The following is a 57671-nucleotide window of genomic DNA, read 5'->3' as shown; positions in this document are numbered from 1 at the left end:
TTAACCGCTTGACCTGTTACTCCAAAATCAGTAACAGAACGGAACATTTCAGGAAATAGGCTAATTACGCCAACCCACATGTTTATCTCGCTCTGATAATTTGGAGTTTAGAAGCCAGGATCCCAGTCAACTTCGATCCGTTGAGCTTCACGATCAATCAACTTGATCACTTGCTCTTCAAGGAACGGAATTAATCGTTCCTTTTGCCCAAAAGCATCTTTCAAATTTGCTTTAACCACCAAAACATCGTTGGAACCCGTTTCAAGCATGTCAGAGACAGTGCCTAAGTCATAACCTTTATCAGTTACAACCTGCATTCCAATCAAATCACGCCAGTAGAACTCATCTTCTGGCAATTCTGGCAGTACCGCAGGGTCAATTGCGATTTCAAAGTTAGTCAGTAATTGCGCGTCTTCGCGCACGTCCAGACCTTCCAGCTTTACCACCAAACCTTTGTTATGGCGCTTCCAGCTTTCTACTTTTCGCTCAACCCACTCACCTTTCTGGTTAATAAACCAAGGTGCGTAATCAAATATGCTTTCGGTATTGTCTGTGTAGGAAAAAACTTTAAGCCAGCCACGAATGCCGTAAGTAGCACCAAACTTACCTACAACAATCTTCTCGCTGCTCATTGTTTCATTACCTTTCATCGACATAAGCTAATTACTACTTCTTAAATTAAGAATTAAGCCGCTTTTTGAGCGTCTTTAACTAGCTTAGCTACGCGGTCAGATAGAGATGCGCCTTGACCAACCCAGTGGTTAACGCGATCTAGGTCTAGACGTAGACCTTCTTCTTGACCTTTAGCCGTTGGGTTGAAGAAACCAACTTTCTCGATGAAACGGCCAGTTGCAGCATTGCGGCTGTCCGCTACTACGATTTGATAAAATGGACGCTTCTTAGCGCCGTGACGTGCCAAACGAATGGTTACCATGTCGTCCTCTTTGCTTTCTCAAAAATAAAATTAACCCCAGGAACCGCTTAATGAAAAACAGTTTGGGGTCTCGTGCCAAAATAAAGCTCCGGAATTTTACTCTTATTCCGGAGCAATGCAAGGTATTTAGCTACTTTTTCACCAACATAAAACGAGTTCTAAGTTTGTGACCTAGCTAACACCTTGAAATTTTTATCGCAGGGGAATTTTAGCGCCCAAATGGATTGAAGCCGCCGCCTCCACCCATACCGCCCATGCCTCCCATCATGCCTTGCATGTTGCGCATCATGCCCTTCATTCCACCCTTCTGCATTTTCTTCATCATCTTCTGCATCTGAGTGAATTGCTTGAGCAGGCGGTTAACATCCTGAACCTGAGTACCAGAACCCGCAGCAATACGTTTCTTACGCGAGCCTTTAATCAATTCAGGACGTTGGCGTTCTTTCATGGTCATGGAATTGATAATGGCTTCCATTTGCTTAAACATCTTGTCATCGACTTTGTCTTTGACGTTGTCTGGCAAATTGCTCATGCCTGGCAGTTTATCCATCATGCCCATCATGCCGCCCATGTTCTGCATCTGACCAAGCTGTTCACGGAAGTCTTCAAGGTCGAAGCCTTTCTTCTCTTTAAACTTCTTCGCCAGCTTCTCTGCTTTCTCAGTATCAACATTACGTTGTAGATCTTCGATAAGCGACAGTACGTCACCCATACCAAGAATACGTGAAGCAACACGATCAGGGTGGAATGGTTCTAGTGCATCGGTTTTCTCACCGACCCCCAAGAATTTAATTGGTTTACCTGTGATATGACGAACTGAAAGTGCCGCACCACCACGCGCATCACCATCGACCTTGGTTAGGATCACCCCCGTCAGTGGTAACGCATCGCCAAACGCTTTCGCTGTGTTTGCGGCATCCTGACCAGTCATTGCATCGACAACAAACAGAGTTTCAACAGGATCAATTGCAGAGTGAAGCTCTTGGATCTCACCCATCATCTGCTCATCGATCGCTAGGCGACCTGCAGTATCGACAAGAAGAACGTCATAGAATTTCTTCTTCGCATGGTCTATCGCAGCATTGGCAATATCAATCGGCTTTTGATCAGGCGAAGATGGGAAGAAATCGACACCAATGTCTGAAGCCAGCGTTTCTAGCTGTTTGATCGCCGCTGGGCGATACACGTCCGCAGAGACAACTAAGACTTTTTTCTTGTCTCTCTCTTTTAACAGCTTAGAAAGCTTACCAACCGAGGTGGTTTTACCGGCACCTTGCAAGCCTGCCATTAGGATCACAGCTGGCGGCTGTGCAGCAAGGTTCAGTGCCTCATTGGATTCACCCATTACGGCTTCAAGTTCTGATTGAACAATCTTAATGAACTCTTGGCCAGGGGTTAGAGACCTAGAAACCTCTACGCCCACGGCGCCTTCTTTTACGCGTTTGACAAAATCACGTACAACCGGAAGAGCGACGTCGGCTTCAAGCAGCGCCATGCGCACTTCACGCAAAGTGTCTTTTATATTGTCTTCGGTCAAACGACCTTTACCGCTGATATTCTTCAGCGTTTTGGATAATCGATCCGTTAAATTCTCAAACATCTTAGTCTCTTTACCTGAGCGACTCACAGTGTAGTCGCCCTAAAATGACGACAAATTATTGTGAGTATACCTTAGCCAGTCCTCGCTTTGCACTGCCGTGATAACATTTGATCTCTCCCGTGACACAAATCAGGGAGATAAGTCATAGCCCAAGCTGTTGATGCAAGGTATAATTTGTTAAAAATCCACCAGATCTTAGAGAAGAATGGACAACTTAATCGCCGTTGCTGCTGCAATACTCTATTTCTTAGCAATAGCAACCATAGTACCGGGGCTTGTACATCAAACAGGGATCCGAGCCAAAACTGTCTTGATCAGTGCTTTCTTAGCGCTCGCTTTTCATGCCTGGTTATTAAGTGATTTGATTATTGAAGGATCAGGGCAGAATTTAAGTATCCTCAATGTCGCTTCCTTGATCAGTTTTATTATTTCTCTGGTTTTAAGCCTGGCGATGCTAAGAACACGCCTATGGTTTCTTTTGCCCGTAGTATATAGCTTTGCGGCAATAAACCTATCTGCTGCCGCTTTCTTACCTAGCACGTTTATTACTCATTTAGAGCAAGATCCAAAACTGCTGATCCATATTTCTCTGGCGCTTTTCTCATACTCAACGCTCACCATTGGTGCTCTTTATGCTCTGCAACTGGCTTGGTTAGATCACAAATTAAAAACCAAAAAAGCCTTAGTGATTAACCCGAACCTACCACCATTGCTGATGGTCGAACGGCAACTCTTTAAGATCATCTTGGTTGGTAACCTGCTGCTAACCGGCACCCTGCTCACTGGCTTTATTTTTGTGCAAGATATGTTTGCTCAAGGAAAAGCGCACAAAGGCATCTTGTCCTTTATTGCTTGGGTGGTCTACTCCATTCTGCTCTGGGGTCACTATCAGAAAGGATGGCGTGGTCGAAAAGTGACTTGGTTTGCCGTTGCCGGAGCGACTTTGCTGACACTGGCTTATTTTGGCAGCCGCTTTGTTCGCGAGATCATTCTTAACTAATTGATATTCAAAGGTGCATAGACTGCACCTTTCTTTTACAATACTTCGCCCGATACCTGAGATTGACTTAGCGCTTTTGTTAGGTCATAAATTAATCAAACATCAAAAGGAAAAGATAAGTTTTGGACGACATATCAACGGGTCTCTTGTTTGCGCTACTCGCGTGTCTGATTGTTATTTCAGGATATTTCTCAGGTTCAGAAACCGGCATGATGGCTCTGAATCGCTACCGTCTCAAACACCTTGCGAATAATGGGCATAAAGGCGCTAAACGCGTCGAAAAGCTATTGGATCGCCCAGATCGTTTGATTGGTTTGATTCTCATTGGCAATAACCTCGTCAATATTCTCGCCTCAGCAATCGCGACTATTCTCGGAATGCGCTTATACGGTGATATCGGGGTTGCCATTGCAACGGGTGCGCTAACTATGGTGATCCTCGTTTTCGCAGAAGTAACACCAAAAACGCTGGCAGCACTCTACCCTGAGAGAGTGTCATACGCGAGCAGCATACTTCTTAGCATCTTGATGAGGCTACTGTCACCCCTGGTGATGCTGGTTAACTTCATTACTAATGGCTTTATACGCTTACTTGGTATTCGAGCCAATCACGGTGGCGATGATCATCTAAGCTCAGAAGAACTGCGTACCGTCGTTAACGAAGCTGGTAGCCTGATCCCAAGGCGCCACCAAGATATGTTGATTTCCATCCTCGATCTAGAGCATGTCACTGTTAATGACATCATGGTACCGAGAAACGAAATCACAGGCATCGATATTAATGATGACTGGAAATCCATTGTTCGCCAGCTGACCCACTCTCCTCATGGTCGCGTCGTGCTATACCGCGACCAGATTGACGAAGTCGTCGGTATGCTGCGCTTACGTGAGTCTTACCGACTGATGCTGGAAAAAAACGAGTTTAACAAAGAGACTCTGCTCAGAGCCGCAGACGAAGTTTACTTTATTCCTGAAGGCACTCCGCTCAATATTCAGCTGTTGAAGTTTCAGCGAAATAAAGAACGTATCGGACTTATCGTCAACGAATACGGTGACATCATTGGCTTGATTACACTAGAAGATATTCTGGAAGAAATTGTTGGCGAGTTCACCACTTCGATTGCACCAAGTCTGTCTGAAGAAATCACCCCACAAGGTGATGGCAGTTTCTTAATTGAGGGCAGTGCAAATATTCGCGATATCAACAAAGGGTTAATGTGGAAGCTACCAACTGACGGCCCTCGCACATTAAACGGTTTGATCCTTGAGCATTTAGAGGATATTCCTGAAAGCCACCTGAGCGTTCAAGTGTCGGGTCACCCAATGGAAATCGTCGAGTTAGAAGAGAACCGTATTAAACTGGTAAAAGTGTTTCCAAGTAACGCCAAAGAAAGTTAGTAAATAGCAGAGCGCAAAATAATAAAGCCTTGGCAATGCCAAGGCTTTTTCTTTACTTAAGAAGCATTTACTCTTCGTTCATGCTGAACAGGCTTTCCATGTTCAGACCTTGTTTGATCAGGATCTCTCTTAAACGGCGTAGGCCTTCAACCTGAATCTGACGAACACGTTCACGAGTTAGGTTAATTTCACGTCCTACTTCTTCCAGTGTTGACGGCTCGTAGCCCAATAATCCAAAACGACGTGCTAAGACTTCTTTCTGCTTAGGATTCAGTTCATCCAACCAATGGATCAATGAAGATTTGATATCATCGTCTTGTGTGGATACTTCAGGGTCAGAGTTGTTCACATCAGGAATAATATCCAGCAGTGCTTTTTCACCATCACCACCGATAGGGGTGTCTACAGAACTAATGCGTTCGTTAAGGCGTAGCATCTTGCTGACATCGTCGACTGGCTTATCGAGTTGTGTAGCAATCTCTTCTGCCGTTGGTTCGTGGTCCAGCTTCTGTGATAACTCACGAGCAGTACGCAGATAGATATTCAGTTCCTTGACCACATGAATAGGCAAACGTATGGTGCGAGTTTGATTCATCAAAGCACGTTCAATCGTTTGGCGTATCCACCATGTAGCATAGGTCGAGAATCGGAACCCTCTCTCTGGGTCAAACTTTTCAACCGCGCGAATCAAGCCTAAGTTGCCTTCTTCAATCAGATCAAGCAGAGCAAGCCCACGGTTGCTGTATCGACGGGAAATTTTCACCACTAAGCGAAGATTACTTTCAATCATTCGTTTACGCGCAGCTTCATCACCTCTTAGGGCACGGCGAGCGTACAAAACTTCTTCTTCTGCGGTGAGTAGTGGAGAGAAACCAATTTCTCCCAAGTAAAGTTGAGTGGCATCCAAGCTTTTTGTGGAAGCGTCAAACTCCTCTTTGGCGTCCTCTGCTTGGGTGCGGTTGGCGGTAGTAAGCCCGTTTGCCTGAATCGATTCCATTGTTGGTTCAAGCTCGAACTCTTCGACTTTCGTTGCTGTATTGCTGATACTCATAGCGCCTCCCCCTGGCGAGCTAGCAAGACATTACTACTTCTAATGTCGCTATTTACCTATTAAGTATTAGGGTAAGTAGCGTTTTGGATTCACTGACTTACCTTGATAGCGAATTTCAAAGTGTAGACGAACACTGTTGGTTCCAGAACTGCCCATTGTTGCGATTTTCTGGCCTGCTTTTACACTTTGTCCTTCGTGTACGAGCAACCGTTCATTATGCGCATAAGCACTGAGGTAGTTATCGTTATGTTTGATAATCACGAGATTACCATAACCGCGCAGCGCGTTACCCGAATAAACAACGGTGCCATTAGCTGTAGACGTTATCGGCTGACCTCGCTGTCCTGCAATGTCGATACCTTTATTCCCTTGATCTCCAGCTGAGAAGTTTTTGATTACCCTCCCTTTGGTTGGCCATAACCATTTAGAGATTTTCTCATTCTTTGGTTTAGAGCTACTGACCGATTTGTTAACGTTTTGTTTACTTTTAGAACCAACATACTCCTTTGATTTTGATTGATCAACCTTCTTAACTGGATCTTTTTTAACCACTTTTTGTTTGCTTTGCGTGCTTTTAGAGCTAACCGCTTGATTCGAGTTTTTACTCGATTTTATAGATGGTGTTGATACCGCTGCGACAACAACAGGTGCAGATACCGCACCCGCGCCTGTACCACCGTACGCTGGCGGGTTATAGGCAGGTTGCCAAAGTTTTAGTTTTTGACCAGGAAAGATGGTGTATGGCGCCGTTAAGCCATTGTAACGAATGATATCTTTTACATCTTTATCTGTGACGTACGCAATAAAGTAAAGCGTGTCACCTTTCTTGACCTGATAGTAACTGCCTCGATAGCTACCACGTGAGATAGAACTGTAGTCTTTGTTGAGACCTGAAACTGGCGCAGGGGAATGAGCAGCACATCCAATAAGTATGCTACTTAAGGCCACAACAGGAATAAACTTAGACCAACACTTCATAGTTAAGCAAGTTCACCAGCAATCAGGGGAACAAAACGCACATCTTCGATAATTTGGGATAAAAACTCATCGCCCTGACGGGTTATTTTTAGCAATTGCTGGACATCCTCACCGACCGGAATCACCAGAATGCCTCCATCCGAGAGCTGTTCAAGCAGTACAGGAGGAACGGAAGCTGCTGCAGCGGTGACAATAATTGCGTCAAATGGTCCTTTGACTGCCCAGCCTTGCCAACCATCTCCATGCTTCGTCGATACATTATAAATATCCAGTTGCTTAAGGCGACGCTTTGCCTCCCACTGGAGAGACTTGATGCGCTCTATCGAATAAACATGATCCACCAACTGAGCTAGTACAGCCGTCTGATAACCAGAGCCGGTCCCCACTTCTAAGACTTTGCTTGTCGAGCGAAGTTCAAGCATTTCGGTCATCTTAGCAACAATATAGGGCTGAGATATGGTCTGCCCCTGACCGATAGGTAATGCGTTGTTGTCATACGCTTGATGTACCATCGCCTGAGAAACAAACCGTTCTCGCGGCAAAGCATAAATTGCGTTGATCACGTTTTGATCCTGAATGCCGCTGGCGACCAGAAAGTCGATCAATCTATCGGCATGTGGATTCGTCATTCTTACTTGTCCTTCAACCAGTTATCCATACTGCGTAACGACTCATGAGCCGTCAGGTCTACTTGTAGCGGGGTAAGTGAAACAAAACCCTGCTCGATGGCATAGAAATCCGTACCTTCTCCGGCGTCCTGTTCCTTACCCGGAGGCCCTAACCAATAAATATCATGACCTCGCGGATCTTGCTGCTTGATCATCGCTTCCGCGTGATGGCGCGCACCTAACCTAGTGACACTGATACCTTTCAGCGCATCCGATGGCAGATCGGGAATATTGATATTTAATAATCTATTGGTTGGTATCGGAGCCGTAAGGTGCTGCTCGACAATGTCTCTTGCGATATGAGCAGCCGTTGCAAAGTGAGTTTTACCTACCAAAGAAAAAGCTATTGACTGAACCCCAAGGAAATGCCCTTCCATTGCAGCAGCCACCGTACCGGAATAAAGCACATCATCACCCAAGTTCGCACCATGATTAATACCCGTCAGTACCAAATCCGGAAGGTCATCTTTCATCAGCTCATTTAATGCAAAGTGCACACAATCGGTAGGTGTTCCCTGAACAGAATATATACCTGCCGATAACTCTTTGACACGCAGAGGTTGTTCAAGTGTAAGTGAGTTTGATGCTCCAGAGCGATTTCGATCAGGCGCCACAATGGTAATCTCGGCAAGATCGCCCAATGCTTCAGCCAAAGCATGAATCCCCTCAGCATGCACTCCATCATCGTTACTTAATAATATTTTCAGCGCTTTCTTATTCATTCGTAGCTGCGCTCCACTTCCTGTTCCTGAATAAGCTCACGAATGATTGCGGTGGCGAAACAGCCAGCATCCAAAGAGAATCGCAATGTTATTGTGTCCTGCTCAACACTCCAAGAAAGATCCTGAGGTTTTAGCGCTACAGGACGGCGATCATGGCGCATGCGATTTCCACGGATAAGAGCCATCAAATCAGGTTCCGCATCCAGATGAGACTGTTCCAATGCCAGAGCCTTCTCTTTAGTGGGCAAAGCATTATCACCCGCCATCGCTGCCGTGATCTGAGCATCGCCTTGCTTAATGGCCTCGTTAAGTTCTGCCAGTGCTTCTGATTCAGCACTAACAACTCCCTCAGATGTCTGAATACAATCACCTTCTACAGCCAGATTAAACACGTCTTGTTCAATGCGCTGTGACACTATGTTGTTGAAGATCCACGAGCGTGCTGCCGAAAGATACAAGCTTCTTTTGTTTTGATTTCGAGTGCGCACATTCTCACGGCCCCAACGTCTTGCTTCATTGAGATTGTTACCGTTGTTCCCGAAACGCTGACTACCAAAATAATTTGGAACACCGTGTTGGCGGACTGATTCCAGTCGCACAAGTACATCTTCGACATCACTTACTTCTGTCAATGTGATGATGAATTCATTTCCGATTAAGTCACCCGGGCGTAGTTTTTTGTTGTGGCGGTTGGTTTCAACAATCTCAATACTTGGATATTGGCTAAGAAACGCTCTGAAATCAGGAGTGTTCCCTTTAGGCAGATGAACACTTAACCACTGCTCAGTCACAGCATGACGATCTTTTAAACCAGCCCAGCTGACATCTTTCGATTTCACGCCACAGGCTTTAGCCAGCTCATTTGCAACGAAGCTGGTATTCTCTCCCGTCTTACGGATACGCACCATCAGATGCTCTCCTTCGCCAGTAAAGGCAAAACCAAGATCCTCGTTAACCTGAAAATGCTGCGGCTGGGCTTTCAACTTCCCCGTGGCTTGAGGTTTTCCATTCAAATAGGCAAGTGAAGATAAAATGTCAGTCATAATGTTACCGTTACCCCTTTCTGCGATAGTCGCCAAGGCGTAGTTTTTATTGTTGTTTTATTAGTAATACGACCGCTTCGGTCGCGATACCTTCTTTGCGGCCAGTGAAACCAAGGCGCTCCGTCGTTGTCGCTTTGACATTCACATTGCCAATATCCGTTTCAAGATCTTGCGCAATCACTTCACACATCGCCGCGATATGCGGGGCCATTTTGGGCGCTTGAGCCATAATGGTGACGTCCGCATTTCCCAGTATATAACCTTGTTCTTTCACTCTGCGGTACACGTCGCGCAGTAAATCCCGGCTGTCCGCTCCTTTCCATTCATCATCGGTATCAGGAAAGTGACGACCAATATCACCCGCTGCAATGGCTCCGAGTAACGCGTCACATAGAGCATGCAGAGCAACATCACCATCTGAGTGAGCGATCAGCCCCTGCTCATACGGCACAGAAACACCACCTATAATTACCGGGCCTTCGCCACCAAACTTGTGAACGTCGAAGCCGTGACCAATACGAATCATGATTTATCCTTTATTACGATTAAGATAAAACTCTGCGAGCGCTAAATCTTCGGGCTGAGTAATTTTTATATTATCCGCCGAACCCTTTACCAGAGCTGGAGATTGCCCAGACCACTCCATCGCAGACGCTTCGTCAGTAATCGTAATACCTTTCAAAAGCGCCTCACTCAGGGCCGTGGTCAGTTGCTCAGTTTTAAACATTTGTGGAGTCAGTGCGTGCCACAGTGCTTCTCTATCTACAGTATGATCAATATTTTGACCTCTGTTTGCTCTTTTCATTGTGTCTCTGACGGGCGAAGCGAGAATGCCTCCAACCTCATGCTGTAATGACACCTCAATAAGCTTATCTAAATCTCGCTGTTTAACACATGGTCTGGCAGCATCATGCACCATCACCCAGTCGGCAAGCTGATGGTCACAAACGAACTTCAGCCCAGACAAGACGGAATCTGCTCGCTCCTTCCCCCCATCCACTTTTACCACCTGCGGGTTTTGGGCAATAGATAGCAACGGAAAGTATGGATCACCGTCGGTAATCGATACGATAACTTTGTCTATTTTAGGGTGTTGCAGTAGTTTCTCGACGGTATGCTCAAGGACGGCCTTATCGTTAATAGAGAGGTACTGCTTTGGGCGATCTGCCTGCATACGGCTGCCAACACCAGCAGCAGGGACTATAGCGACAATGGAAGGGTTCACTTGCGTCATGCTTAGTTGTCATCTCCGACAATGCGGTAAAACGTCTCACCTTCTTTTACCATTCCCAGTTCATGGCGAGCACGCTCTTCGATAGCGTCTAGCCCTTGGCGAAGGTCATCAATTTCAGCAAACATTTCATTGTTTCGGTTCTGCAGGTTGCCATTGACCTGATGCTGAACTTCAATTTCAGCATTGACCGACTGAAACTCAGAAATGCCATTTTTGCCCAGCCACAAGGTGTACTGCAGCCAGCCTAATAACAAGAGTAAAGTTAGGGCAAAAATTCGCATAAAATATTCTAAGAATGAGAGATATAGAAAGACCACATATATATCATAATGTCGCTTTTCAAGCGAGATTGACGCATGTGGTCTTTACAAAGATATTGATTAACTTCTGCGCTTACTGCATGAGTAAGAATGCAAACAAACCAAAGCCGAGGATCAATCGGTAAATCACGAAAGGTGTCATCCCCATTCTAGAGATCAATTTCAGGAAGAAATGAATACATACGTAGGCGCTGATAAACGAGGTTACGATCCCTGTCAGCAAAACACCTAGATGAATAGGGTCGCCACTGCTCACCAATTTCAGACCTAAGTAACCACCAGCCAATAAAATGATAGGGATAGACATGAGGAAAGAAAATCTTGCAGCCGCTTCACGGGTAAAGCCTAGGTACAATGCTGCCGTGATTGTCGCGCCAGAACGAGAAGTGCCTGGAATCATGGCTAGTGCCTGAGCAACACCGATAAACAATGCTTTCTTCCAATCTGCCTGATACTCATCATCCGCGAGGCTTGAATTTTTATCGACATACCACAGCAATAGACCAAAAACGATGGTGGTTGTCGCAATCACCCAAGCACTGCGCAGATACAATTCTATAAAGTCTTTCATTAGCAAACCAAACACACACGCAGGAATGGTTGCTAGAATAATCATCCACGCCAGTTTTGCTTCTTTACTGCGATCACCTTTAAAAATAGACGCAAAAAAGGCCGACAGTAACGACACTACTTCACTACGGAAATAGATCATGACAGCTGCCAACGTGCCAACGTGCACTGCCACATCGAACGCTAAACCTTGATCTTCCCAGCCCAATACTGCTGAAGGCAGGATTAAGTGCGCCGAGCTGGAAATAGGCAAAAACTCAGTAAGACCTTGTATTAAGGCCAGGATAAACGCTTCAAAATAACTCATTAGATACTCAATTATGTTTGGTAATCAAACCAGAGGTCGACTTTGTTTAAGGTTTCTGGATAAGACGATTCGCGCCAGATTTGGCGTATGGTTCGACCATCACCTGGCACACGAAGTTCAGCGCATAACTCGTTAAGTGGCTCAATCACAAATCCGTACTTATAGATATCGCTACGAGGCAATTCTGGTGCTTGTTCGGAGACATGATGGCCAAATAATATGATGTCCAGATCAACGGTTCGCGGCTGAAACTTCTGCGCATATTCTTCGCGCCCCCATTTGAGCTCAATATGACGCAGTTGTCGTGAAAATTCCGTTAAACTTAATGGCGTTTTCATTTCTACGACAAGGTTATAGAAAGTGTCCCCTTCAAACCCAACCGCTTCACACTCATAAATCGTGGACAATCGAAGATCCTGACCTAGCTCAGACAACTCAACTATCGCAGCTTCAATATGTTTGCGCCTTTCTACATTGGATCCTACTCCAATGTATGTGGTGTTCATGCCACGCCTCGTTCAATGATAACTCCAACACCCGAAGCTTGCGGTACCGCACCAGGTTTGGTGAGGCGAATCTTGACCCATGGCACACTGAATTGTGTCATGATCAGTTGAGCCACTTCTTCAGCCACACGCTCAACCAGTAAAAAACGGCCAGATTCAATATGAGATAACACTGCTGAGCTGACTTGCGCATAGTCCAACGCATCAACCACATCATCACTTTTACCTGCTGGTTGGTTGTCATGAGCCATTTCAATATCCAAAACCAGCTTTTGTTTGATTTCCTGTTCCCAATCGTAAACGCCGATAGTGGTGATCACTTCTAACTGCTCGATAAATACTTTATCCATGCGCTTTGCTTCCTTTAGAGGTCGGATACCCAAATCAGGTAAAAAGTCGTACTATTTTGATCTCAAACGCCACGCAGTTGGTAGTTTGAGTATTCTAAGCACGATATGATATCAATTACTTGCCTAGCTAACATCTCTTTATAACGAGTAACTTTACTATGACGCCACTAGCACTTGTCATGATCATCTTTGCCTATCTATTGGGCTCGATATCGAGTGCAGTTTTGATCTGTCGCGTACTCAGACTCCCTGACCCTCGTGGAGTCGGCTCTCACAATCCGGGGGCAACCAACGTGTTAAGAATTGGTGGCAAAAAGGCAGCTGCGGCAGTGCTGCTATGCGATATGCTCAAAGGGACAATTCCCGTCTGGGGTGGTTACTTCCTGAGTATCGACCCGATCATTCTTGGCGTAATTGCGATCGCAGCCTGTTTAGGCCATATGTATCCGATCTTCTTTCATTTTAAAGGTGGTAAAGGCGTTGCTACTGCCCTAGGCGCCATAGCCCCAATAGGGCTCGACTTAACAGCAATGATCATGGCGACATGGTTGTTGGTTGTACTGATTTTTCGTTATTCATCTCTGGCTGCCATCGTCACGGTACTATTAGCCCCTTTATACACCTGGATGATCAAGCCTCAATACACATTACCTGTCGCCATGCTATGTTGCCTGATTGTGTTCAGACACCACCAAAATATCAGGCGCTTGTTTGAGGGAACGGAACCTAAAGTCGGCGAGAAAAAGAAAGGGCTCAATAAGGCCTCATGAAGAGGCCTCATTATTGTTTAACTGTATACCTTAGAAAGGAAATTCTGCAGCATTGCAGTAACAAATTCTGGTTGCTCTAGGTTAGCAATGTGACCAGCTTTCGGCACCTGAATAAGTTCTGAGCCCGCAATGCAATCGTTCATTAAATACGATTCCAGAACGGGACGAGGAATGTCTTCTTGCCCTACAGCGATCAGTACAGGTAACGCGAACTTCTCAATATCTTCGATTTGGTCTCGACGGCCAAACACCATTCGCCCCATACGTGCGACTTCCGCAGCTTGCTGACCTTTCAGATTAGATAACTTCTCTCGAAACCCAGCCACTAAATCAGGTGACTCTTGCTCTGCATTTCGCGCAAAAAATATTGGAGTAACAATATCAACGATAGGCTCTGGCACCATTTGTGCGGCCGAAATAGTTTCCAACATAGTGAAGTATTTTTTGTGGGTCACTTCTGGTTCTAAACCGACAAACGTATCCATCATAACCAGAGATTTGACACGCTCAGGTGCTAGATTCACCACTTCACTGCCCCACATACCACCAACAGAAAGCCCGATAATCGAAAACTGCTCAACTTCCAGATGGTCCATTAACGCTATAATCTGCTGAGCATAATCCACCAATGAGGTAGTTGAAGCTGGAGCAAACTCAGAGTGACCATGAGCCCAAAAATCCGGCACTACGCAGCGATAGTTTTGACTCAATACTTCAATTTGAGGCGCCCACATTTCGCTGTCCCACAGATAGCTGTGACCAAAAACGATAACTGGGCCTTGGCCAACATCTTGATACGCCATTTGATGGCCATCTACAGCAAATTTATTCACAGTTTTTTCCATTGGTAATATTTATAAAATCCAAGAGTATCATTAATGACAAAGTTAACACCTCGGATGTTTTCACTTTATCCGATAAAAAGAAAAAAGGCCGACTCTCAAGAGCGGCCTTATAACAAGCAATCTATGCGATAGGCTCAAGCTGATCGATAGGCCAACGTGGCGTTGCCTGAACCGATAAATCTGCCAGCTCACCATTTTTCAATCGTTGCATACCTGCATACGCGATCATTGCACCATTGTCGGTACAAAACTCGGTACGAGGGTAATAAACCTCACCGCCAATTTTCTGCGCAAGTTGTTCTAGGTCAGCACGTAATCGACGATTAGCACTCACGCCACCCGCTATTACGATGCGTTTAAAACCCGTTTGCTCTAGCGCTCGCTTACATTTAATCGTTAATGTAGCGCACACCGCTTCTTCAAAGGCTAGAGCTATATCAGCACGCGTTTGTTCATCGTCACCATTCGCTGCAATGGTATTAGCAGTGAATGTTTTCAGCCCTGAGAAGCTCATATCTAAGCCCGGTCTATCTGTCATTGGACGAGGGAATTTGAAGCGCCCTGGCGTGCCTTTTTCAGCTAACTTAGAAAGCAGTGGACCACCTGGATAATCCAAACCCATCAGTTTAGCTGTTTTATCAAATGCTTCCCCTGCGGCGTCATCAATCGACTCACCAAGAATCTTATATTCACCAATGCCGTTCACTTCGACCATCATTGAGTGACCACCAGAGACCAAGACTGCGACAAATGGGAAGGGAGGAGGATTATCTTCTAGCATAGGCGCGAGAAGGTGGCCTTCCATATGATGGACAGGCACTGCAGGTACACCCCACGCATACGCCAAGCTACGACCGATAGTTGCACCAACAAGCAACGCCCCAACCAAGCCTGGACCTGCGGTATACGCCACTCCATCAATATCCTTTGGCGTCAGATTCGCTTCGGCCATTGCGGCTTTGATCAATGGGATCGTCTTCTTTACATGATCTCGTGAGGCAAGTTCAGGTACCACACCACCATAATCGGCATGGAGCTTAACCTGACTATATAGCTTATGAGAAAGCAGCCCTTTCTCATCATCGTAAATCGCGATGCCTGTTTCATCACATGAGGTTTCAATACCAATAATGCGCATGGTTTAGCCTAGGTGTCTTAATCTCTGATTCAAAATTGGCGCAATCTTACCTCGGCTTGGCTTCGCAAACAAATTTTGTATACTGAATAGACTACAAAGGGCTTTACAAAGCCTATGTGATCGGATTAAAATTCCGCACCATTTTTGATCAAGCTGATTGTAGACCCAGCATTAAAGCTCGGTACTGTGAAGTCAGCATTAACGAATAACCCCTGAGGTGAAAGGCATATGCCAGTAGTTAAAGTACGTGAAAACGAACCGTTCGACGTTGCTCTACGTCGTTTCAAACGCTCTTGCGAAAAAGCAGGTATCCTTTCTGAAGTGCGTCGTCGTGAGCACTACGAAAAGCCAACTACAGTTCGCAAACGCGCTAAAGCAGCGGCTCAAAAGCGTCACGCTAAGAAGCTAGCTCGCGAAAACGCTCGTCGCGTTCGCCTGTACTAATAGCTAAGTCCAAAAGGATTCTAGTTATGGCTCTGATTGATACTCTCAAAGAAGAGCAAAAATTAGCGATGAAAGCCAAGGACAAACTGCGCCTTGGTACTATTCGTTTAGCTCTTTCCGCCATTAAGCAACGTGAAGTTGACGAACAGATTACTCTGGGCGACGACGATATTCTCGCTGTGCTGACGAAAATGGTTAAACAACGTCGCGACTCTGTCGCTCAATTCGAATCAGCAGGTCGACAAGATCTGGCTGACGCTGAGCAAGCTGAGATTGCTGTACTTGAGGACTTTATGCCTCAACCGCTAACTGATGAAGAAGTGGCGGCACTTATTGAGAGTGCTATTGCTAATTCAGGTGCTGCGGGCATGCAAGACATGGGTAAAGTAATGGGCGTGCTTAAGCCTCAAATTCAAGGGCGTGCAGATATGGGTAAAGTAAGTGGTTTAGTTCGCGCTAAACTAGGTTAATTGCCCAACCCAAATTGCAGCAAGCCGTGCTATCCTCTGGAACGCACGGCTTGTTTGTATCTAGATTAGTCTTTTCTTTCTTTGTTAGGTTTTATGGCAGGACACATCCCCCGCAGTTTTATAGATGACCTACTGGCTCGACTGGATATCGTCGATATCATTGACGCTCGGGTAAAACTTAAGAAAAAAGGCAAAAACTACGGCGCCTGCTGCCCTTTCCACAACGAAAAAACACCTTCCTTTAGTGTTAGCCAAGAAAAGCAGTTTTATCACTGTTTCGGCTGTGGGGCACACGGCAATGCCATCGACTTCATGATGGAATATGAGCGCCTTGAATTCCCTGAAGCCATTGAAGAACTCGCCTCTTATCTTGGGATTGATGTGCCAAGAGAGCAGCGTCAGGGTGGCCGCTTTCCTTCCAATCAGCCTCAAGCAAATACCGAGCAAAAACGTAACCTCTACGATTTGATGACTGGGATTGCGCAGTTCTATCGAGACCAGCTCAAACTTTCTACCAGTAAGGTCGCAATTGACTACCTCAAAGAGCGTGGTTTATCTGGTGAAATCGTTCAGAAGTTTGGCATCGGATATGTCGCTGATGAATGGGATCTGGTGCGGAAAAACTTTGGTCAGCAGAAACAAGCGCAAGATATGCTTGTATCAGGTGGGATGCTGATTGAGAACGACAAAGGCAACCGCTATGACCGCTTTCGCGGCCGGGTAATGTTCCCAATCCGTGATCGTCGAGGTCGAGTGATTGGTTTTGGTGGACGAGTTATTGGAGATGGTACACCAAAATACCTTAACTCTCCTGAAACACCTATTTTCCACAAAGGTAAAGAGCTTTACGGGCTATACGAAGTAACCCAAGCATACCGCGAGCCTCCTCAGATTCTTGTCGTCGAAGGCTATATGGATGTAGTCGCGCTAGCGCAATATGGTGTCGATTATTCAGTGGCCTCACTTGGTACGTCTACGACCGGTGATCATATTCAACTGCTGTTTCGTCAAACCAATACCGTTGTATGTTGCTATGATGGCGACCGCGCGGGTAAAGAGGCGGCTTGGCGTGCGCTAGAGAATGCGCTGCAATACCTGAAAACAGGTAATACTCTGAAGTTTTTGTTTCTTCCTGATGGTGAAGACCCAGATAGCTATATCCGAAAATACGGCAAAGATGCCTTTGAGCAGCAAATGCATCAAGCCATTCCGCTTTCACGCTACCTATTTGAAAATTTAATCGAGATTCATCAGCTCAACTTAGGAAGCAATGAAGGTAAGTCGGCGTTAAGAGCCCATGCAAGTAGCTTAATTAACAAAATTCCAGATCCTTATTTCCAAGAGTTACTGGAAAAGTTACTTGATGAACGTACAGGGTTTGATAACCGACTGCGCCAACCGCGCAGAAAGACAAATGAAACCAGACCTCAGCCACATAAGGAGCTCAAGCGCACTCCAATGCGTGAGGTTATCGCTTTGCTTATTCAAAATCCGAGCTATGCTCAAATGGTACCTGACCTCTCAAGCGTGAAAGGCTTATCGGTACCGGGATTAAGTTTATTTGTTGAGGTGCTTGAATATTGTCATCACCACCCCAATGTAAACACAGGCCAGTTGACCGAACACTGGCGAAATACGAGCCATGACGCTCTACTGTCTCGCTTAGCCGGATGGGAAATCCCGCTCGACGAAGACAACGAACAAGATATATTTTTAGACTCGCTGGACAAAATACTGGCTCAGTGCGTCGAAAAGCAAATTGAGAATCTGCAGGCCAAAGAAAGAAGTGTCGGTTTATCAACCGAAGAAAGAAGGGAGCTACTAGCACTAATGCTAGATTTAAAAGCGTAACCCTGTTCGAATAGTCAGCAACAAATTAATTTGTTAATATGTGTGGTTTGCACTCGCATACTAATTCCTTCACCAGATACTAAGTTGGATACCGTCTATGGATCAAAATCCGCAGTCACAGCTAAAACAACTTGTCATTAAAGGCAAGGAACAAGGCTATCTGACCTACGCAGAAGTAAACGACCACCTGCCAGCAGAAATCGTAGATTCCGAGCAGGTCGAAGATATCATTCAGATGATCAACGACATGGGCATTCGAGTAGTGGAAACCGCTCCGGATGCTGATGATCTTGCACTGAATGATGACGATACAATCACCGATGAAGACGCAGCCGAAGCTGCTGCTGCTGCGCTATCAAGCGTAGAGAATGAAATCGGCCGCACCACTGACCCAGTGCGCATGTACATGCGCGAAATGGGTACCGTAGAACTGCTGACTCGCGAAGGTGAGATCGATATTGCAAAGCGTATTGAAGATGGTATCAACCAAGTTCAAAATGCCGTTGCTGAGTATCCAGGAACCATCCCTTATATTCTTGAGCAGTTTGATAAGGTTCAGGCAGAAGAACTTCGCCTAACCGACCTTATCACGGGCTTCGTGGATCCAGACGCAGATGAAACGGCGGCACCAACAGCTACACATATCGGTTCTGAACTTGCAGAATCAGATCTTGAAGATGAAGATGCTGAAGAAGAAGACGCGGAAGAGTCTGAAGACGATGAAGAAGAGGAAGATACAGGCATTGATCCTGAGCTTGCTCTAGAGAAGTTCACGGCTTTACGTAACACTTTCCAGGACTATCAGCTTGCTTGTAACGAGTATGGCAACGAGAGCCCGAAAGCGACACTTGCGCATGAAATGGTTATCGACGTCTTCAAAGAGTTCCGTCTAACACCTAAACAGTTTGACTACCTAGTTGAAGAGCTACGCACCTCAATGGAGCGTGTTCGTACTCAAGAACGCCTGATCATGAAAGCCTCTGTTGAGTATGGCAAGATGCCAAAGAAATCGTTCATTACCCTCTTCACGGGCAATGAGTCTAGCGAAGCTTGGTTAGACGAGATTCTCTCTTCAGATAAACCGTACGCGGAAAAAATCCGTCGCAGCGAAGATGATATTCGCCGTTCAATCATGAAACTAAAAGTGATTGAAGAAGAAACGTCGCTTACGGTTCAAAACATCAAAGACATCAGTCGCCGCATGTCTATCGGTGAAGCAAAAGCTCGCCGTGCTAAGAAAGAGATGGTTGAAGCAAACTTACGTCTGGTAATTTCTATTGCGAAGAAATACACCAACCGTGGCCTACAATTCTTGGATCTGATCCAGGAAGGTAACATCGGTCTGATGAAAGCAGTAGATAAGTTTGAATACCGTCGTGGTTACAAGTTCTCGACTTACGCGACTTGGTGGATTCGTCAGGCGATCACTCGTTCGATTGCTGACCAAGCACGAACTATCCGTATCCCGGTTCACATGATCGAGACGATCAACAAACTTAACCGAATCTCTCGTCAAATGCTTCAGGAGATGGGTCGCGAGCCGTTACCGGAAGAACTGGCTGAACGCATGCAGATGCCGGAAGACAAAATCCGTAAAGTTCTGAAGATTGCTAAAGAGCCAATCTCAATGGAAACACCAATCGGTGATGACGAAGATTCGCATCTAGGTGACTTCATTGAAGATACGACGCTTGAGCTGCCTCTTGATTCGGCTACTTCTACGAGTCTTAAGGTTGCAACGAAAGATGTTTTGGCTGGTTTAACACCTCGTGAAGCGAAAGTTCTACGGATGCGTTTCGGTATCGATATGAATACTGACCATACGTTAGAAGAGGTTGGTAAACAGTTTGACGTAACACGTGAGCGTATTCGTCAGATTGAAGCGAAAGCACTACGTAAGCTTCGCCACCCTAGCCGCTCAGAAACTCTGCGCAGCTTCTTGGATGAATAACCAAGCAAATTGATTAAAAGGCGAGCATTAGCTCGCCTTTTTTATTGTTTATCGATTTAAGTGGATAAAATCTAAGCGCATTTACCCTAGATAGCGTCTAGACAGCTAGATCTGCATCCCCTATAATCATTGCCCTACACGGCCCCTTAGCTCAGTGGTTAGAGCAGTCGACTCATAATCGATTGGTCCGCAGTTCAAGTCTGCGAGGGGCCACCAAATACAAAAAAGCCTGATGGGGAAACTCATCAGGCTTTTTGCTTTCTCGATTTCTATTACCTCAGAAACCTTTGGCCTTTTTGATCAAGTCGTAGGCATTTTGAATCTCTTGTGCCTTCTCTTTGGCTACATTCATCATTTCTGGCGGCAAACCTTTTGCCATGAGCTTATCGGGGTGATGCTCATTCATCAGCTTACGGTAAGCACGTTTAACTGTTTTTGTGTCCGTACTACTCTCGACCCCCAACAGTTTGTATGCATCACTCAATTGATCCGCAGTCGAGGCTTGTTGCCAACTGCCAGACTGATGGGAATGCCCACTGCCTGAATGCCCTCCGAAGCCCCCCTGTTGAAAGCGGAACGCCGCTTCCTGCATACGCAAGCGCTGCTCTAGTTGGTCAGAAGAAAAACCCAGTCCTTTCGCTACCTTATGTAACACACTGCGCTCACTCGGATGAATATCACCATCAGCAAATGCCGCTGAGATTTGCAGTTCCAAAAAGAACTGCATTAAATCAAATCGACCACCGGATGAAATACGAACTCGCTCTAAAACAGTGTCTAATGGGAAGTTTGCTTCTTTACCCTCACGAAAAGCATTCTGCGCGGCGCGGCGTAACTCTCCATGCAGATTCATTCGTTCCATCATGGTGGTCGCCAGCTGAATTTCCTCACGAGTAACCTGCCCTTTAGCTTTCGCTACATGCCCCATTACCGCAAACGCAGCTTTGAAAAACTCTTCTTGCCGCTCAGCTTGACTAGGCCCACCACCAAAGCCTGAATTGAAACCAGCTTGACGTAACCGACGGGCTTTATCGAACTGGTGACCTAAAAATAGACCGAATATCGCACCAAATGGTCCTCCCATCAGAAAACCAAAAAAAGTGCCGAGTATTTTGCCGAAAATATGCATTATGTGCTCTCAATCTCTGAATTTTTTCTTAGTAAAGCGGTCTGATAGTGCCGTAAGCGACAAATTCCTTTATTATAAGGACCGTTTTATTTTACATTCGGTCATCTATTCACCGGATATATCAAGTTCAACAGGATAGTAAAACTCGATGCCACGTTTTCCTCGCACCTTGTTAGCCACTTCTATTAGTGCCGCGTTTCTTATGCCTCAAGCTCAGGCTGAAGACATCCCTCTCGATACTTCACAAGAAATGCCTTTCATTGGCGAATGCCAAACATTAGACCTTATTGACCAATGTCTGGTCAATGAAGAGGAGCCTGAAAACGCAAATCAACTGCCAATTAACGTTGAAGCCGACAGTTTAGAAGCCATCAATGGTGACAAAGCTACCTACAGTGGCAATGTTACTGTCGTTCAGGGCAAGAAACGCATGAAGGCCGATAATGTCACCTTGCATCAGCAAGATAACATTGTGGTGGCAGAAGGTAACGTGACATTCAGTGATGGCGAACTGAAAACCATATCAGATAAAGCTGTCAACAAACTCAATACTGAAGAAGTGACACTAGAGAACACTAACTATAAGTTCTTATGTGAGCCTGGCCGAGGCGAAGCCGTCTATGTTTCTAAAACGGGCAAAGCGGTGTATGAGATAGAGGATGGGACGATTACATCTTGTCCAGAAGGCGATAAATCATGGCGAATGAAGGCCTCAAGCATAGATATCGACCAGAATGAAGAAGAAGCTACCTTCTACAACCCTCGCTTCGAAATACTCAACGTGCCTGTATTTTATCTGCCGTTTTTAACAGTTCCGATTGGTGATACACGTAAAACAGGATTCTTATATCCAACGGTATCTTACGGCTCCAGTGATGGCTTTGAAATGGAAGTGCCGATTTACTGGAACTTGGCACCCAACTATGATTTAGAAACCACACTCAAGTACATGCAAGAACGAGGTACTCAGCTAAACAGTGAGTTTCGTTACCTATCCGATCTCGGTTACAGCACATTAAAGTCAGAATATCTGCCCGATGACAAGAAGTACCCAGAACAAGGAGATCGCTGGGGATTTCAATGGCAACACAACGGTATTTTCCAAGAAAACTGGAAATTCGAAATAGATTATTCCAAAGTCAGTGACATCAGCTATTTTTCTAATATCGATTCGAGCTTGGGGAATCAATCAGATGGTCAGCTTCTGCAAGAAGCGCAAGCCACCTATCGTTCATCAGCTTGGGATGCCACAGTCTTAACTCGAGATTTCCAAGTATTGACAACCAGTAGTAACACCCCATACCGACTTTTACCTCAAGTTGAGTTTAACTACTACGCTCCAGAGCTAATGCGTTATCTTGATTTTGATGTCATCAGTCATGTTTCTCAATTTGACACCGACGATCCAGATAAGCCATCAGCTACACGAGTGCATGTTGAGCCCGGTATAAAAATCCCAGTTGGTACCACTTGGGGGACTTGGACAACGGAGGCTCGAGTACTAGGAACCTACTACCAGCAAGACTTAGATGGCCTTAACCTTACCAACTTCAGTAACGATGGTTACAACTTAAAGGAATCCACTTCACGAGTAATTCCAGAGTTTAGAACTCATGCTGGCGTCGTTCTCGAAAGAGATAGCGTTCTGTTTGATAACTACACTCAGACGTTGGAACCGCAGATCCAATATCTGTATGTTCCGGAAGAAGATCAAAGTGAAATTTACCTCTATGACACAACGCTGCTGCAAACCGACTATTACGGGTTATTTCGTAGTCGTAAATATAGTGGCGTCGATAGAATTGCTGCCGCCAATCAGTTTAGCTATGGCGCATCAACACGCTTCTTTGACGAACAATATAAGGAACGTCTAAATATATCCTTCGGTCAAATCTTCTATCTTGATAAAGATACTAAGAACTCTTCACTTGCTAACCAAGACAACAAATCTGATTATTCGGCTTGGGCAGTGGAGATGGACTTCAACTACGACGATTACCTCTTCTACCATGGTGGTATTCAGTATGATATTGATACCAGTGAAGTTCAGCTTGGCAACAGTACGCTTGAGTACCAATTTTCTGGAGGCTTTATCCAGGGTAACTATCGCTACGTAACACGTAGTTATCTTGAAAGTACGGTGGGAGAAAGTCTTAATCTGGATAGCCTAACTAAAGATGGAATTTCTCAAGCTGGACTCATTACAGGCTATCAACTTACTCGAAACTGGAATGCAAGTGCACAATATTTCTATGATCTAACAACAGAAAAAGATCTAGAGTGGCTAGCCAGCCTCAGCTATACCTCAGACTGTTGGTATATAGGCTTTTCATACAGCAACCAGCTTCAGAGTGGCTTACTGTCTGATCCGGTTCAGCCAGTGTATGAAAACAACTTCAGCTTTAATTTTGGTATTATTGGCTTCGGTACTGCTATAGGCTCTGACTCTGGTGTCACCGGTTCTGATACGGCAAATAGCTCTTTAGGTTACGGACGTCCGTTCTTCTTAAACAACTAATTTAAAAGCCTGTGGTCTAACACCACAGGCTAAATATTCTCACAGGAAATTTAATGAAACTTTGGAAGCAAACCTTGCTTGGACTGATTGCAGCCAGCCAGCTTTCTTTTGTACAAGCCGAGCCTGTCGAACTGGATAAGGTAGCGGTTATTGTTAATAGCGGCGTGGTATTGCAAAGTGATATTGAAACTTCGCTTAAAACCATTCGCGCGAATGCGAAAAAGAACAACCAGTCCCTTCCAGATGAAGAGACTCTACGTGAGCAAGTCACAGAAAAACTGATTGTCGATACCATTCAGCAGCAAGAAGCGGAACGAATTGGCGTTCGTATAGACGACAACCGTCTAAACGAAGCGATTGACGAGATAGCCAAAAACAACAACCAAACGCTTGAGCAACTGAACACCTCGATTACTGAAGAAGGGCTAAGTTACGCTCAATTTCGTGAACAGGTACGTAAAGAAATTGCCGCAAATGAAGCGCGTAATGCTCTGGTACGAAGACGCATCAATATTCTACCGGCAGAAGTTGACAACCTTGCAAATATCTTAGCCAAAGAAACCAACGCGACCGTGCAATACAAAATTGGCCACATCCAGCTACGCGTAAATGATGGTGATGACAAAGCTGCCATCGAAGAAAAAGCCAATCAGATCGTTAAAGAGCTCAACCAAGGTTCTGATTTCAGTACCATGGCTTACACCTACTCAAAAGGTCCTAAAGCTTTACAAGGCGGTGATTGGGGATGGATGCGCAAAGAAGAGATGCCAACTATCTTTGCAGATCAAATCAATTTACAGAATAAAGGCAGTATTATCGGTCCATTTCGCAGTGGTGTTGGCTTCCATATCCTTAAGATAGAAGATGTGAAAGGGCTCGAGACGGTTGCAGTCACCGAGGTGAATGCCCGTCATATTCTGATTAAACCAACCGTAATTCTTAGCGATGAAGGCGTACAGAAAGAGCTTCTAGACATTACTCAACGAATTCAATCAGGTAAAGCTACCTTTGCAGAAATGGCTCAGCAATACAGCCAAGACCCAGGATCTGCTGCACAACAAGGTGAGCTGGGTTACCAAACATCTGACCTTTATGTGCCTGAATTCAAGCATCAGGTCGACACACTACCCGTGGGTCAAATCAGTGAGCCATTCAAAACCGTACACGGTTGGCACATTGTTGAAGTGATGGATAGACGTGAAGTCGACCGCACTGATTCAGCACTAAAGAACAAAGCTTATCGAATTATCTTTAACCGTAAATTCAACGAAGAAGCCAGTGCTTGGCTACAAGAAATCCGCGCCAGTGCATTTGTTGAAGTGGTCAAGGACGAACAGAATGACAATTAAGCGCATCGTGGTAACCGCAGGCGAACCCGCAGGTATCGGACCAGATTTAGTCCTAGCCCTTTCTAAGCAAAGCTGGCCACACCAAATTGTGGTCAGTGCAGATAAGGGATTGCTGGAGCAACGCGCTAAGCAACTCGATATCGACGTACAACTTATTGATTATGATGCCTCTGCTCTTCCTACCCCTCAGCAAGCCGGCTCTTTAGTTGTCGACCATATAGCGCTTAATGTCCCTGCAATTGCGGGTCAGCTCGATGAGAAAAATGGCCACTACGTATTAGAAACACTAGAAAGAGCCGCTTTGGGCTGTATGAATGGTGAGTTTGATGCTATTGTCACCGGCCCTGTGCACAAAGGCGTAATTAATCGAGCTGGCGTCGCGTTTAGTGGCCATACTGAGTTCTTTGCTGACAAATCAAATACGCCACTGGTGGTGATGATGCTGGCTACCGAAGGACTCAGAGTTGCTTTGGTGACGACTCATATTCCATTGGCTTACGTTTCTAAAGCAGTAACCGAAGATAGGCTAAAGAAAATAGTGCATATTCTCCATCAGGATTTGGTTGAGAAGTTTGCTATTTCATCGCCTAAAATATATGTCTGTGGATTGAATCCACATGCAGGAGAAGATGGCTGTCTGGGTCGGGAAGAAATTGACACCATCATGCCAACACTGGAGAAGCTGCGTCAGGAAGACGGTATTGATCTTATCGGACCACTCCCTGCTGATACGATTTTTAACGAAAAGTATCTCAACGAGGCGGACGCCGTATTAGGCATGTACCACGATCAGGTTCTTCCAGTGCTAAAATACAAAGGTTTCGGTCGCTCAGTGAACATTACTCTGGGCCTACCATTTATCAGGACATCCGTGGATCACGGCACTGCATTAGACCTTGCAGGGACAGGTGATGCAGATACAGGAAGTTTTACAACGGCACTGACTCACGCAATAGAGCTTGTCGATAAGAAAACCAGTTAACTTGAGAACACTATGAGAAACGATGTCCATTTAGGGCACAAAGCACGTAAACGCTTTGGTCAAAACTTCTTAAACGATCCATACATCATTGATGGTATTGTTTCTGCAATCAATCCTAAGCCTGGTCAGAACTTGGTAGAGATTGGTCCCGGCCTAGGTGCAATTACAGAGCCGGTTGGTCGAGAAGTGGATAAGTTCACCGTGATTGAACTTGACCGTGATTTGGCTGAACGCTTAAGAACTCACCCAGAATTAGCCGAAAAGCTAACCATTCACGAAGGCGATGCCATGCGTTTCGACTTCACTCAACTGGTGAAGCCTAACAATAGATTACGCATTTTTGGTAACCTGCCATACAACATCTCGACACCTTTGATGTTCCACCTCTTTGAATACCATAAAGATATTCAAGATATGCACTTTATGCTGCAGAAAGAAGTGGTTAACCGTTTAGCAGCAGGTCCAGGCACAAAAGCTTACGGCCGCCTAACCGTCATGGCGCAATACTATTGTAAGGTGGTACCCGTACTGGAAGTTCCACCGACGGCGTTCGTTCCGCCACCAAAGGTCGATTCTGCCGTTGTTCGTCTTGTTCCTTACGAGACGCTACCTTATCCAGCGACAAGCCTTAACTGGTTGGATCGCGTCTGTCGTGAAGGCTTCAACCAAAGACGTAAGACTGTCCGAAACTGTTATAAATCTTTGGTCAATGCAGAGACTCTAGAGCAGTTGGGTATCAACCCGGGCATGCGCCCAGAGAACTTAACACTGGAGCAGTTTGTCGACCTAGCCAACTGGTTGGACGCAAACCACAAATAATCTTCATATAATTAGAGTTGTAACCTATTGGTCTACAACTCTAATTTTTTTGACTTGTACGCAGGAGTCTACATGGAAGCTAACCCTTGTATTAAAGTTCAAGTTCATACCAAGTACATCTCAGAGCAGTCTCAGCCTGATTCAGAACGTTACGTCTTCGCCTACGTCATCACAATAAAAAACCTCAGCAATCAAACCGTCCAACTCATTAGTCGTCGCTGGCTGATTACTGACGCCAACGGCAAACAGATGACCGTGGAAGGTGATGGTGTGGTTGGCCAGCAGCCTTTCATTCCGGGAAGTGATGAGTATACTTACAGCAGCGGCACCGCTCTAGAAACACCAGTCGGTGTAATGCAAGGACAATATATTCTCCTTGATGAAAAAGGCCGAGAGTTTAGCACCGAAATAGAACCCTTCAGACTCGCTCTACCGAATATTCTCAACTAATATCCACACAGGAATTTTTGTGTCTAATTACATCGTCGGTGATATTCAAGGCTGCTTTGATGAGCTCAAACTACTACTCAAACAAGCGAGCTTCAATCCTCAATCTGATACGCTCTGGGTCGCTGGTGATCTGGTTGCTCGAGGGCCAAAATCGCTAGAGACACTGCGCTTTATTAAAGGTCTAGGTCAATCAGCTAAAGTGGTTTTAGGTAATCATGACTTGCATTTACTTGCCGTATCAATAGGTGTACACAAAGTTAAGAGCAAAGATAAGACGGCTCCTATCTTTAATGCTGACGACAAACAAGAGCTACTCAATTGGCTTAGGCAGCAACCCCTTTTCGCTGAACATGATGAGTTCGTGATGTGCCATGCAGGCATTTCGCCACAGTGGTCGCTTGATGTCGCTAGAAACAGTGCCAGAGAGGTCGAAGCCATTTTACAGAGCAAAGAATGGCATTGGCTGATAAAAAACATGTACGATAATCAGCCAGATTCTTGGTCTGACAAACTCGAGGGCATTGAGCGCTACCGATATATCATTAACGCCTTCACGAGAATGCGTTTCTGCTTTTCTGACGGAAGGTTAGATATGGCCTGTAAGCGCCCACCAAAAGACGTCAAAGATAGTAGCCTAACTCCGTGGTTTGAGCTTAACAATCGTATCCCGCTTAATAAGACGGTGTTGTTCGGCCATTGGGCAGCATTGGAAGGTTATACCGGCAAGGATGTCATTGGATTAGATACCGGCTGTGTATGGGGTGGCAGCTTGACGATGTTGAGATGGGAAGATAAGACGTTTTTTACACAAAATTCGCTAGAGAACTAGAGAGCTAATAATAATCAGCTACCCTAGCTCATCAGTAGAGCTAATCTGTCAGCCCTGTCGCTCTAAAACAACAAATCGCATATCGTACGCATTTTTCTCATCTGCTGCGTAGTTTTCAGAATAGCTTTCTTTAAACATATCTCCCCAAGACGGAAATTGGGTATCGCCTTCTATTTGGGCGTCGATATAAGTCACGTAGAGCTTGTCAGCTTGAGGAAGGCAGGCTTTGTAAACCGCACCACCACCGATGATCATCACTTCGTCTACCTCACCAGCAGCCTCTAAAGCCTGCTCAATCGAGGTCACTGTTGTGACGCCTTCAATGGCTAAGTTGGCATCACGGCTGATCACAATGTTCTGGCGGCCTGGAAGTGGACGACCAATCGACTCGTACGTCTTACGTCCCATAACAACTGGCTTGCCCAAAGTACAACGTTTGAACCAAGCAAAATCTGCTGGCAGATGCCACGGCATTTGATTGTCTTTACCAATTACTCGATCTTTTGCCATGGCGGCGATCATACTGATGATCATTGCTGATGCTCCTTTAAAACGTCTCAGACTATCGGTTTCCGGCGATAGAATAGCAATCCCGGCATCGCTAAGCCAACCGCTAATCCCGCAATTATAAACATTGCTTTAAGGAAGTTTTCTGCCAACATCGCGACCAACTCATGGCTGTATCCTCTATGATTAAGCTCCACTAAGGCAATCATTGCCTTAAACGCAAATACACCTGGAACCATAGGAATCAACGCCGCTACGGTGAACACTTTCGGATGAGCGAGAAAGCGATGAGACCAATGGATACCAACGATACTAACCAACATCGCAGCAAAAAAGGTGGCCCATTCGATAGGGATACCAAAATGCATCATCAAATAACGTGAACCATGACCAATTGCCCCCCCGATAGCACAATAGACCAAGGCTTTTTGGGGGACATTAAAGACTAAAGCAAAACCCACAGCAGGAATCGCGGCAAACAGCATGTCGTTGAGCAAAGCAACTAATAAATCAAACCACATCACAACACCCATCCCCAGACACCAACTAAGCTCATGGCCGCGACGATACCAAGGCAGGTTGCCAAGGTAAGCAGGCTTGCCATAACAAAGCGAGCAATGCCCATATTGATATAGCCTTTGAGCATATCAGCGACAGCATTAATTAGCGGGAACCCTGGCACCAGCATAAGTACCGAAGAGGCCATAACCAAAAACGGCGAATTACCTAGCCCATAAATTACCGCTTGCGCTGACACAACAGTTGTAACAAACGCTGTCGCGGCAAAGTTCATCAAGGGGTTAAAGTGGCGATGGCCGATTTCTTGCCTGACTATCATTCCGATCGAAGAAGCGATGAATGTCATAGCAAAGACCACCCAATCCCCTCCCGCTAGTCGACTAAATGCAGCGCAAGATAAGCCGATCATACCTACAACTAGCCATCTGTTATAACGTTCGGGACTAATTCTTTCCAGTTTATGCTGAGCCAAGGCATGATCTATGATTCCCCTTTCGAGCATGATACAAATCCGTTGTATCTGTGTGATGACCCTCATGTTGATTCCGCGATCAGGGCTGCGGCGTGCAGTGGTAATACAGTGCTCCTGATACACAGTCGTCACTACTAACGAACTGGCAGACAAAGAAACTTCCACCTCATCCATGCCACTCGCAAGTCCAATGCGTCGGGTAATATCCCCTACCAATGTGCTCTCTGCTCCATGCGCAAGCAGCATTTGCCCGGCTTGAGCAATAAGGCGAGAAACACTGCGTTGTTTTGAAACCATAAATCAATCCTACTCCTTTAGAATCCTGCTATTGTGGCGAATCACGCCGACGATTGATTTGATTTAAATACAAAAAAGCCGCAATGCTTTAAACATTGCGGCTTTCAATCAACTTAAGGATTATTCGCGGACATAAACGACATGCCCGTCGTCTTCTTCATCGTCCCAATCATCCCAGTCATCGTCGTCTTCAGTAATGACGTCTTTGCCTGACATTGCGTCTTTATGGTAATCATCCCACATGAAGTCAACTTTCTCTTCTTCAGAGATCTCTTCTTCTTCACGAGGTAGATTCTCCATAAAGTCAGCCAACTTGTAACAAAGCTCTTTGGTTCCTTGCTTATTCACCGCGGAGATCTTGTAGTAATCCTCTTCCCAACCTAGAGCATCGAGAATATTTTGGATCACTTCGTTCGCTTCTTCTTCAGGCATCAAATCAACCTTGTTGAAGATAAGCCAACGCGGCTTGTCTGCTAACTTCTCACTGTACTGCTCAAGCTCATCAATGATGGTTAAGGCATTCTGTACAGGATCACTTTGATCAATCGGCATAATGTCGATCATATGCAGTAGCACTCGACAACGCTCTAAATGTTTCAAGAAGCGAATACCAAGGCCAGCGCCATCCGCAGCGCCTTCGATCAATCCAGGAATATCCGCGACAACAAAGCTCTTCTCAGGTACAACACTGACTACACCTAAGCTAGGGATCAAAGTCGTAAATGGGTAGTCAGCTACTTTTGGCTTAGCCGCTGATACAGAACGAATAAATGTCGATTTACCTGCATTCGGCAAACCAAGCATACCCACATCAGCAAGTAGCAACAGCTCTAAACGAACTTCGCGAATTTCACCTTTAGTACCTAACGTCTTTTGACGCGGTGCACGGTTGACTGACGATTTAAAACGCGTGTTACCTAAACCGTGCCAACCACCTTTTGCGACCATGATCTTTTTGCCATGCTCAGCAACTTCCGCCACGATTTCATTGGTGTGAATATCCACAGCGCGAGTACCAACAGGCACACGTAGAACTTTGTCTTTACCACGTTTTCCAGTACAGTTACCGCCACGGCCATTTTCACCACGTTCTGCTTCATAGAAGCGCTGGAAGCGATAATCAATTAGCGTGTTAAGGTTTTCATCAGCTTGGATGTAAACATCGCCGCCATCACCACCGTCACCACCGTCCGGACCGCCTTTCGCAACGAATTTCTCTCGCCAGAAACTCACTACACCGTTACCGCCGTCTCCGGCCTGAACTTTAACTACCGCTTCATCAACGAATTTCATCTCTTACTCCGCCCAATTGCTACATCACGTAGCTGCGTTGCAAATATCATCTCACTGACCGTGTTTCGGCAAGTGAATGATATAAATTCTAGCAGATCCCAATTTCAGATCGATCACCTAAAATCCCAGATCGTTCTGCTACTCAGGAATATATAATGAGGGACTTTTTACAAAGTGCCTTAGTATCGATTCCATCTCGCTACAAATAAAAAACCCCGCCGAATCGGCAGGGCTTTTGAATTCAGCTAGAAGCCTAAATTCTTAATCTCAGCGAGAATTACTCAGCTTCGATGCTTACGAATTTACGGTTCTTAGGACCTTTCACTTCGAACTTCACTTTACCTTCGGTAAGAGCGAATAGAGTGTGGTCTTTACCGATACCAACGTTAGTACCAGCGTGGAACTTAGTACCACGTTGACGAACGATGATGTTACCTGCAAGAACAGATTCACCACCGAAACGCTTAACACCCAGACGTTTACTTTCTGAATCGCGGCCGTTACGAGTAGAACCACCAGCTTTTTTGTGTGCCATTGTTAAACTCTCCTAATAAATTAAGCGTTGATACCAGTGATCTTCACTTCAGTGAACCACTGACGGTGACCCTGTTGCTTACGAGAGTGCTTACGACGACGGAACTTAACGACTTTAACTTTGTCGCCACGACCGTGTTGTACAACTTCAGCAACTACTTTGCCGCCCTCTACTAGAGGAGCGCCAACTTGAACGTCTTCGCCGTTAGCAACAAGAAGAACTTTATCAAATTCAACAGTTGCACCAGTTTCTACGTCTAATTTCTCTAAACGAAGAGTTTGACCTTCGCTTACACGGTGTTGTTTACCACCAGATTGGAAAACAGCGTACATATCTTACTCCGCTTTTTCCGCACAGCCTTATGCTTATTTAATGAGCATCATGGGTGTGCGCTAAACTAATCATCAATAGGGCGCAGATTCTACAGAAGAGATGTCCCTATGACAAGCCATATTTTGAAAAAATTGGCGAAAAGCTAATCGCCAGATAAAAGTGCGGCAATCATGCCCTTTAGCCATGTATTAATCAACGTTTTTTAGTGTATTATTCAGTAATTAAATCAGATAAGAAGACCTTACTAGTTCTAACTTCAGCCGGATTTACAATGGATTTTAAAGCTATCCAAGCGCTAACTGCCGATGACATGGCAAAAGTGAATGAAACAATTCATGCTCAACTCAACTCAGACGTATCTTTAATCAACCAATTAGGTTTTTACATCATTAGTGGTGGTGGTAAGCGCATACGTCCCCTTTTAGCTGTGCTGTCAGCTCGTGCTCTGGGCTACCAGGGTCAGGCGCACACCACAGCAGCAGCGTTTATTGAATTTATTCACACAGCTACACTGCTACACGATGATGTTGTCGACGAATCCGATATGCGTCGCGGAAAAGCAACCGCCAATGCCGCTTTTGGTAATGCGGCCAGCGTATTGGTTGGTGACTTTATCTATACGCGCTCTTTTCAGATGATGACAGAGCTAGGATCCATGAAGATCCTTAAATTGATGAGTGATGCGGTCAACATCATCGCTGAAGGTGAAGTTCAACAGTTAATGAACTGTAATGACCCAGATACCACTGAAGAAAGCTACATGCAGGTTATCTACTCTAAGACTGCACGTCTGTTCGAGGCCGCTACTCAAATTGGCGCTATTCTTAATGATGCTCCATCGGAAGTAGAAACCGCTCTGCAAAACTATGGTAAATATTTGGGTACCGCATTCCAGTTGATCGATGATGTCATGGACTACACATCTGATGGCGATGAAATGGGTAAAAATGTAGGTGATGATCTTGCAGAAGGTAAACCAACGCTGCCGCTGCTCTATGCGATGCAACATGGCACACCCGAGCAAACCCAGATGATTCGTGAGGCGATTGAAAAAGCCAACGGTATGGAGAAGCTCGATTCCATTATGGAAGCCATGGAGCAGACAGGTTCTTTAGAATATACCCGCCAAAAAGCGTATCAAGAAGCGGATAAAGCAATTGCAGAATTATCTGTCCTCAGCGAGTCTCCTTATAAGGAAGCTCTCGTAACACTGGCACATATGTCAGTACATCGCTCGAAATAACTTCATATGTAACAACGGGAACCCTAAAGTTCCCGTTGATTCCAGCCCAGCAAATCGAAGGTCTATTGACTCTGCTATTACTAACTCCGAGCTAAGTCTGATGCCGCACTTTTGTTAGTAATAAGTCTTCCCCGCTCTTTCAACCTAGCAGTAAATGACCAACACGGGCAAGCATTCCGTACATTTTGCGACCAATCGTATTGTTCGTTCAAGCAAGTTGCCACTGTTACACCCGAAATTAGCAACACGCTGCCATTTATTATTGGATCACGAAAGCGTCATCGCTCGTTCATAAATCTCTCACTCCACTGACCTCAAACTGCAATCAAACCGACCTAATCTCGGTTTGAAAATCGTAGAACCGAGGACAATATGGAAGTTTCGAGCCCTTTTCGTTTACCACGTAAGACACCTTTTGGTTTAGGAGAAAACTTAGCCGAGTGGGCCACTGGTCTGCATAAGCTTGACCAATATTACGCGCGAAGGCCAGCAGGCTGTGATAGCAAAGCATTTCTTCGATTTACTCTAGAGATCCTCGGTATTGATTATAAGGTAGTCAAAGGCTCCTTGACGCATATTCCCACCCAAGGGGCAACAGTGGTCGTCGCCAATCATCCTCTTGGTTGCGTAGAGGGTGTGATCCTGGCAGAGCTACTGCTGCATATCAGAGGCGATGTACAGATATTGGCAAACCAGTATTTAAAAACCGTCCCCGAGCTGGATAAGCTGTTTATCGGTGTCGATGTATTTGAAGGCCAGAACGCCCACAAAGCGAACCTCAAAGCGCTTCGCCAAGCACATCATCATTTAGATCAAGGTGGGCTATTGCTCCTTTTCCCTGCAGGGGAAGTCTCCCAACTAATTGATCGTAAGACTCAACGAATCGAAGATAAAGAATGGAGCCGTTCGGTGAGCAGCTTAGTGCGTAAGGCCAAAGCGAATACCATACCAATGTTTATCGATGGTCAAAACTCCAAGCGCTTCTATATGGCTGGCAAAGTGCACCCTCTACTAAGAACCTTGATGCTTGGCCGCGAGCTCCTCAATAAAAATCAGCGGCCGATCAATATATCTATCGGTTCAGCAATCAAATTTAAGGAAGTGAACGGCCTAACAGACACGCAAATTGTTAACTACCTTCGCCTTAATACCTACCTATTACAAAACAAAACGTTAAGCAGTGGACACACAGAAAAATTGGAGTCTAACCCTTTACCTGTCGCACATGCTTTACCTGTTCAAGATCTTAAAATGGATCTTACCAAGCTACCAGCTGAGCATCACTTATTGACCAGTGGTGAGTTTGACGTCTATTGCACCGACGCCGAGCATATTCCTTCATTACTGCATGAAATAGGCAGGCTGAGAGAGAATAACTTTCGCAAAGTGGGTGAAGGTACAGGCCTCGCTTTAGACATCGACGAATTTGATCGTTACTACAAGCATTTGTTTATCTGGGACAGAGATAATGAATGCCTAGTTGGCGCCTATCGTCTTGGGTTAATCGATAAGCTTATGCAGAACAAGGGGCTGTCCGGCCTTTATTCGAGAACCCTTTTTCATTATGGCGAAGACTTTCTCAACACCATGGGCAAATCGATTGAAATGGGTCGCTCGGTGATTGATGAACGTTATCAGAAAAGTATGGGCGCTCTGCTATTGCTCTGGAAAGGGATCGCCACTTTCGTCCACCGCAACCCAAGCTATACGCATTTGTTTGGCCCTGTCAGTATCAGTAACGATTACAGTGAGCAAGCAAGACAACTGCTTGCCGATACCATGACTCTCCATCATTACGACTCAGAGAAAGCCGAATATGTGACACCATCGAACCCTCTGCCAGTTCAACCTAAAAATTGGAATACTAGCATGCTGACCGCGTTGGGCGATCTCCAGCTATTGTCGCGAGTGATTGCTCGTATTGATGACGGCAAAGGGGTTCCCGTATTGTTGCGTCAATATTTGGGCCTGAATGGTAAATTAGTGTCGTTCAATGTCGATCCTTCTTTTAACAATGCATTAGATGGGTTGATCATGGTTGATCTTCAGCAAGTACCGGTCAAAACACTAGCCCGTTACATGGGCACTTCTCAAGCCCAGCAGTACCTAGCGCATCACACCCCTTAACTTGGTTGAACAACAACGAAAATGCTGCGTGACTTACGCAGCACTTTTGCTATCCAGAGAATTCACTTGATTTAAAATAAATTTCAAAGCGATCTTTCACACCGTAACTCAGTAACAAAGCAACAATCTTTCATAGCTGCTAAAAAGCCGACTTTTATATCGATTGACCAAGATTATACCAATCAAAAATCCATTGACGGAACTATCATCTAACTGAAATCTAGGGGTAACGATAATCACAATAACAAGGAAGTAACCTCCATCATGATGCCATCTCATAAAACCATTCGCTCTACAGTTACTGGCGCCATCGCGTTGCTATTAGGTTTAGCGTCTGTCACCAGTTTCGCCGCAGAAAAAGTCTATCGACTCAAGCTAGCTGAAACTTGGGGGCCAAATACTCCAATTCTAGGTGATGCCACGAAGAACATGGCTCAGTTAGCAGAGGAGATGTCTAACGGACGCCTTAAGATTCGCATAGACTCTGCCAATAAACACAAAGCGCCATTGGGCATTTTCGATATGGTCAAGTCAGGTCAGTACGACCTTGGGCACTCCAGTTCGTATTATTGGAAAGGTAAAGTACCTAACACACTGTATTTCTCTTCCATGCCCTTCGGGATGATCACGACCGAGCAATACGCTTGGTTTTATCGTGGTGGTGGTATGGAGTTGATGGAAAAAGTCTATGCACCGCATAACTTACTTTCCTTCCCTGGTGGCAACTCCGATATTCAGATGGGCGGCTGGTTTAAAAAAGAGATCAATTCCGTTGAAGACCTAAAAGGTTTAAAAATTCGCATTCCTGGATTTGCCGGTGAAGTGATGGCCAAGGTTGGAGCAAAACCAACCAACATAGCTCCTGGCGAACTGTATACCTCACTTGAACGAGGCACAATTGATGCGCTTGAATGGGTAGGCCCTGCTTTCGATTTGCGTATGGGCTTTCAAAAAATCGCCCCCTACTATTACACAGCGTGGCACGAGCCTGGCTCTGAAACTCAATTCCTAGTCAATAAAAAAACGTGGGACAGACTACCTAAAGATCTTCAATCGATCCTAGAAACAGCATTCAGGGTAGCGGCATTTGATATGTACACACAGGCACTCGATGCTAATGCCAACAGCTGGGCGAGCATGAGCGCTGAATATCCCAACATTAAAGTTCGAGATTTTCCACCGGAAGTGCTCAGCGCAATGCAAACCGCGACTCAAGAACTGTTAGAAGAGCTAGCGAACAAAGATGAACTAGCAAAGGAGATCATCAGCTCTCAGAAACAGTACCTGACTAAGGTGCGTGCTTGGACCAATATTTCTTCCAAAGCTTATCTAGATAGCAATTAAGCCTTTTATGGGTGGTAAAATGTGCTTGCCACCCATTTGAAAGCACATCAAAAACCTGCCGTTTTCCTCTAGAACTTACTGTTGCTTTATTTCACCAAAGCAACAATGAGATCTTTATCACATTAAAAGTAAAGATCACCCACCCTATCAATCAGATATAGATCACAAAAATATAATACTCGATAATTAAATTCCAATAATTGGTGACCCAGGTCACACAAACCTAACCAATAAAAAATAATAAAACGTGATTATGATCATGTGATTTTTATTGACATATGAATTATTGACAATTTGTATGAAAATTACACGCCAATTACTTGATAGAGATCGCCATAAGAAAGCGTTATTGGTAGGATTGTTTGCATGATGTCACAAAAAACCCGTCGTCAGTTCCAAAATGAATTTGTGTGGTAAATTGATTGGGTACTAAGCAATCAAGCGGTTTTGGCGAACCGTACTACTACAATATTCATCAGAACATCGAACGGGGAACTGTCATGATATCACCAGACGCTAAGATCAAGATACAAAATTTTGGTCGTTTTCTGTCTAATATGGTAATGCCCAATATCGGCGCGTTTATCGCGTGGGGTTTTATTACTGCTCTATTCATTCCAACAGGCTGGCTACCCAACGAGACGTTAGCGTCTATGGTCGGCCCAATGATTACCTACCTATTACCACTGTTAATCGGTTATACCGGCGGTAAACTTGTCGGTGGCGAACGCGGTGCGGTTGTCGGTGCAATCACCACTATGGGTGTGATTGTGGGTACCGATATACCTATGTTCATGGGTGCCATGATGGTCGGTCCGCTAGGTGGATGGGCAATCAAAAAATTCGATAACTACATCGACGGCAAAGTGAAAAGTGGCTTTGAGATGTTGGTCAACAACTTCTCAGCAGGCATTATTGGTATGCTTGGCGCAATGCTTGCGTTCATGTTCATTGGACCATTTGTTAAAGTACTTTCTGGTGGTCTCGCCGCTGGGGTTAATTTCCTAGTTTCAGCACACCTACTTCCTTTAACCTCTATTTTTGTAGAACCTGCTAAGATCCTGTTCCTAAACAACGCGATCAACCACGGTATATTTTCTCCACTCGGGATCCAACAAGCTTCAGAAATGGGTCAATCGATCTTCTTTCTTATTGAAGCAAACCCAGGGCCGGGGCTGGGCATCCTCTTAGCTTACATGGTGTTTGGTAAAGGAACGGCTCGTCAAACCGCAGGTGGGGCTTCTATCATCCACTTCTTCGGTGGCATTCACGAAATCTACTTCCCATATATTCTGATGAATCCACGCTTGATCCTTGCGGCAATCGCGGGTGGTATGACAGGCGTATTTGTTCTCGTCATGTTTAACGCGGGTATTGTTTCTCCAGCATCACCAGGTTCAATTTTCGCTATCTTACTCATGACTCAAAAAGCATCTATTGTCGGGGTTCTTGCGTCTATTGCTGCTGCAACAGGTGTTTCGTTTACGGTTGCTGCTTTGCTGATGAAAACCCAATCCACTTCAGAAGAAGATGGGGATGAAGCTGCACTTGAAAAAGCAACATCACAAATGAAAGACATGAAGTCGGCCACCAAGTCAAACAGTGCAGTAAGTGCTCAAAACAAAGGCAACATAGACTTAGCGGATGTTAAAAGCATTATCGTAGCCTGTGATGCGGGGATGGGTTCCAGCGCAATGGGTGCCAGTATGCTACGTAAAAAGGTACAAGATGCAGGTCTAAGTATCAGCGTAAACAATCTTGCGATCAACAACTTAACAGAGAGTGCCGATATCGTGATTACTCATAAAGATTTAACGGATCGTGCTCGCAAGCATGCGCCTGACGCTCAGCATATTTCGCTGACTAATTTCTTAGATAGCGAAATGTACAACCAACTGGTCACTAAGCTACTTGCAGCGCAGAAAAGCCAAGCTGCGAATGACGAGCAAGCAGTCAAAGTTTCTCTGATGGCAGCCAATGATGACACATTTGAACCTCAGCCAAAATCCGTTTTCCAAATCACCCCAGAAAACATTCATTTAGGGCTGAACGCGACGAACAAAGAAGAAGCTATTCGCTTTGCTGGCAATAAACTGGTCGAGATGGGCTACGCCGAACCTGAATACGTAGACGCAATGTTTGAGCGAGAAAAACTCGTTCCGACCTACTTAGGTGAATCTATCGCAGTTCCACACGGCACCATTGAAGCCAAGGATAAAGTTAAGAAGACCGGCATAGTTATTTGTCAGTACCCATCTGGCATCCAGTTTACCGACGATCAAGACGATGTAGCCAAGCTTGTCATTGGCATAGCCGCCAAAAATGACGAACACATTCAGGTCATTACCACCATTACTAACGCACTCGACGAGCCAGAGGCCATTGATAAGCTAACGAGTACCAAAGATGTTGCGGAAATTCTCAGCATCCTTGGTAATCCGCAAGCCGCTTAATCACCTCTTTAACAACTTTGCTCCTGAGAGCAAACGAGGTCAACTGCCCCCTATACGGTTGACCTCACCCTAGAGTCGTTAGTTTTATTCAATTGAAATTGGTAGGTAAATTATGAAGAATGCTGTTCATTTTGGCGCAGGTAATATTGGCAGAGGATTCATCGGAAAACTCTTAGCGGACGCAGAAGTAAACGTCACATTCGCAGACGTTGATGCCCCACTTGTCGATCAACTTAGCCACAAGCAGGAATACAAAGTTAAAGTCGTTGGTACTCAATGTCAGATTGATACAGTTAGCCACGTCACCGCTGTAAACTCCGCTAGCGAAGATGTGATTGACCGAATTGTGAAAACAGATTTGGTCACCACAGCAGTTGGTCCAAATGTTCTCGACATTATCGCGAAGACAATAGCTACAGGTATTGCCAAAAGATTTTCGGCAGGAAACAACGCACCTCTCAACATTATTGCTTGTGAAAATATGGTTCGTGGCACCACTCACTTGAAAGGTGAAGTGTACAAGCATCTAGAGAGTTCATTGCATCCTAAAGCCGACCTACTTGTAGGTTTTGTAGATTCGGCAGTTGATCGTATTGTCCCACCAGCAGAAGCCGCGAATGATGACCCACTGGAAGTCACGGTAGAGAGCTTCAGCGAATGGATTGTGGACCAACAACAGTTCAAAGGTGAAATCCCAGACATTAATGGGATGGAGAAGACCGATAATTTAATGGCTTTTGTAGAACGTAAGCTGTTCACCCTAAACACGGGGCACTGCATCACCGCCTATCTGGGCTGTTTAAAAGGTCATCAAACGATTCGTCAGGCGATAGAAGATCCTGAGATACAAACCGATGTAAGACAAGCAATGGAAGAAAGTGGAGAAGTTCTGATTCAACGTTATGGTTTTGACCGCCAATTGCACGCGGCATACATAGATAAAATTCTCAGTCGATTTGCTAACCCTTATCTTGTTGATGAAGTCGATCGTGTTGGTCGCCAACCCATTCGCAAATTGGGAGTAAACGATAGATTAATCAAACCATTACTCGGTACAATCGAGTATGGCACTGAAAACAGAACACTTTTAAAAGGAATTGCAGCCGCATTAAAATACCGCTGTAGTGAAGACCCTCAGGCTATCGAGCTACAAAACTCACTAATAGAGAATGGTGTGAGTAAAACCCTCGCTTGCTACACAGGCTTGAGTGAAGACAGTGAAGAAGTTGCTCAAATTGAGTCGATTTTCAACACCTTATAACAACATGTAGGGGAGCTATCCTCCCCTTATTAAACGATATTTAGTTCAGTATATGGCAGACAAAATAAATGAAACCGACATTATAGAGCGATTAAACAACGCACCTTCGGTTCGCGGCTTTTTTATTGCTGCTGTTGATGTGTTTAATGACTCGATTGATGCGTTGATGCAGCGCATTTTCCAGAAAGATAACTTTGCGGTTCAATCTGTTGTCGGTCCACTGCTTCATGATTCAGGCCCACTGGGTGACTTATCAGTGCGTCTTAAACTCTTGTTTGGTTTAGGGGTACTACCCAACGATGTTTATCACGACATCGAAGATATCATCAAAATCAAAAACATCTTAAACAGCGATGTGACCGATTATGAGTTTACCGACCCCAATATCTTAGACCCTATAAAGAAGCTTAATCTGGTCAAAAAAATGGGCATGGTACATATGGAAGTCATGGAACCGGATGATGATATCGATCTCGAGTTTTATCAATTACAACTGAAACGCCAGCAACAAATAATCAAGTCTGGGCTCTCTCTCGCAATCGTTGAAATATGCAATGAACTAGGTAAAGAGAGCCCATTCTAATCATTCCGTGAGACCCACACTATAGAAAGAATCTCATATGCTCAAAGCTGTACTCTTCGATATGGATGGCCTTATTTTTGACAGTGAGTCTATTTATAAACAAAGCTGGCAATTCGCGGCTCTGGAGCAAGGGCTATCAATACCTGATGACTTTTATCAGCAGTTTATTGGTGTACAAGATCCGGAATGCGAACAACAGCTTGTAGACTACTTTCAAAGCGCTATAGATATACATCGCTATCGAAGTATTCGAGACCAGCACTACCATAACCTGAGATCTCACGGTATTCCTCTCAAACCAGGCTTTGAAGCACTCCTTACTGCTATAAAACAACGCGGTCTACTCACGGCTATCGTTACCTCTTCGCAACGTTCAGATGTCGAACATAACTTTCGGACAAGTAACTATTTAGCGCAATTTGATCTCATTATTAGCGCTGAAGATGTCACGCTCGGCAAACCTAATCCCGACTGTTATAAGATGGCTTATCGCCAGCTAGAGGTTGATGCAAAACAATGCCTAGTATTGGAAGATTCGAACAACGGAATCAAAGCTGCCTTAGCAGCAGAGTGCCACGCGGTGATGATTCCTGATCTTCTGCCACCTCTTCGTGAGTTGAAAAGCAAGATAACCGTCTTAAATCAACTGGACGAAGTGATTCCATTGCTGGATAACATGTAAACAGATTAAAACTAAAAAACCGAGGCAATGCCCCGGTTTTCATTTGTCTAACTGAAGTTACTCTACCGTTACCGCTTTGGCTAAGTTACGTGGCTGATCTACGTCCGTACCTTTGATGAGTGCAACATAGTAAGACAGTAGCTGCATCGGAATCGTATAGTAGATAGGTGCAGTGATATCACTTACGTGAGGCATCGTGATGATCTTCATGGTTTCATCAGCTTCAAAGCCCGCCTCTGCATCAGCGAAGACATACAGCAAGCCACCACGCGCACGCACTTCTTCAATGTTCGACTTAAGTTTTTCAAGCAGTTCATTACTCGGTGCGACGACAACCACTGGCATATCAGCATCAATCAGCGCAAGAGGACCATGCTTCAATTCACCCGCAGCATAAGCTTCTGCGTGAATGTAAGATATCTCTTTCAGCTTCAACGAAGCTTCCATAGCAATCGGGTAAAATTCACCGCGGCCAAGGAACAAGGTGTGGTGTTTATCAGCAAAATCTTCCGCTAGGGCTTCAATATCTTTCTCAAACGATAGTGCAGAGTTGATCTGTTTTGGCAATGTATGCAGTGCTTCAACGATCTCTTTTTCTTTCTCTTTGCTTACACGGTTTTGCTGCTTACCAAGTGCCGTCACTAGCATTAGCAGTGCTGAAAGCTGAGTTGTGAAGGCTTTAGTTGATGCAACGCCGATTTCGACGCCAGCACGTGTCATGAAAGCAAAATCAGACTCACGAACTAACGAAGAGCCTGCAACGTTACAAATCGTCATTGCCGCCATGTAGCCTTTCTCTTTAGCAAGGCGAAGCGCTGCCAAAGTATCAGCCGTTTCACCTGATTGAGATAAAGTGATCAGCAGGCTATTTGGACGAGTCACAAATTTGCGGTATCGGAACTCAGACGCAATTTCCACATCACAACTCACGCCTGCAATATCTTCAAACCAGTAGCGCGCAGTCATTCCCGCATTATAGGACGTGCCGCAGGCGACGATCTGTACATGCTCTACTTTACTCAAGATTTCTGCCGCATTAACACCAATAGCTTCGGTGACGACTGAATCCGATGTTAGGCGTCCTTCCATTGTGTTAATTAAAGCCGTTGGTTGTTCGTAGATTTCTTTTTGCATGAAGTGACGGTACTTACCTTTATCACCCGCATCGTGCTCTGCATTTGACTCAATGATTTCACGCTCAACACGTTCACCAGAAAGATCAAACACGTTCACTTCACGACGAGTAATTTCAGCCACATCGCCTTCTTCCAGGTACATAAAGCGACGGGTCACATTTAGCAATGCAAGCTGATCTGAAGCGAGGAAGTTTTCACCGACACCGAAACCAATAACGATCGGGCTTCCAGAGCGAGCAACAACAATGCGTGAAGGATCTTTGCGATCAACAGCAACTGTACCGTAAGCGCCTTCAAGTTGCTTGGCTGTTTTCTGAACCGCCTCAAGTAATGAGTCAGCAGTGCGTAGCTCCCACTCAACCATATGAGCAATGACTTCAGTGTCCGTTTGGGAGTCAAATACATAGCCACGAGACTTTAGCAGCTCACGCAGCTCTTCGTGATTTTCAATGATGCCATTATGCACAACAGCAATATCACCTGACATGTGCGGGTGCGCGTTAGCCTCTGAAGGCTCACCGTGGGTTGCCCAACGCGTGTGTGCGATACCTGTCCCACCGACCACTTCTGCTGCGTCCACAGCGTCCGCCAGTTCCTGAACTTTACCCAGACGACGAAGGCGAGTCAGATTAGAATCACCATCAACTACAGCAACACCTGCAGAGTCATAACCACGGTATTCAAGGCGGCGTAAGCCTTCCACCAGAATTTCAGCCACATCTCGTTGTGCTACTGCACCGACGATTCCACACATATTTGTATCTCCGTTTTGGTATCCCTTCCTCATCCGAGGTACGCAATCTAGACAGCAAGCAAAAAAGCCAAATTGACGGGATTAAATTGATTACATTGTTTTAAATAGCTTTATACGCAAATAACTTTCACATCATGAGATTCAATTTGCTGTTTGAGCTCAGGATTCAAGTCTTTGTTAGTAATTAAGATATCGATGGAACTCCAAGCCAGTTCGAGATTTGGAATCTTACGACCAATTTTTTCAGATTCGACCATCACAATGACTTCACGTGACACTTCAGCCATCACTTTACTTAGGCCGACCAATTCATTAAATGTTGTCGTACCTCGCTCTAAGTCAACGCCATCAGCACCAATAAATAGCTGGTCAAAGTCATATGAGCGTAGTACCGACTCAGCCACTTGTCCTTGAAAAGACTCAGAATGAGCATCCCAAGTCCCGCCCGTCATCAATAACGTAGGCTCACTTTCAAGCTCATTAAGCGCGTTCGCCACATTGAGTGAGTTGGTCATCACAACCAAACCACGCATACCATCCAGTTGCTTGATCAATGAAGCGGTTGTGCTGCCACTGTCGATCACAATGCGATTGTGCTCGCGGATCAGCTTGGCGGCCGCTTGGGCGAGTTCATTCTTACGAATCGAAACATTTTCGCTCAATTCATCGCTGACGACTTCTTTTGGTAATGCGATAGCACCACCATAGCGACGCAATAATTGGCCATTTTTCTCCAAAGAGGCGAGATCCTTTCGAATTGTGACTTCAGAAGTCTCAAATTGGAGAGACAAAGCCTCAACACTGACCTCACCTTTTTCATTTACCAAATTAGAAATTGCGTGTCTTCTTAGTTGCGTGTTTCGTTTCGACATCTTAATTTCATTCAATAAGTTTCGTTGTGAAAGAAATTATAGTCAAACCGAAACTTTAAAGTCCATTTATTTCGAACCAAAAAATAAAAAATAGCGGCAAAACCTTGTCCTAAGACAATTCTTAAACAGTGATATTGGCGTGAATCAGTGGTAGAATTCGCCACCGAAAAGAAAAAAAATTACAGAATTGACCGTTATTTTTTTGCAACTAACCGCATATATCCTAGGTTAGTCACAGAAATGCTGAGTATTATCCAGACAGTTTGGTCATAAAATGACTAAACTTGTTGAAAGACTTTCAGTTCTGAAGTCGACGACAACATTGATGTTCTCTTGTATATAGAAGGCACGAAATGCCAGGCGGGAACCCTCGACTTCAGCGAGATAAATGACTTTCAGATTGTAACTATTATTGACCGGAGAATATCTTCCATGAAAAAGACCAAAATCGTATGTACGATTGGCCCTAAAACTGAATCTGTAGAGAAGCTAACTGAACTCGTAAATGCAGGCATGAACGTAATGCGCCTAAACTTCTCTCACGGTGACTACCAAGAGCACGGCACTCGTATTGCGAACTTCCGTAAAGTAATGGAAGAGTCTGGTAAGCAACTGGCTATCCTTTTAGATACTAAAGGTCCAGAGATCCGTACTATCAAGCTAGAAAATGGCGACGATGTTGATCTGGTTGCTGGTCAGGAGTTCACTTTCACAACTGACACTTCAGTTGTGGGCGACAAAGACAAAGTAGCGGTAACTTACGCAGGTTTCGCAGCAGACCTTAACGTTGGTAACACTATCCTAGTGGACGACGGTCTGATCGAAATGGAAGTACTTGCTACTTCAGAAACTGAAGTGAAATGTAAGGTACTGAACAACGGCGCACTAGGCGAAAACAAAGGTGTTAACCTACCTGGCGTTTCAGTAAACCTACCTGCTCTATCCGAAAAAGATAAGAACGACCTTAAGTTTGGTTGTGAGCAAGGCGTTGACTTCGTTGCAGCCTCTTTCATCCGTAAAGCATCTGACGTGAAAGAAATTCGCGAAGTACTTGCGGCTAACGGCGGTGAAAACATCCACATCATCTCTAAGATCGAAAACCAAGAAGGTGTTGATAACTTCGATGAGATCCTAGAGCTGTCTGACGGTATCATGGTTGCTCGTGGTGACCTAGGTGTTGAAATCCCAGCGGAAGAAGTTATCTTCGCTCAGAAGATGATGATCGAGAAATGTAACCGTGCACGTAAGATGGTTATCACAGCAACTCAAATGCTTGATTCTATGATCAACAACCCACGTCCTACTCGTGCAGAAGCTGGTGACGTTGCGAACGCAGTGATGGACGGTACTGATGCTGTAATGCTTTCTGGTGAAACAGCTAAAGGTAAGTACCCAGTTGAAGCGGTAACTATCATGGCTCAAATCGCAAACCGCACAGATGCAGCACTAAAAGCTGAACTAGGTTCTCGCCTAGACAGCCCTCGTCTACGTATCACAGAAGCAGTATGTAAAGGTGCTGTAGACACAGCTGAAAAACTAGCGGCTCCACTGATCGTTGTTGCAACTGAAGGTGGTAAATCAGCTCGTTCAGTACGTAAGTACTTCCCAACAGCAAACATCCTTGCACTGACTAACAATGCAAAAACAGCAGCTCAGCTTGTGCTAACAAAAGGTGTTCGCCCTGTGTTGGTTGATTCAATCGACAGCACTGACGCATTCTACGTACTAGGTAAAGAGCTAGCACTTGAATCTGGTCTAGGCAACAAAGGTGACATCGTTGTTATGGTATCTGGCGCTCTAGTCGCTTCTGGTACAACAAACACAGCTTCTGTTCACGTTCTATAAGAACCGAATAAATATTCACTTTTTAAAGAGGGCTTCAGCCCTCTTTTTTTATCCCTTCCTCTTGTCTCACTATTTGGTACGCTGTATTATCAACCAAAGTATTGCGTACCATTAAATTCACGCCCGTTTTATATAACGCTGTATTTATGCATATGAGGAAAGGATAGTGTCTAGCCCAACGTTGACTGACAAAGTCTCGAAAATGATCTACCAAGACATCTTAAGCGGAGAGCTCAAACCGAGTCAAAAGCTAGTAGTTGCAGATCTAAAAAGCCGATACCACGTAGGGGCCTCACCAATCAGAGAAGCACTAGTGCAACTCTCATGGACGAAGTATGTCAGTTTAGAACCACAAAAAGGCTGTTGGGTATCCCCAGTATGCGTCGAAGAACTGGAAGATCTCTATGAGAGCTTACGTACTGTTGCAGCCGTACTACTAAAAAAGTCGATCAAATCTGGCGGCGAAGATTGGGAGTTGGAAGTACTCACCTCATTCCACAAACTGTCACGTATCAACCTGACTAACGACAATTTTGACTGGAAAGAGTGGGAAGAGCGCCAGCACCAATTCCACATCGCACTATTAGAAGGTTCTAACTCTAGGAATATGTTTGAATTCTTCACTGATTTGATCAATCAAATCAAACGCTATCGCTATTTTGCAAGACACAACGGCTTAGACCCACGCCAATTTGAAATTGATGAATATGAGAAGATCATGAAGCTGGTCCTGGCGAAAGACACCGACGAAGCAGCCGAAGAGTTTGATCGTCATCTGCATCGCTCGATGGAACAAATCCAAATCACCATTGAGCAGGCCGCATAAATAGATACATAAAAAAATCGAGCTTAGGCTCGATTTTTTTAGGCAATTTCATCACAACTCTGACAAACCGAGACTCGGTTGCGTCCCAACGTTTTCGACTCGTACAAGGCAATGTCTGCACACTTGTAGCAACGCGTGCTATTCGAAGTTAAATCGGTCAAGCCCACACTCACCGTAATAGGAACATCCGCTGCCATTTCAACCGCGATTCGCACCCGATTTAGCGCTTGTTCTGCTTCTTCAATACTGGTGTGCGGCATAATAATCGCAAACTCCTCACCACCAATACGGGCGATAAAATCTGTCTCGCGCAACGCCTCAGTAATAATGGCACCTACTCGACTAATAACTCTGTCACCTTCATCATGACCCAGTTCATCATTTACCCGCTTGAAGAAATCAATATCAAGCAGCGCAAGGCAAGTGTCATGCCTCTCAGGATAACGCCCACTCAATTTAGCACTGTAGCGCAGTTCCAGTTCAAACTTGCGTCGGTTCCACAACTGCGTCAGCTCATCTTTTTCACTTAAAATTCTCAGTCGCTCTTCCAGCTCTTTACGTTCAGAGATATCCACCAGCGACGTGATGTAATAACTGACTTTCCGCCCCTTAGCCAACACGCATTGCACACGCATAATCGCGGTGACCTTAGTGTGAGTTTTCTGATTATGGATGGTTATCTCACCTTCCCAGATCTGATTGGACGACAGAGCCTCAAACAGTTGTAAGGTCGTCGCAAACTGTTCTTCGCCCACCAATGCTTTGATCATGTTCTGAGATGCAATGTCTTTCTGGCGATAACCAGTGAGTCTCTCAAACTCATCATTTACTAAAACTGCTTGATGCTTTTTATCCGAAATAACCACCGCGGACATACCGCTTAACGCTGCTCTTGCAAGTTGACTCTCTAAACTTCGCTTGCGGTAGTACACAACCCCGCTAGTCGCTGGAACGGTGAAAGCTAGTACCATCAGTAAGACGATTGAAGCTTCTTTAAGTAGTATTTGATAATCTCGCTCAGAACGTACTTTCAGTTCTTCCTGACTAAGATCGATAACCAAATAGAGCTTTTGCCGACCTTCCATATAGATCTGATTGAACACAATCAGATGATCTTTTTCTAAATGGTAGCCCGACTTCTGATCTTGCATGATCTGCCAAGTTTCTGGGTAGTAGCGCGCTAGGTTATGTTGGCTGCGGCTCGCTAGCAGGTGGCCAAACAATTTACTCGGATCATCACTGATCATGTAAAAGCCCGTTTCACCAACCAATTCTGGGCGAAATGATTTGTCGGGGGAATAATTAAGACAGGAGGTCAGATACCAAATATCAATATTGAGTATTAAATAACCGGCACGCTGGCCTTGTACTTCAACGGGAGTAATTAAGCGCAGTGCAGGTTTATATGGAAATACCAGCTCACCGTTTTCCATTTCAAGATCTATACCCCACGCACCGATTTGTTCATCTCGAAGCAGTTTGGCGTAGCGGAAATAGCCGCGATGAGATTTATCCTGCAATTGTTCTGCCATCTGAACACGATTACCACTCAGCAGATAGTTGAGACGCAACTGTTCTTTACCCGCGTTATCAATAAAGCGAATCTGGCTATACCATTTCTGATTGATGGCCATTGAAGACCACACTTCCTCAACAACCTCACGATTTTCAGCGCTGGGAGAAAGAATATAATCGTAAAGGCTTCGGCTGTGGGAAAGTAATTCGATGATAGAAACAAGCTGGCTACGAACACTCTGGTATTCACGTTCACTGTAAGCGAGTTGATGCATGGCCTGCTTGGCCGTTGACTCTACCGTTTCTTCTTCAAGGTTCTGGTACTGCTGAGCATAGTAAGCAAACGCGATCGACACCAACACCACTGTGGTAATACACAAGTGCCAAAAGATGTTTTTTCGTTGTCTCACTGCCACGGCTCCCAAATCGAAGGCGGGGCAGTATATCACCGAATAAAAAAGTGGTTAAGAATAACCCTAGGGGCAATTGATAATTTTATAAAAACGCCTTAGTTACAACTAAAAAAGGCGCTCTTTATGGTTAATCTAACTGGTAAATGACGTCAACTCGATCACGTATCACGATTGTCGAGTCCTGATAGGTGTTGGATTCCGTTTTTGCATCCATCGCCATTGAACGCATCAGTACCGGTTGGCTGCTCGGCATATTGTAATCAATTCTCCAGACACCATTGATGTCTTTACCAAAACCAGAGGCTAGTGACTCTGCTTTACTATTGGCATCCTTGATGGCAGCTTGGCGTGCTTGCTCCTGATATTTAGCCTGATCTTTCACTTTAAGCTGAATGTTTTCGACCTGGTTGATGCCCGAATTCAGTGCAATATCCAGATACTGATTCAAGTTCGCCAATTCATCGACAGTAACATTAACGGTGCGAGAAGCACGGTAACCCACTAGCTCAGGTTTACCATTTTTCGGGTAATGGTATTGAGGAGAGATATAAAGATTGGAACTAGTGATGTTGTCAGCACTCATTCCCTGCTCTTTCAGTTCAGTCAGAAAGTCTGTCACTACTTTGTCGACTGTCTGCTTGGCTTGTTCTGCCGTCATGGTGGTTTCGACTACACGAACCGTAAACTTCGCCATATCAGGCTTTGCGACAACTTCACCATATCCGGTCGTAGCTAGGTGTGGGAAGCTAGGCGTATCAGCGTATGCACCAATACTGACCAGGCCTGAAACGGCAATTGCCAGGCTAGAAACTATCTTCATTATTGTTCACCTTATTTAACTAATCACATACATCATAGCGTTTAGATGCTGCATGAGGAGTCTAGTTCGATGTTCTGACAGAACTTTAACCAAGTGCTAGCTCGACAGCACATTTCTCGCATAATTAACAATGGATTGAGTCACTTCTTCCAATACGCCCGATTCGAGTTGCCAGTGATGCCAATAGATGCGGTATGAGCTCAAGAACCCGGGCAAGATGTCGACTAAACTCCCTTGCGCTAACTCTTTTTGAATCTGAAAGCTTGGGATCAAACAATACGCGACTCCTGCTAGAGCCATTTTGACAAACGCTTCAGAACTGGCGACGCGGTGAGTCCGGACATTATCTGGCAAGATATTAAAATGCTCTTTTAAAAACAGCTGATGTTGATCGTCATGCTGATCGTACGCCACTGCTGGGGCCTGAAGTAGAGATTCATAGTTCACGCCATTGGGGAAATAACGCTCGACGAATTGCAGGTTTGCCACGCAAACATAGTCAACTCTTCCTAAATAGTCCGCCTGACAGCCGGGAATAGGCCGAGATTCTAGGCTAATCGCACCGGTCACCTCGCCACTTTTGAGCTTCTCTATTGCCCTGACTTCATTCAGTACCGCCAGTCTCAGCTCAATGTTCCGTGTTGTCAGTACCTGCTGTAAGGAGGGCAACAGCCAAGTCGCCAAGCTATCGGCATTGGTGGCGATAGAAATCGCCAGCGGGCGCTCTGAATCACTATTGGTTAATTCAGGCACCAGCTCACTTTCTAGTAATTGCACCCTGTGGTAAAGGCCCAGCAGCTTTTTACCCACCATGGTCGCTCTAGGTGGTTGCTCGCGAACAAGCACGGGCTGAGCGAGAAACTTTTCCAACTGCTTTATACGTTGCGAAACCGCAGACTGCGAGATGTAGAGCGCCTCAGCTGCACGTTCAAAGCTGCCTTGAGTCACGACTGACTCCAAAGCCTCTATCCATTTGTAATCCAACCCACGCATAGCGCCACCAAAATAAGCAAAACTGATAATAGATTAAAATCATTAATTATACTTATCAAGATACTGACTCTATTCTCAACGCTCATATTCGCAATTCACTGGAGAGAAAAACGTGAATCTATGGGTGTTATTACAGGGCTTTGGGCTGGGTGCCAGCATGATTATTCCGATTGGGGCGCAAAATGCCTATGTTCTCAACCAAGGTATTAAGAGAAACCATCACTTGACGACCGCCACCATCTGTAGCGTTCTCGATGTCATTTTTATCTCGCTAGGCATATTTGGTGGTGGTGCAGTCTTGTCACAAAATGAAACCCTGCTCACGGTTGTCACTTTAGGCGGTATTGCCTTTCTGACCTTCTATGGCTTACTGTCACTCAAAAGCGCCGTGCAAACGAATAAGGCGTCTGAGTCCAAGCGTCAAGTCGTAGAACGTGGTCGTCGAGCTGTGATTCTCGGGGCTCTGGCAGTTACCGTGCTTAACCCTCACCTCTACCTTGATACTGTGGTGATCCTCGGCTCCATTGGCGGACAGTTTGAAGGACAAGATCGAATTTCGTTTGCATTAGGTACGATCATGGCCTCTTTTGTTTGGTTCTACACCTTGTCGATCGGTGCTGCGAAGCTTGGTCCAACCTTATCAAGACCAAGAGTAAAACAAGGGATTGATATTGCGGTCGCTATAATGATGTTCACGATTGCCTTGATGCTAATAAGCGAACTGGTAAATAAACACGGATAATTACATGGAACAACTAGAGCAAATCTATCAGTACAACCTAGACCTTCTTCAACAGCTTGAAGTGAGTTTTGAAGAATGGCGCCATGAGCCCATTCTCGATTTCGCCACTGATGTGCGTGTCGCTGAACAACTTGGTTGGACAGGTACCCATAGCAAGAGTCTGTTTCTGAAATTGAAAGGGGGTGGGCATGCGCTGTATCTGACCCACAAAGATGCACGCCTTGATAGTAAGGCCATGAAGCAAGTGCTGGGGAAACGACCTTCCATTTGCAGCGATGAAGAAATGATAGCGCTATTAGGCTGTGTTCCAGGCGCTGTTTGTCCTTTCGGTATACCTGAACATATTGAGATTGTCGTGGATAGTACCTTATACCAGCATTCGGAAATCCTCTACACACCCGGTCACCCTGAACTGACCATAGGCATTGCAGGCTCTTCCTTGCCCAAACTATTGCAAGCTATTCCCAACTCGGTAATTGAGATGTAAAAAAGCGAGGCTAGGCCTCGCTTTTCCGATCAGGATTCAACCTTGTTGAGGTGAACATCCATTTGCGGGAACGGAATTTCAATGCCTTCATTATCTAAGCCTTCTTTAATCGCTTGCATTAGATCGAAGTACACTCCCCAGTAATCAGATGTCTTAACCCACGGGCGAACTACAAAATTAACTGAAGAATCTGCCAGCGTATGCACGCCGACCTGAACAGCTGGATCTTTAAGGATACGCTCATCAGATTCACAGATCTTGGTTAAAAGCGCTTTGGTTTTCTGCAGATCCGCACTGTAAGACACACCAATCATCAAATCGATGCGACGAGTTTCATGACGAGAATAATTCGTGATAGGGCCGCCGATAACGCTACCATTTGGCACGACAACCATCTTGTTATCCGGAGTCGTCAGAACCGTTTGGAAGATTTGGATAGACTCCACACTGCCTGCTACGCCACCAATTTCGACGTAATCGCCAGATTTAAACGGACGGAAAGCAACAATCAGCACGCCCGCTGCAAAGTTTGACAGTGACCCTTGCAACGCTAAACCAACCGCTAAGCCTGCCGCACCGATAACAGCCACAACAGACGCGGTTTGCACCCCAATCCGGCTCAATGCCGCAATCAGTACAATCACAAACAATAAGTAGCGTACTAAACCATGGATAAACTCAATAACCGCTTTATCCATATTTTTCTTTTTCAGCATCTTGGCAACACTGTTCGCCACCATCTTAACGAAGATGTTACCGATGAATAGAATTAGAATGGCTGAAAGGACATTCACACCATACTGGATCAACAAATCAGAATTATTGGTAATCCACGATTCAGCCTGCGCTAGGCCATCCACTAATGGAGTTTCAATCTCCACCGACTCTCCTGCCATAATGTATACCCTCTAAAATGTGTGGCGATCCTATAAATCACACGACTTTTTTATGATTGATAGACGATGTCGTCTCCATAGATAACCTGAAACTATGTCAGATTTTTGGCACGATATATCAATTTTGACGATTCATAAAGTGACGTTTATGCAAAGAACACAAAAACAAAGAGTTATCAGAAAAAACTGATATCGGCTCGTTACAGATTACGCAATGGTTTTCATTTTCGCCACCCTTTTAGGTGAGGAATAGCCCATTCATAAAACAAATACACCAGGCACAAAAAAACCCGCTTATTGAGCGGGTTTTGCAAACTTAACAGAGTACTGAATTCCGGAGAATTATAGAACGTCTACTGCGTTTAGGTCAGCGAACGCTTTCTCTAGGCGAGTTACCATTGAAGACTGACCTGCACGTAGCCATACACGTGGGTCGTAGTACTTCTTGTTTGGCGCATCTTCACCAGTTGGGTTACCGATTTGACCTTGTAGGTAATCATGGTTCTCAGCTTCATACTTACGGATACCATCCCAAGTTGCCCACTGAGTATCAGTATCGATGTTCATCTTGATAACACCGTAGCCGATAGACTCTTGGATTTCAGCTTCAGTAGAACCTGAACCACCGTGGAATACGAAGTTTAGAGCGTTAGGAGCGATACCGAACTTCTCAGCACAGTATGCTTGAGAATCACGTAGGATTGTTGGAGTTAGAACTACGTTACCTGGCTTGTATACACCGTGTACGTTACCGAAAGAAGCTGCGATAGTGAAACGATGTGAAACAGCGTTTAGTTTCTCGTATGCGTAAGCAACATCTTCAGGTGAAGTGTAAAGCTCAGAAGCGTCCATGTCAGAGTTATCAACGCCGTCTTCTTCACCACCAGTACAACCTAGTTCGATTTCTAGAGTCATGTCCATCTTAGCCATGCGCTCAAGGTACTTAGCACAGATTTCGATGTTTTCTTCTAGAGACTCTTCTGAAAGGTCGATCATGTGAGAAGAGAATAGTGGCTTACCAGTTTGTGCGAAGAACTCTTCACCAGCGTCTAGAAGACCGTCGATCCATGGTAGTAGTTTCTTAGCTGCGTGGTCAGTGTGTAGGATTACTGGAACACCGTAAGATTCAGCAACTGCGTGAACGTATTTAGCACCTGCTACAGCGCCAAGGATTTGTGCACCTTGACCTTCAAGTTTAATGCCTTTACCAGCGAAGAAAGCTGCGCCACCGTTAGAGAACTGAACAACAACTGGAGCTTTCACTTTAGCTGCTGCTTCAAGTACTGCGTTTACTGAGTCAGTACCTACAACGTTTACTGCCGGAAGAGCAAAGTTGTTCTCTTTTGCTACTTCAAAAACTTTCTGTACGTCATCACCAGAGATAACACCTGGTTTTACGAAATCGAAGATCTTAGACATGGATGTAATCCTATTTATCTGTCGTTTTAAAAATAAAACTTGTTAAGTTTAAATTCTTGCAAACGTTTGCTCACAACGTGCGTCATTCTAGCAAAGAACAATGTGACTTGCAGCAAACAACAAAGCGGGAGAATCATTCCCCGCTTTCGTTTAATTACTTAGCGCGCTCTTCAAGCATCGCAACTGCTGGTAGTACTTTACCTTCCACGAATTCAAGGAATGCACCGCCACCAGTAGAGATGTAAGATACGTCAGCTTTAATACCAAACTTATCGATAGCTGCTAGCGTGTCACCGCCACCTGCTACAGAGAAACCTGCAGACTGAGCGATTGCTTCAGAGATACCTTTTGTACCCGCTTCGAAGTTCTTGAACTCAAATACACCTACAGGACCGTTCCATAGGATAGTTTTCGCGTTGCCGATGATTTCAGCTAGAGCCGCTGTTGATTCTGGACCAAGGTCGAAGATCATGTCATCGTCAGCCACTTCTGAAACGTGCTTGATTTCAGCTTCTGCGTTTTCATCGAATGCTTTGGCACATGCAACGTCAGTCGCAACTGGGATAGAGCACTCTTTCATTAGCTTTTGAGCCGTTTCAACTAGGTCTGCTTCGTATAGAGACTTACCTACGTTGTGGCCATCTGCAGCGATAAATGTGTTCGCGATACCACCACCAACAACAAGTTGGTCAGCAACTTTAGATAGAGACTCTAGAACCGTTAGCTTAGTAGAAACTTTAGAACCACCAACGATAGCAACTAGTGGACGCTCTGGGTTGTCCATTGCTTTACCTAGTGCTTCCAGTTCAGCTGCTAGTAGAGGGCCAGCACACGCTACTGGCGCGTTCATACCAACACCGTGAGTAGATGCTTGTGCACGGTGAGCCGTACCAAATGCATCCATTACGAAGATGTCACAAAGTGCAGCGTATTTCTTAGATAGCTCTTCTTCATTCTTCTTCTCGCCTTTGTTAAACCGAACGTTTTCAAGAACAACTAGCTCACCTGTGTTTAGCTCTAGGCCATCTAGGTAATCTTTAGCTAGTTTAACTTCGCAATCTAGGGCGTCGTTTAGGTAGTTAACAACAGGTTGTAGAGAGAACTCTTCTGCGTATTCACCTTCAGTAGGACGACCTAGGTGAGAAGTAACCATAACTTTAGCACCAGCTTCTAGGCAGTGCTTGATAGTTGGTAGAGATGCTAGGATACGTGCATCAGAAGTTACTTTGCCTTCTTTTACAGGTACGTTTAGGTCCGCACGGATAAATACACGTTTACCTGCTAGATCCAGGTCAGTCATCTTGATTACAGACATGATGTGTCCTCTCAAATATTCAAAAAGTAAAGTTTTTAAGACCCGGCGACCCTGCCAAGCCCAATAATTCTTCAAACTGATTTAGATATGGAGTTTATCATTATTTATTTCAAGGCTAGAAATAAACATTTCTCCATCACCGCTAATCTGCATTTCCTCTAAAAAGTGGCATTGCAGCGTCAAACTTGACGGGGAGCGGCTTGCATTGCGAGTGCCGTATCTAACATACGATTCGCAAATCCCCATTCGTTATCACACCAAACCAACATCTTAACCAAATGGCCATTACTAACTCGGGTTTGCGTGCCATCGACGATCGCACTATGAGGATCATGATTAAAATCGATGGAAACGAGCGGAGCTTCAGTATAGTCAACAATGCCCTGTAATGTACACTGAGAAGCGTTAACAATGGTTTGATTTACGTCATTAACTTTCACATTTGTATTAATTGTGACGCTTAAATCCATGGCTGTGACGTTTACAGTAGGCACTCGTACTGAAATCGCTTCAAATTTGTTAGAAAATTTCGGGAAGATTCTTTCAATTCCCTTATGCAACTTAGTGTCTACAGGTATGATCGATTGGCTGGCTGCACGAGTACGTCTGAGATCAGAATGGTAGGCGTCGATGACCTGCTGATCATTCATCGAAGAATGGATAGTAGTGATAGTACCTGAATCGATACCAAAGGCTTCATCAAGAGCTTTGATAATAGGGACGATACAATTGGTCGTACACGAACCATTGGATACCACATTGTGATCTGCTGTTAGTGTATCGTGGTTAACGCCGTAGATAATGGTATTGTCGAGATCGCTGGCGCCCGGGTGAGAAAACAGGACTTTCTTCGCTCCCGCTTTGATGTGTTCTTGACCATCAGCTTGAGAGCCAAACACACCGGTACAGTCCAACACCAGATCCACTTCCAGATCTCGCCATGGTAGAAGATCGATTTCTGCCAGATGAAGAATACGGATGGAATCAAATTCTCCGCTCTCATGGTGAACGTAAATATGCTCCTGATCGTTAGTAATCTTCTTACCAAATCGACCGTGGCTAGTATCGTATTGAAGCAAGTGTGCCATCGCATCGGGCTGCGCCAGCTCATTAACGGCTACCACCTTGATATCTTGGCTTTTGCCACTTTCATATACTGCCCGCAAAACATTACGTCCAATACGTCCAAATCCGTTGATCGCAACTTTTAGCATGATTCCATCGCTCTACATCTTTTTCGTGTCACAAATACTACCTGATAGATTTATAAATCGCATCTAGTTCATCGTATCGGGTAAAAACAAAAAAGCCGAGTCACAAGGACCCGGCTTTCAAAGCAATTAACAATTAAGCTAAAAGCTCTTTCGCTGTGTTCACAACGTTTTCAGTTGTGAAGCCGAACATCTTGAATAGTTCACCAGCTGGTGCAGATTCACCGAAGGTGGTCATACCGATGATACGGCCGTCGAAACCAACGTACTTGTACCAGAAATCAGCAATACCTGCTTCTACCGCGATACGTGCCGTCACGTCAGATGGCAGAACCGCTTCACGGTAAGCTGCATCTTGCTTGTCGAATGCATCCGTTGATGGCATTGAAACAACACGTACTTGCTTGCCTTCAGCAGCTAGTTCAGCCGCAGCGTTAACCGCTAGCTCAACTTCAGAGCCGGTTGCGATAAGGATAAGCTCTGGCTTGCCTGCGCATTCTTTCAGGATGTAACCACCCTTAGCAATGTTCACTACTTGCTCAGCGTCACGCTC

At 45.1% G+C, this 57671-nt stretch carries 58 protein-coding genes and 1 tRNA gene (1 of these 59 running past the window's edge); 25 read left to right on the top strand and 34 right to left on the bottom strand.

Features of this window, described 5'->3' with window-relative positions; all coding sequences use genetic code 11:
- The 4 genes from trmD to ffh form a co-directional block, all read right to left on the bottom strand.
- Positions 1–80: the 5' portion of a tRNA (guanosine(37)-N1)-methyltransferase TrmD gene (trmD, locus tag IX95_RS21970; protein WP_038164057.1), read on the bottom strand. The gene continues 664 nt to the left of window position 1, outside the view; only the first 80 of its 744 coding nucleotides appear in the window; it begins with the start codon at positions 78–80; its stop codon lies beyond the left edge, outside the window.
- Positions 81–107: 27 nt separating this feature from the next.
- Complete coding sequence (rimM, locus tag IX95_RS21965; RefSeq protein WP_029236289.1) at positions 108–656, bottom strand: ribosome maturation factor RimM; 549 nt, start codon at positions 654–656, stop codon at positions 108–110.
- Positions 657–685: 29 nt separating this feature from the next.
- Positions 686–934 carry a 30S ribosomal protein S16 gene (rpsP, locus tag IX95_RS21960; RefSeq protein WP_005438039.1) on the bottom strand — a complete coding sequence of 83 codons (249 nt, stop codon included), beginning with the start codon at positions 932–934 and terminating at the stop codon, positions 686–688.
- 208 nt (positions 935–1142) lie between these two features.
- Positions 1143–2534, bottom strand: a complete 1392-nt coding sequence (ffh, locus tag IX95_RS21955; RefSeq protein ID WP_038164052.1) for a signal recognition particle protein — start codon at positions 2532–2534, stop codon at positions 1143–1145.
- Positions 2535–2739: 205 nt separating this feature from the next.
- Here ffh and IX95_RS21950 point away from each other — a divergent pair, with 205 nt between their 5' ends.
- On the top strand, positions 2740–3534 hold the full coding sequence (locus IX95_RS21950; RefSeq protein ID WP_038164050.1) for a cytochrome C assembly family protein: 795 nt from the start codon (positions 2740–2742) through the stop codon (positions 3532–3534).
- A 122-nt stretch (positions 3535–3656) separates the two neighbouring features.
- Positions 3657–4931 (top strand): HlyC/CorC family transporter, encoded by a 1275-nt coding sequence (locus IX95_RS21945; protein WP_038164049.1) that lies wholly within the window; start codon positions 3657–3659, stop codon positions 4929–4931.
- Positions 4932–4998: 67 nt separating this feature from the next.
- On the opposite strand, the gene rpoS is transcribed toward IX95_RS21945, so the two are convergent.
- From rpoS to folB, 11 genes are all read right to left on the bottom strand, one after another.
- A complete protein-coding gene (gene rpoS / locus IX95_RS21940) occupies positions 4999–5982 on the bottom strand; it encodes an RNA polymerase sigma factor RpoS (protein ID WP_006958149.1) in 984 nt (327 codons plus the stop codon).
- 66 nt (positions 5983–6048) lie between these two features.
- Positions 6049–6960, bottom strand: a complete 912-nt coding sequence (gene nlpD / locus IX95_RS21935; protein WP_021456683.1) for a murein hydrolase activator NlpD — start codon at positions 6958–6960, stop codon at positions 6049–6051.
- Positions 6961–6962: 2 nt separating this feature from the next.
- Positions 6963–7589 carry a protein-L-isoaspartate(D-aspartate) O-methyltransferase gene (locus tag IX95_RS21930; protein ID WP_038164045.1) on the bottom strand — a complete coding sequence of 209 codons (627 nt, stop codon included), beginning with the start codon at positions 7587–7589 and terminating at the stop codon, positions 6963–6965.
- Positions 7590–7591: 2 nt separating this feature from the next.
- Positions 7592–8335, bottom strand: coding sequence for a 5'/3'-nucleotidase SurE (gene surE / locus IX95_RS21925; protein ID WP_171354641.1), 744 nt, complete (start codon positions 8333–8335; stop codon positions 7592–7594).
- Positions 8336–8346: 11 nt separating this feature from the next.
- On the bottom strand, positions 8347–9393 hold the full coding sequence (truD, locus tag IX95_RS21920) for a tRNA pseudouridine(13) synthase TruD (protein WP_038164041.1): 1047 nt from the start codon (positions 9391–9393) through the stop codon (positions 8347–8349).
- 46 nt (positions 9394–9439) lie between these two features.
- Positions 9440–9919: a 2-C-methyl-D-erythritol 2,4-cyclodiphosphate synthase gene (ispF, locus tag IX95_RS21915; protein WP_038164039.1), complete on the bottom strand. Its 480-nt coding sequence runs from the start codon at positions 9917–9919 to the stop codon at positions 9440–9442.
- 3 nt (positions 9920–9922) lie between these two features.
- Entirely contained in the window at positions 9923–10627 is a 705-nt protein-coding gene (ispD, locus tag IX95_RS21910) for a 2-C-methyl-D-erythritol 4-phosphate cytidylyltransferase (protein WP_038164037.1), read from the bottom strand.
- Positions 10628–10629: 2 nt separating this feature from the next.
- Complete coding sequence (ftsB, locus tag IX95_RS21905) at positions 10630–10908, bottom strand: cell division protein FtsB (RefSeq protein WP_019277512.1); 279 nt, start codon at positions 10906–10908, stop codon at positions 10630–10632.
- Between the two features lie 112 nt (positions 10909–11020).
- Positions 11021–11824: an undecaprenyl-diphosphate phosphatase gene (locus tag IX95_RS21900; protein ID WP_038164036.1), complete on the bottom strand. Its 804-nt coding sequence runs from the start codon at positions 11822–11824 to the stop codon at positions 11021–11023.
- An 11-nt stretch (positions 11825–11835) separates the two neighbouring features.
- Positions 11836–12330: a 2-amino-4-hydroxy-6-hydroxymethyldihydropteridine diphosphokinase gene (gene folK / locus IX95_RS21895; RefSeq protein WP_038164034.1), complete on the bottom strand. Its 495-nt coding sequence runs from the start codon at positions 12328–12330 to the stop codon at positions 11836–11838.
- Complete coding sequence (gene folB, locus IX95_RS21890) at positions 12327–12680, bottom strand: dihydroneopterin aldolase (protein WP_019277509.1); 354 nt, start codon at positions 12678–12680, stop codon at positions 12327–12329. Before folB ends, folK begins: the two co-directional genes overlap by 4 nt.
- 158 nt (positions 12681–12838) lie before the next feature.
- Here folB and plsY point away from each other — a divergent pair, with 158 nt between their 5' ends.
- The gene (plsY, locus tag IX95_RS21885; protein ID WP_038164031.1) at positions 12839–13450 is read left to right on the top strand and encodes a glycerol-3-phosphate 1-O-acyltransferase PlsY; all 612 of its coding nucleotides are present in this window, start codon (positions 12839–12841) and stop codon (positions 13448–13450) included.
- Between the two features lie 17 nt (positions 13451–13467).
- Here plsY and IX95_RS21880 read toward each other — a convergent pair whose 3' ends face one another.
- The gene (locus IX95_RS21880) at positions 13468–14283 is read right to left on the bottom strand and encodes an alpha/beta fold hydrolase (protein WP_038164062.1); all 816 of its coding nucleotides are present in this window, start codon (positions 14281–14283) and stop codon (positions 13468–13470) included.
- A 133-nt stretch (positions 14284–14416) separates the two neighbouring features.
- On the bottom strand, positions 14417–15433 hold the full coding sequence (tsaD, locus tag IX95_RS21875) for a tRNA (adenosine(37)-N6)-threonylcarbamoyltransferase complex transferase subunit TsaD (RefSeq protein ID WP_006958176.1): 1017 nt from the start codon (positions 15431–15433) through the stop codon (positions 14417–14419).
- Positions 15434–15661: 228 nt separating this feature from the next.
- On the opposite strand from tsaD, the gene rpsU reads away from it, so the two are divergent.
- From rpsU to IX95_RS21850, 5 genes are all read left to right on the top strand, one after another.
- Positions 15662–15877 carry a 30S ribosomal protein S21 gene (gene rpsU / locus IX95_RS21870; protein WP_001145625.1) on the top strand — a complete coding sequence of 72 codons (216 nt, stop codon included), beginning with the start codon at positions 15662–15664 and terminating at the stop codon, positions 15875–15877.
- Between the two features lie 26 nt (positions 15878–15903).
- Positions 15904–16347, top strand: a complete 444-nt coding sequence (locus tag IX95_RS21865) for a GatB/YqeY domain-containing protein (RefSeq protein ID WP_038164026.1) — start codon at positions 15904–15906, stop codon at positions 16345–16347.
- A 93-nt stretch (positions 16348–16440) separates the two neighbouring features.
- Positions 16441–18198, top strand: a complete 1758-nt coding sequence (gene dnaG / locus IX95_RS21860; RefSeq protein ID WP_038164023.1) for a DNA primase — start codon at positions 16441–16443, stop codon at positions 18196–18198.
- Positions 18199–18295: 97 nt separating this feature from the next.
- Positions 18296–20149: an RNA polymerase sigma factor RpoD gene (rpoD, locus tag IX95_RS21855; protein WP_038164020.1), complete on the top strand. Its 1854-nt coding sequence runs from the start codon at positions 18296–18298 to the stop codon at positions 20147–20149.
- 140 nt (positions 20150–20289) lie between these two features.
- Positions 20290–20365, top strand: a tRNA-Ile gene (locus IX95_RS21850).
- Positions 20366–20426: 61 nt separating this feature from the next.
- Here the strand turns inward: IX95_RS21850 and djlA are convergent.
- Positions 20427–21278 carry a co-chaperone DjlA gene (gene djlA / locus IX95_RS21845; RefSeq protein WP_038164018.1) on the bottom strand — a complete coding sequence of 284 codons (852 nt, stop codon included), beginning with the start codon at positions 21276–21278 and terminating at the stop codon, positions 20427–20429.
- Between the two features lie 148 nt (positions 21279–21426).
- Between djlA and lptD the strand changes: the two genes are divergently transcribed.
- From lptD to apaH, 6 genes are all read left to right on the top strand, one after another.
- Positions 21427–23796 (top strand): LPS assembly protein LptD, encoded by a 2370-nt coding sequence (gene lptD, locus IX95_RS21840; RefSeq protein WP_038164016.1) that lies wholly within the window; start codon positions 21427–21429, stop codon positions 23794–23796.
- Positions 23797–23849: 53 nt separating this feature from the next.
- Positions 23850–25145, top strand: a complete 1296-nt coding sequence (gene surA, locus IX95_RS21835) for a peptidylprolyl isomerase SurA (RefSeq protein WP_038164013.1) — start codon at positions 23850–23852, stop codon at positions 25143–25145.
- Positions 25135–26127 (top strand): 4-hydroxythreonine-4-phosphate dehydrogenase PdxA, encoded by a 993-nt coding sequence (gene pdxA / locus IX95_RS21830; RefSeq protein ID WP_038164012.1) that lies wholly within the window; start codon positions 25135–25137, stop codon positions 26125–26127. Before surA ends, pdxA begins: the two co-directional genes overlap by 11 nt.
- A 12-nt stretch (positions 26128–26139) precedes the next feature.
- Complete coding sequence (rsmA, locus tag IX95_RS21825) at positions 26140–26946, top strand: 16S rRNA (adenine(1518)-N(6)/adenine(1519)-N(6))-dimethyltransferase RsmA (protein ID WP_019277499.1); 807 nt, start codon at positions 26140–26142, stop codon at positions 26944–26946.
- A 72-nt stretch (positions 26947–27018) separates the two neighbouring features.
- A complete protein-coding gene (gene apaG / locus IX95_RS21820; RefSeq protein ID WP_021456696.1) occupies positions 27019–27396 on the top strand; it encodes a Co2+/Mg2+ efflux protein ApaG in 378 nt (125 codons plus the stop codon).
- A gap of 19 nt (positions 27397–27415) precedes the next feature.
- The gene (gene apaH / locus IX95_RS21815; protein ID WP_038164009.1) at positions 27416–28225 is read left to right on the top strand and encodes a bis(5'-nucleosyl)-tetraphosphatase (symmetrical) ApaH; all 810 of its coding nucleotides are present in this window, start codon (positions 27416–27418) and stop codon (positions 28223–28225) included.
- 48 nt (positions 28226–28273) lie between these two features.
- Here the strand turns inward: apaH and folA are convergent, their stop codons facing one another.
- The 6 genes from folA to rplU all read right to left on the bottom strand — a co-directional run bounded on the left by folA (position 28274) and on the right by rplU (position 32180).
- A complete protein-coding gene (gene folA / locus IX95_RS21810; protein ID WP_021456698.1) occupies positions 28274–28759 on the bottom strand; it encodes a type 3 dihydrofolate reductase in 486 nt (161 codons plus the stop codon).
- A gap of 23 nt (positions 28760–28782) precedes the next feature.
- Positions 28783–29253: a threonine/serine exporter family protein gene (locus tag IX95_RS21805; protein ID WP_038164060.1), complete on the bottom strand. Its 471-nt coding sequence runs from the start codon at positions 29251–29253 to the stop codon at positions 28783–28785.
- The gene (locus IX95_RS21800; protein ID WP_019277495.1) at positions 29253–30020 is read right to left on the bottom strand and encodes a threonine/serine exporter family protein; all 768 of its coding nucleotides are present in this window, start codon (positions 30018–30020) and stop codon (positions 29253–29255) included. The genes IX95_RS21805 and IX95_RS21800 overlap by 1 nt, the downstream gene beginning before the upstream one ends.
- A gap of 120 nt (positions 30021–30140) precedes the next feature.
- Positions 30141–31313 (bottom strand): Obg family GTPase CgtA, encoded by a 1173-nt coding sequence (cgtA, locus tag IX95_RS21795; protein WP_006958202.1) that lies wholly within the window; start codon positions 31311–31313, stop codon positions 30141–30143.
- 277 nt (positions 31314–31590) lie between these two features.
- Positions 31591–31848, bottom strand: coding sequence for a 50S ribosomal protein L27 (gene rpmA / locus IX95_RS21790; protein WP_004409945.1), 258 nt, complete (start codon positions 31846–31848; stop codon positions 31591–31593).
- 20 nt (positions 31849–31868) lie between these two features.
- A complete protein-coding gene (rplU, locus tag IX95_RS21785; RefSeq protein WP_006958203.1) occupies positions 31869–32180 on the bottom strand; it encodes a 50S ribosomal protein L21 in 312 nt (103 codons plus the stop codon).
- Between the two features lie 272 nt (positions 32181–32452).
- On the opposite strand from rplU, the gene ispB reads away from it, so the two are divergent.
- The 7 genes from ispB (at position 32453) to IX95_RS21750 (ending at position 41874) form a co-directional block, all read left to right on the top strand.
- Complete coding sequence (gene ispB / locus IX95_RS21780) at positions 32453–33424, top strand: octaprenyl diphosphate synthase (RefSeq protein WP_006958205.1); 972 nt, start codon at positions 32453–32455, stop codon at positions 33422–33424.
- Between the two features lie 372 nt (positions 33425–33796).
- On the top strand, positions 33797–35551 hold the full coding sequence (locus IX95_RS21775) for a lysophospholipid acyltransferase family protein (RefSeq protein ID WP_038164005.1): 1755 nt from the start codon (positions 33797–33799) through the stop codon (positions 35549–35551).
- A gap of 267 nt (positions 35552–35818) precedes the next feature.
- Complete coding sequence (locus IX95_RS21770; RefSeq protein WP_413788328.1) at positions 35819–36895, top strand: TRAP transporter substrate-binding protein; 1077 nt, start codon at positions 35819–35821, stop codon at positions 36893–36895.
- 500 nt (positions 36896–37395) lie between these two features.
- Positions 37396–39348, top strand: a complete 1953-nt coding sequence (locus tag IX95_RS21765) for a PTS mannitol transporter subunit IICBA (RefSeq protein WP_038164001.1) — start codon at positions 37396–37398, stop codon at positions 39346–39348.
- A gap of 112 nt (positions 39349–39460) precedes the next feature.
- Positions 39461–40609, top strand: coding sequence for a mannitol-1-phosphate 5-dehydrogenase (locus IX95_RS21760; RefSeq protein ID WP_038163999.1), 1149 nt, complete (start codon positions 39461–39463; stop codon positions 40607–40609).
- A gap of 52 nt (positions 40610–40661) precedes the next feature.
- Complete coding sequence (locus tag IX95_RS21755) at positions 40662–41192, top strand: MltR family transcriptional regulator (protein WP_006958215.1); 531 nt, start codon at positions 40662–40664, stop codon at positions 41190–41192.
- A gap of 37 nt (positions 41193–41229) precedes the next feature.
- The gene (locus IX95_RS21750) at positions 41230–41874 is read left to right on the top strand and encodes an HAD family hydrolase (RefSeq protein ID WP_038163997.1); all 645 of its coding nucleotides are present in this window, start codon (positions 41230–41232) and stop codon (positions 41872–41874) included.
- 57 nt (positions 41875–41931) lie between these two features.
- Here IX95_RS21750 and glmS read toward each other — a convergent pair whose 3' ends face one another.
- Positions 41932–43764, bottom strand: a complete 1833-nt coding sequence (gene glmS / locus IX95_RS21745; protein WP_038163994.1) for a glutamine--fructose-6-phosphate transaminase (isomerizing) — start codon at positions 43762–43764, stop codon at positions 41932–41934.
- A gap of 110 nt (positions 43765–43874) precedes the next feature.
- The gene (locus IX95_RS21740; RefSeq protein WP_038163992.1) at positions 43875–44636 is read right to left on the bottom strand and encodes a DeoR/GlpR family DNA-binding transcription regulator; all 762 of its coding nucleotides are present in this window, start codon (positions 44634–44636) and stop codon (positions 43875–43877) included.
- Between the two features lie 432 nt (positions 44637–45068).
- Here IX95_RS21740 and pykF point away from each other — a divergent pair, with 432 nt between their 5' ends.
- A complete protein-coding gene (gene pykF / locus IX95_RS21735) occupies positions 45069–46481 on the top strand; it encodes a pyruvate kinase PykF (protein ID WP_006958219.1) in 1413 nt (470 codons plus the stop codon).
- Positions 46482–46647: 166 nt separating this feature from the next.
- Positions 46648–47307: a GntR family transcriptional regulator gene (locus IX95_RS21730; RefSeq protein WP_021456707.1), complete on the top strand. Its 660-nt coding sequence runs from the start codon at positions 46648–46650 to the stop codon at positions 47305–47307.
- 38 nt (positions 47308–47345) lie between these two features.
- On the opposite strand, the gene IX95_RS21725 is transcribed toward IX95_RS21730, so the two are convergent.
- From IX95_RS21725 to IX95_RS21715, 3 genes are all read right to left on the bottom strand, one after another.
- Positions 47346–49232, bottom strand: a complete 1887-nt coding sequence (locus IX95_RS21725) for a sensor domain-containing diguanylate cyclase (RefSeq protein ID WP_038163989.1) — start codon at positions 49230–49232, stop codon at positions 47346–47348.
- A 130-nt stretch (positions 49233–49362) separates the two neighbouring features.
- Positions 49363–50055 (bottom strand): oxidative stress defense protein, encoded by a 693-nt coding sequence (locus tag IX95_RS21720; protein ID WP_019277484.1) that lies wholly within the window; start codon positions 50053–50055, stop codon positions 49363–49365.
- A gap of 96 nt (positions 50056–50151) precedes the next feature.
- Positions 50152–51048 (bottom strand): LysR family transcriptional regulator ArgP, encoded by an 897-nt coding sequence (locus tag IX95_RS21715; RefSeq protein ID WP_038163986.1) that lies wholly within the window; start codon positions 51046–51048, stop codon positions 50152–50154.
- 112 nt (positions 51049–51160) lie between these two features.
- Here IX95_RS21715 and IX95_RS21710 point away from each other — a divergent pair, with 112 nt between their 5' ends.
- Both IX95_RS21710 and IX95_RS21705 read left to right on the top strand, forming a co-directional pair.
- Positions 51161–51790, top strand: coding sequence for a LysE/ArgO family amino acid transporter (locus tag IX95_RS21710; protein WP_038163984.1), 630 nt, complete (start codon positions 51161–51163; stop codon positions 51788–51790).
- A 4-nt stretch (positions 51791–51794) separates the two neighbouring features.
- The gene (locus tag IX95_RS21705; RefSeq protein WP_038163982.1) at positions 51795–52277 is read left to right on the top strand and encodes a YbaK/EbsC family protein; all 483 of its coding nucleotides are present in this window, start codon (positions 51795–51797) and stop codon (positions 52275–52277) included.
- 29 nt (positions 52278–52306) lie between these two features.
- Here IX95_RS21705 and mscS read toward each other — a convergent pair whose 3' ends face one another.
- From mscS to IX95_RS21680, 5 genes are all read right to left on the bottom strand, one after another.
- Entirely contained in the window at positions 52307–53173 is an 867-nt protein-coding gene (gene mscS, locus IX95_RS21700) for a small-conductance mechanosensitive channel MscS (RefSeq protein ID WP_021456715.1), read from the bottom strand.
- A 342-nt stretch (positions 53174–53515) separates the two neighbouring features.
- Entirely contained in the window at positions 53516–54592 is a 1077-nt protein-coding gene (gene fbaA / locus IX95_RS21695; RefSeq protein WP_019277480.1) for a class II fructose-bisphosphate aldolase, read from the bottom strand.
- A 154-nt stretch (positions 54593–54746) separates the two neighbouring features.
- Positions 54747–55907: a phosphoglycerate kinase gene (locus IX95_RS21690; protein ID WP_038163979.1), complete on the bottom strand. Its 1161-nt coding sequence runs from the start codon at positions 55905–55907 to the stop codon at positions 54747–54749.
- 179 nt (positions 55908–56086) lie between these two features.
- On the bottom strand, positions 56087–57121 hold the full coding sequence (gene epd, locus IX95_RS21685; protein WP_006958238.1) for an erythrose-4-phosphate dehydrogenase: 1035 nt from the start codon (positions 57119–57121) through the stop codon (positions 56087–56089).
- A gap of 133 nt (positions 57122–57254) precedes the next feature.
- On the bottom strand, positions 57255–57671 hold a 417-nt coding region (locus IX95_RS21680; protein ID WP_038163978.1), incomplete at its 5' end, for a transketolase-like TK C-terminal-containing protein.

Source organism: Vibrio sp. B183, from assembly GCF_000740665.1.
In the GTDB taxonomy this organism is placed as follows: domain Bacteria; phylum Pseudomonadota; class Gammaproteobacteria; order Enterobacterales; family Vibrionaceae; genus Vibrio; species Vibrio coralliilyticus.
The sequence above is the reverse complement of the archived record's forward strand: the minus strand, read 5'-3'. Positions and strand labels throughout refer to the sequence as shown.

Coding starts and splice junctions, on each gene's coding strand:
- rpoD (WP_038164020.1), top strand. CDS start 18,296: ATGGATCAAAATCCGCAGTCACAGCTAAAACAACTTGTCATTAAAGGC.
- IX95_RS21750 (WP_038163997.1), top strand. CDS start 41,230: ATGCTCAAAGCTGTACTCTTCGATATGGATGGCCTTATTTTTGACAGT.
- djlA (WP_038164018.1), bottom strand. CDS start 21,278: ATGCATATTTTCGGCAAAATACTCGGCACTTTTTTTGGTTTTCTGATG.
- IX95_RS21720 (WP_019277484.1), bottom strand. CDS start 50,055: ATGAAGATAGTTTCTAGCCTGGCAATTGCCGTTTCAGGCCTGGTCAGT.
- IX95_RS21805 (WP_038164060.1), bottom strand. CDS start 29,253: ATGTGGTTTGATTTATTAGTTGCTTTGCTCAACGACATGCTGTTTGCC.
- surA (WP_038164013.1), top strand. CDS start 23,850: ATGAAACTTTGGAAGCAAACCTTGCTTGGACTGATTGCAGCCAGCCAG.
- IX95_RS21770 (WP_413788328.1), top strand. CDS start 35,819: ATGCCATCTCATAAAACCATTCGCTCTACAGTTACTGGCGCCATCGCG.
- rpsU (WP_001145625.1), top strand. CDS start 15,662: ATGCCAGTAGTTAAAGTACGTGAAAACGAACCGTTCGACGTTGCTCTA.
- IX95_RS21715 (WP_038163986.1), bottom strand. CDS start 51,048: ATGCGTGGGTTGGATTACAAATGGATAGAGGCTTTGGAGTCAGTCGTG.
- pykF (WP_006958219.1), top strand. CDS start 45,069: ATGAAAAAGACCAAAATCGTATGTACGATTGGCCCTAAAACTGAATCT.
- IX95_RS21765 (WP_038164001.1), top strand. CDS start 37,396: ATGATATCACCAGACGCTAAGATCAAGATACAAAATTTTGGTCGTTTT.
- ftsB (WP_019277512.1), bottom strand. CDS start 10,908: ATGCGAATTTTTGCCCTAACTTTACTCTTGTTATTAGGCTGGCTGCAG.
- rpmA (WP_004409945.1), bottom strand. CDS start 31,848: ATGGCACACAAAAAAGCTGGTGGTTCTACTCGTAACGGCCGCGATTCA.
- apaG (WP_021456696.1), top strand. CDS start 27,019: ATGGAAGCTAACCCTTGTATTAAAGTTCAAGTTCATACCAAGTACATC.
- tsaD (WP_006958176.1), bottom strand. CDS start 15,433: ATGCGCATTATTGGTATTGAAACCTCATGTGATGAAACAGGCATCGCG.
- rimM (WP_029236289.1), bottom strand. CDS start 656: ATGTCGATGAAAGGTAATGAAACAATGAGCAGCGAGAAGATTGTTGTA.
- IX95_RS21800 (WP_019277495.1), bottom strand. CDS start 30,020: ATGGTTTCAAAACAACGCAGTGTTTCTCGCCTTATTGCTCAAGCCGGG.
- IX95_RS21705 (WP_038163982.1), top strand. CDS start 51,795: ATGGAACAACTAGAGCAAATCTATCAGTACAACCTAGACCTTCTTCAA.
- rsmA (WP_019277499.1), top strand. CDS start 26,140: ATGAGAAACGATGTCCATTTAGGGCACAAAGCACGTAAACGCTTTGGT.
- IX95_RS21775 (WP_038164005.1), top strand. CDS start 33,797: ATGGAAGTTTCGAGCCCTTTTCGTTTACCACGTAAGACACCTTTTGGT.
- rpsP (WP_005438039.1), bottom strand. CDS start 934: ATGGTAACCATTCGTTTGGCACGTCACGGCGCTAAGAAGCGTCCATTT.
- folK (WP_038164034.1), bottom strand. CDS start 12,330: ATGAACACCACATACATTGGAGTAGGATCCAATGTAGAAAGGCGCAAA.
- IX95_RS21690 (WP_038163979.1), bottom strand. CDS start 55,907: ATGTCTGTAATCAAGATGACTGACCTGGATCTAGCAGGTAAACGTGTA.
- plsY (WP_038164031.1), top strand. CDS start 12,839: ATGACGCCACTAGCACTTGTCATGATCATCTTTGCCTATCTATTGGGC.
- dnaG (WP_038164023.1), top strand. CDS start 16,441: ATGGCAGGACACATCCCCCGCAGTTTTATAGATGACCTACTGGCTCGA.
- fbaA (WP_019277480.1), bottom strand. CDS start 54,592: ATGTCTAAGATCTTCGATTTCGTAAAACCAGGTGTTATCTCTGGTGAT.
- ispD (WP_038164037.1), bottom strand. CDS start 10,627: ATGACGCAAGTGAACCCTTCCATTGTCGCTATAGTCCCTGCTGCTGGT.
- IX95_RS21760 (WP_038163999.1), top strand. CDS start 39,461: ATGAAGAATGCTGTTCATTTTGGCGCAGGTAATATTGGCAGAGGATTC.
- IX95_RS21930 (WP_038164045.1), bottom strand. CDS start 7,589: ATGACGAATCCACATGCCGATAGATTGATCGACTTTCTGGTCGCCAGC.
- folA (WP_021456698.1), bottom strand. CDS start 28,759: ATGATCATCAGTATGATCGCCGCCATGGCAAAAGATCGAGTAATTGGT.
- truD (WP_038164041.1), bottom strand. CDS start 9,393: ATGACTGACATTTTATCTTCACTTGCCTATTTGAATGGAAAACCTCAA.
- ispB (WP_006958205.1), top strand. CDS start 32,453: ATGGATTTTAAAGCTATCCAAGCGCTAACTGCCGATGACATGGCAAAA.
- IX95_RS21865 (WP_038164026.1), top strand. CDS start 15,904: ATGGCTCTGATTGATACTCTCAAAGAAGAGCAAAAATTAGCGATGAAA.
- IX95_RS21740 (WP_038163992.1), bottom strand. CDS start 44,636: ATGTCGAAACGAAACACGCAACTAAGAAGACACGCAATTTCTAATTTG.
- ispF (WP_038164039.1), bottom strand. CDS start 9,919: ATGATTCGTATTGGTCACGGCTTCGACGTTCACAAGTTTGGTGGCGAA.
- mscS (WP_021456715.1), bottom strand. CDS start 53,173: ATGGCAGGAGAGTCGGTGGAGATTGAAACTCCATTAGTGGATGGCCTA.
- lptD (WP_038164016.1), top strand. CDS start 21,427: ATGCCACGTTTTCCTCGCACCTTGTTAGCCACTTCTATTAGTGCCGCG.
- rplU (WP_006958203.1), bottom strand. CDS start 32,180: ATGTACGCTGTTTTCCAATCTGGTGGTAAACAACACCGTGTAAGCGAA.
- IX95_RS21950 (WP_038164050.1), top strand. CDS start 2,740: ATGGACAACTTAATCGCCGTTGCTGCTGCAATACTCTATTTCTTAGCA.
- IX95_RS21755 (WP_006958215.1), top strand. CDS start 40,662: ATGGCAGACAAAATAAATGAAACCGACATTATAGAGCGATTAAACAAC.
- nlpD (WP_021456683.1), bottom strand. CDS start 6,960: ATGAAGTGTTGGTCTAAGTTTATTCCTGTTGTGGCCTTAAGTAGCATA.
- folB (WP_019277509.1), bottom strand. CDS start 12,680: ATGGATAAAGTATTTATCGAGCAGTTAGAAGTGATCACCACTATCGGC.
- pdxA (WP_038164012.1), top strand. CDS start 25,135: ATGACAATTAAGCGCATCGTGGTAACCGCAGGCGAACCCGCAGGTATC.
- epd (WP_006958238.1), bottom strand. CDS start 57,121: ATGCTAAAAGTTGCGATCAACGGATTTGGACGTATTGGACGTAATGTT.
- ffh (WP_038164052.1), bottom strand. CDS start 2,534: ATGTTTGAGAATTTAACGGATCGATTATCCAAAACGCTGAAGAATATC.
- cgtA (WP_006958202.1), bottom strand. CDS start 31,313: ATGAAATTCGTTGATGAAGCGGTAGTTAAAGTTCAGGCCGGAGACGGC.
- glmS (WP_038163994.1), bottom strand. CDS start 43,764: ATGTGTGGAATCGTCGGTGCAGTAGCACAACGAGATGTGGCTGAAATT.
- rpoS (WP_006958149.1), bottom strand. CDS start 5,982: ATGAGTATCAGCAATACAGCAACGAAAGTCGAAGAGTTCGAGCTTGAA.
- IX95_RS21900 (WP_038164036.1), bottom strand. CDS start 11,824: ATGAGTTATTTTGAAGCGTTTATCCTGGCCTTAATACAAGGTCTTACT.